The 57,671-nt window shown below is 62.9% G+C and carries 39 protein-coding genes and 2 pseudogenes; 24 read left to right on the top strand and 17 right to left on the bottom strand.

Annotated features, from left to right (window positions below):
• Positions 1-22 precede the first annotated feature (22 nt).
• The 4 genes from cls to FYB76_RS11890 form a co-directional block, all read right to left on the bottom strand.
• Positions 23-1,441 (bottom strand): cardiolipin synthase, encoded by a 1,419-nt coding sequence (gene cls, locus FYB76_RS11905; RefSeq protein ID WP_154133773.1) that lies wholly within the window; start codon positions 1,439-1,441, stop codon positions 23-25.
• A 221-nt stretch (positions 1,442-1,662) separates the two neighbouring features.
• On the bottom strand, positions 1,663-4,212 hold the full coding sequence (locus FYB76_RS11900) for a sulfite reductase flavoprotein subunit alpha (protein ID WP_154133772.1): 2,550 nt from the start codon (positions 4,210-4,212) through the stop codon (positions 1,663-1,665).
• 435 nt (positions 4,213-4,647) lie between these two features.
• Positions 4,648-5,481 (bottom strand): alpha/beta hydrolase, encoded by an 834-nt coding sequence (locus FYB76_RS11895; RefSeq protein WP_154133771.1) that lies wholly within the window; start codon positions 5,479-5,481, stop codon positions 4,648-4,650.
• 48 nt (positions 5,482-5,529) lie between these two features.
• Complete coding sequence (locus FYB76_RS11890) at positions 5,530-6,444, bottom strand: LysR substrate-binding domain-containing protein (RefSeq protein WP_088755278.1); 915 nt, start codon at positions 6,442-6,444, stop codon at positions 5,530-5,532.
• Between the two features lie 252 nt (positions 6,445-6,696).
• Between FYB76_RS11890 and FYB76_RS11885 the strand changes: the two genes are divergently transcribed.
• The 4 genes from FYB76_RS11885 to maiA are packed head-to-tail and all read left to right on the top strand — an operon-like array spanning position 6,697 to position 11,390.
• The gene (locus FYB76_RS11885) at positions 6,697-8,040 is read left to right on the top strand and encodes an MFS transporter (RefSeq protein ID WP_088755277.1); all 1,344 of its coding nucleotides are present in this window, start codon (positions 6,697-6,699) and stop codon (positions 8,038-8,040) included.
• Positions 8,037-9,374 carry a homogentisate 1,2-dioxygenase gene (gene hmgA, locus FYB76_RS11880; RefSeq protein ID WP_154133770.1) on the top strand — a complete coding sequence of 446 codons (1,338 nt, stop codon included), beginning with the start codon at positions 8,037-8,039 and terminating at the stop codon, positions 9,372-9,374. The genes FYB76_RS11885 and hmgA overlap by 4 nt, the downstream gene beginning before the upstream one ends.
• Entirely contained in the window at positions 9,371-10,717 is a 1,347-nt protein-coding gene (fahA, locus tag FYB76_RS11875; RefSeq protein ID WP_154133769.1) for a fumarylacetoacetase, read from the top strand. Before hmgA ends, fahA begins: the two co-directional genes overlap by 4 nt.
• Positions 10,718-10,742: 25 nt before the next feature.
• Positions 10,743-11,390, top strand: coding sequence for a maleylacetoacetate isomerase (gene maiA, locus FYB76_RS11870; RefSeq protein ID WP_088755274.1), 648 nt, complete (start codon positions 10,743-10,745; stop codon positions 11,388-11,390).
• A gap of 4 nt (positions 11,391-11,394) precedes the next feature.
• Here the strand turns inward: maiA and FYB76_RS11865 are convergent, their stop codons facing one another.
• The 9 genes from FYB76_RS11865 to FYB76_RS11825 form a co-directional block, all read right to left on the bottom strand.
• Entirely contained in the window at positions 11,395-11,850 is a 456-nt protein-coding gene (locus tag FYB76_RS11865; RefSeq protein ID WP_220406964.1) for a MaoC family dehydratase, read from the bottom strand.
• A gap of 159 nt (positions 11,851-12,009) precedes the next feature.
• A complete protein-coding gene (gene fliD, locus FYB76_RS11860) occupies positions 12,010-14,031 on the bottom strand; it encodes a flagellar filament capping protein FliD (protein ID WP_154133767.1) in 2,022 nt (673 codons plus the stop codon).
• Positions 14,032-14,346: 315 nt separating this feature from the next.
• Positions 14,347-14,841 (bottom strand): Lrp/AsnC family transcriptional regulator, encoded by a 495-nt coding sequence (locus FYB76_RS11855; protein ID WP_081486017.1) that lies wholly within the window; start codon positions 14,839-14,841, stop codon positions 14,347-14,349.
• Positions 14,842-14,984: 143 nt separating this feature from the next.
• Positions 14,985-16,361 carry an aspartate aminotransferase family protein gene (locus FYB76_RS11850; RefSeq protein ID WP_154133766.1) on the bottom strand — a complete coding sequence of 459 codons (1,377 nt, stop codon included), beginning with the start codon at positions 16,359-16,361 and terminating at the stop codon, positions 14,985-14,987.
• Between the two features lie 179 nt (positions 16,362-16,540).
• Positions 16,541-17,443 carry a GNAT family N-acetyltransferase gene (locus FYB76_RS11845; RefSeq protein ID WP_154133765.1) on the bottom strand — a complete coding sequence of 301 codons (903 nt, stop codon included), beginning with the start codon at positions 17,441-17,443 and terminating at the stop codon, positions 16,541-16,543.
• 49 nt (positions 17,444-17,492) lie between these two features.
• Positions 17,493-18,989 (bottom strand): NAD-dependent succinate-semialdehyde dehydrogenase, encoded by a 1,497-nt coding sequence (locus FYB76_RS11840; RefSeq protein ID WP_195724622.1) that lies wholly within the window; start codon positions 18,987-18,989, stop codon positions 17,493-17,495.
• Between the two features lie 74 nt (positions 18,990-19,063).
• Positions 19,064-20,356, bottom strand: a complete 1,293-nt coding sequence (locus FYB76_RS11835; RefSeq protein WP_154133764.1) for an FAD-binding oxidoreductase — start codon at positions 20,354-20,356, stop codon at positions 19,064-19,066.
• Positions 20,357-20,551: 195 nt separating this feature from the next.
• Positions 20,552-21,478, bottom strand: a complete 927-nt coding sequence (locus FYB76_RS11830) for a glyoxylate/hydroxypyruvate reductase A (protein WP_154133763.1) — start codon at positions 21,476-21,478, stop codon at positions 20,552-20,554.
• 20 nt (positions 21,479-21,498) lie between these two features.
• Positions 21,499-22,386, bottom strand: coding sequence for a GNAT family N-acetyltransferase (locus tag FYB76_RS11825; RefSeq protein WP_154133762.1), 888 nt, complete (start codon positions 22,384-22,386; stop codon positions 21,499-21,501).
• Positions 22,387-23,015: 629 nt separating this feature from the next.
• Between FYB76_RS11825 and FYB76_RS11820 the strand changes: the two genes are divergently transcribed.
• The 7 genes from FYB76_RS11820 (at position 23,016) to FYB76_RS11790 (ending at position 31,709) form a co-directional block, all read left to right on the top strand.
• Positions 23,016-23,684 (top strand): haloacid dehalogenase type II, encoded by a 669-nt coding sequence (locus FYB76_RS11820; protein WP_154133761.1) that lies wholly within the window; start codon positions 23,016-23,018, stop codon positions 23,682-23,684.
• 198 nt (positions 23,685-23,882) lie between these two features.
• Positions 23,883-25,505, top strand: a complete 1,623-nt coding sequence (locus FYB76_RS11815) for an ABC transporter substrate-binding protein (protein ID WP_154133760.1) — start codon at positions 23,883-23,885, stop codon at positions 25,503-25,505.
• 100 nt (positions 25,506-25,605) lie between these two features.
• A complete protein-coding gene (locus tag FYB76_RS11810; RefSeq protein WP_088755265.1) occupies positions 25,606-26,562 on the top strand; it encodes an ABC transporter permease in 957 nt (318 codons plus the stop codon).
• Entirely contained in the window at positions 26,559-27,449 is an 891-nt protein-coding gene (locus tag FYB76_RS11805) for an ABC transporter permease (protein WP_154133759.1), read from the top strand. The genes FYB76_RS11810 and FYB76_RS11805 overlap by 4 nt, the downstream gene beginning before the upstream one ends.
• A 4-nt stretch (positions 27,450-27,453) precedes the next feature.
• Positions 27,454-29,391, top strand: coding sequence for an ABC transporter ATP-binding protein (locus FYB76_RS11800; RefSeq protein ID WP_370516343.1), 1,938 nt, complete (start codon positions 27,454-27,456; stop codon positions 29,389-29,391).
• Between the two features lie 256 nt (positions 29,392-29,647).
• Positions 29,648-30,382, top strand: coding sequence for a cupin domain-containing protein (locus FYB76_RS11795; protein WP_154133758.1), 735 nt, complete (start codon positions 29,648-29,650; stop codon positions 30,380-30,382).
• Between the two features lies 1 nt (position 30,383).
• Positions 30,384-31,709 carry an FAD-binding oxidoreductase gene (locus FYB76_RS11790; protein WP_154133757.1) on the top strand — a complete coding sequence of 442 codons (1,326 nt, stop codon included), beginning with the start codon at positions 30,384-30,386 and terminating at the stop codon, positions 31,707-31,709.
• Positions 31,710-31,715: 6 nt separating this feature from the next.
• On the opposite strand, the gene FYB76_RS11785 is transcribed toward FYB76_RS11790, so the two are convergent.
• The gene (locus FYB76_RS11785) at positions 31,716-32,660 is read right to left on the bottom strand and encodes a LysR family transcriptional regulator (RefSeq protein WP_154133756.1); all 945 of its coding nucleotides are present in this window, start codon (positions 32,658-32,660) and stop codon (positions 31,716-31,718) included.
• A 126-nt stretch (positions 32,661-32,786) separates the two neighbouring features.
• Here FYB76_RS11785 and FYB76_RS11780 point away from each other — a divergent pair, with 126 nt between their 5' ends.
• From FYB76_RS11780 to FYB76_RS11770, 3 genes are read left to right on the top strand one after another with little or no spacing between them, the layout of a single operon-like run.
• A complete protein-coding gene (locus FYB76_RS11780) occupies positions 32,787-33,185 on the top strand; it encodes a RidA family protein (protein ID WP_088755259.1) in 399 nt (132 codons plus the stop codon).
• 45 nt (positions 33,186-33,230) lie between these two features.
• A complete protein-coding gene (locus FYB76_RS11775) occupies positions 33,231-34,712 on the top strand; it encodes an aldehyde dehydrogenase family protein (protein WP_154133755.1) in 1,482 nt (493 codons plus the stop codon).
• A gap of 45 nt (positions 34,713-34,757) precedes the next feature.
• Positions 34,758-35,969 (top strand): M20 aminoacylase family protein, encoded by a 1,212-nt coding sequence (locus tag FYB76_RS11770; RefSeq protein WP_154133852.1) that lies wholly within the window; start codon positions 34,758-34,760, stop codon positions 35,967-35,969.
• Here the strand turns inward: FYB76_RS11770 and FYB76_RS11765 are convergent.
• Both FYB76_RS11765 and FYB76_RS11760 read right to left on the bottom strand, forming a co-directional pair.
• On the bottom strand, positions 35,956-37,086 hold the full coding sequence (locus FYB76_RS11765) for a DSD1 family PLP-dependent enzyme (RefSeq protein WP_154133754.1): 1,131 nt from the start codon (positions 37,084-37,086) through the stop codon (positions 35,956-35,958). The two genes, FYB76_RS11770 and FYB76_RS11765, sit on opposite strands and share 14 nt — an antisense overlap.
• Positions 37,087-37,215: 129 nt before the next feature.
• The gene (locus FYB76_RS11760) at positions 37,216-38,112 is read right to left on the bottom strand and encodes a LysR family transcriptional regulator (RefSeq protein ID WP_088755256.1); all 897 of its coding nucleotides are present in this window, start codon (positions 38,110-38,112) and stop codon (positions 37,216-37,218) included.
• 378 nt (positions 38,113-38,490) lie between these two features.
• Between FYB76_RS11760 and FYB76_RS11755 the strand changes: the two genes are divergently transcribed.
• The 8 genes and pseudogenes from FYB76_RS11755 (at position 38,491) to FYB76_RS11720 (ending at position 53,288) form a co-directional block, all read left to right on the top strand.
• Positions 38,491-47,670 (top strand): hemagglutinin repeat-containing protein, encoded by a 9,180-nt coding sequence (locus tag FYB76_RS11755; protein WP_154133753.1) that lies wholly within the window; start codon positions 38,491-38,493, stop codon positions 47,668-47,670.
• Positions 47,667-48,077 carry a hypothetical protein gene (locus tag FYB76_RS11750; protein ID WP_154133752.1) on the top strand — a complete coding sequence of 137 codons (411 nt, stop codon included), beginning with the start codon at positions 47,667-47,669 and terminating at the stop codon, positions 48,075-48,077. Before FYB76_RS11755 ends, FYB76_RS11750 begins: the two co-directional genes overlap by 4 nt.
• A 453-nt stretch (positions 48,078-48,530) precedes the next feature.
• The gene (locus tag FYB76_RS11745) at positions 48,531-48,962 is read left to right on the top strand and encodes a hypothetical protein (protein WP_154133751.1); all 432 of its coding nucleotides are present in this window, start codon (positions 48,531-48,533) and stop codon (positions 48,960-48,962) included.
• A gap of 43 nt (positions 48,963-49,005) precedes the next feature.
• A pseudogene (locus FYB76_RS11740) lies at positions 49,006-49,792 on the top strand (IS5 family transposase).
• A gap of 51 nt (positions 49,793-49,843) precedes the next feature.
• A pseudogene (locus FYB76_RS11735) lies at positions 49,844-50,942 on the top strand (IS3 family transposase).
• A 190-nt stretch (positions 50,943-51,132) separates the two neighbouring features.
• Positions 51,133-51,543, top strand: coding sequence for a hypothetical protein (locus FYB76_RS11730; RefSeq protein ID WP_154133750.1), 411 nt, complete (start codon positions 51,133-51,135; stop codon positions 51,541-51,543).
• 910 nt (positions 51,544-52,453) lie between these two features.
• Positions 52,454-52,666 carry a hypothetical protein gene (locus FYB76_RS11725; RefSeq protein WP_154133749.1) on the top strand — a complete coding sequence of 71 codons (213 nt, stop codon included), beginning with the start codon at positions 52,454-52,456 and terminating at the stop codon, positions 52,664-52,666.
• Positions 52,650-53,288, top strand: a complete 639-nt coding sequence (locus FYB76_RS11720; protein WP_088755252.1) for a LysE family translocator — start codon at positions 52,650-52,652, stop codon at positions 53,286-53,288. Before FYB76_RS11725 ends, FYB76_RS11720 begins: the two co-directional genes overlap by 17 nt.
• Before the next feature lie 74 nt (positions 53,289-53,362).
• Here the strand turns inward: FYB76_RS11720 and FYB76_RS11715 are convergent, their stop codons facing one another.
• Complete coding sequence (locus FYB76_RS11715) at positions 53,363-54,910, bottom strand: methyl-accepting chemotaxis protein (protein ID WP_088755251.1); 1,548 nt, start codon at positions 54,908-54,910, stop codon at positions 53,363-53,365.
• A gap of 450 nt (positions 54,911-55,360) precedes the next feature.
• On the opposite strand from FYB76_RS11715, the gene FYB76_RS11710 reads away from it, so the two are divergent.
• Positions 55,361-56,272: a LysR family transcriptional regulator gene (locus FYB76_RS11710; RefSeq protein ID WP_088755250.1), complete on the top strand. Its 912-nt coding sequence runs from the start codon at positions 55,361-55,363 to the stop codon at positions 56,270-56,272.
• 183 nt (positions 56,273-56,455) lie between these two features.
• Positions 56,456-57,649, top strand: coding sequence for an acyl-CoA dehydrogenase (locus FYB76_RS11705; RefSeq protein WP_154133748.1), 1,194 nt, complete (start codon positions 56,456-56,458; stop codon positions 57,647-57,649).
• Positions 57,650-57,671 lie beyond the last annotated feature (22 nt).

Raw genomic sequence — 57,671 nt, 5'->3', positions numbered from 1 at the left:
TCACCGGCGTCTCCCGCCGCGCTCAAAGCAGGCGGGACCAGACGCTGGCGCCGAATTCCTTCATGCGCTCGCTCATCGGCCGCTGTTCCCACTGTTCCTTTGTGATCTCTTTGGAGGCGCCAAGATCCCGGTCGAACATGGCTTTGGTCTGGGCTCCGAATTGCGGGCTCAGGATCACGGCGTTGATTTCCTGGTTGTAGACGAAGCTGCGCCAGTCGAGGTTGGTCGAACCGATGGTGGACCACACGCCATCGATGAGCGCGGTCTTGGAGTGCAGCAGCGCGTCCTGGCGCTCGTAGATGCGCACGCCCGCCTCCAGCAGTTCGCTGTAGAAGGAGCGCGAGGCATACAGCACCAGCGAGGAGTCGCTGTGGGACGGCAGGATCAGGCGCACGTCCACGGCGCGCCGGGCGGCATCCTTGAGCGAATCGCGCAGTTGCGGATCGGGCACGAAGTAGGCGTTGGTCAGGTAGATCGAGCTTTCCGCATGCTGGATGGCCGAGATGAAGGTGGCGTAGATGATGCTGTAGGGATCATCGGGCGAGCTGCCGATGGCCCGTACGATCTCGCTGCCGGCGGGAGCCACCGGGGGGAAGTAGCGATGCTCGCCGAGATCGGGACCACGCTGCTTGCCCCAGGTCTCGATGAACAGTTTCTGGAATTCCAGCGCGACCGGGCCATCGATGCGCACCTGCGTATCACGCCAGGGGATCTGCTCGCCATCCTTGTTGAGCTGCGGCTTTTTCTTGCGGGTGCTGAAGGAGCCGCTGGAATAGACGCTGCTGATGTTGATGCCGCCCACGAAGGCGGTCTTGCCATCGACCACCAGCAGCTTGCGATGGTCTCGCTGGTTGACGGCCCAGTCCTTGCGCAGCTGGGTGGGATTGATGGGATTGAATTCCAGCACATTGACGCCCGCATCGATCAGGGGCTGGAAGAATTCGCGCGGGGTATTGATGCTGCCTACGCTGTCATACATCAGGTTGACCTGGACGCCCTTCTTCTGCATGGCAATCAACAGGTCGGCGAACTGGCGGCCGACCTCGTCGTCTTCCATGATGTAGGTTTCCATGTTGATGTGATAGCGCGCGGCCTGGATGGCCTGCTGCATGGAGGCGTAGGTGGCCGGGCCGTCGATGAGCAGCGTCACCTTGTTGCCGGTCACCAGGGGCGAGCCGGTGATGGCTCCTTCGATGGCCACGTGACGGTCCAGCAGGGTGTTGTCGGCGTTCTGTGCGCGCAGCTTGTCCAGCGCGGCCTTGGCCTGCGCCTCGGAAAGCACGCCGCGTCCGCCCTTCATCTGGATGGTGCGGGCCGATTGCGTGTCCATGTCGGGCACGATGGTGGGCAGCGAGCTGCACGCGGCCAGCATCACCGAGCTCAGCAGCAACAGGAGCCCTGCGGCGGACCAGCTCCTCAATGTCATTTTCTTGTTGGTCATGGAAGGATCCCGGTTGGGCGCTGCCATGGACCGCGACGCTGTGGGGCGTCCGCAGGCAACGCTGTGCGGACGAGTATATGCCCGGCCGCAGCGCCGTAGCGCGGCCGCAAGCACGAATCGGAACTGTCCTACAGAGGAAAGCGGGAGCTGCCTACAGGTAGGCGCGGGCGCTGTTGCATCCCGCAGGAGGGGCGGATGGATCGGGGATCCATCCGGCGCGATCAGTAGACGTCGCGGCGATAGCGGTTCTGCTCGATCAGGGCATGCAGGCCGGCTTCACCCAGCAGGTCGGTGAGGACGGCGTCGACACCGGCAGCCATGCCTTCCAGGCTGCCGCAGACGTAGAGGACGGCGCCCTGGTCCAGCCACTGGCGCAGCTCGGGCCCTGCTTCGCGCAGCCGGTCCTGCACGTACAGGCGTTCGTTCTGGTCCCGCGAGAAGGCCAGGTCAAGGCGCGCCAGGCGGCCGTGTTCCAGCCAGTCCAGCCATTCATCGGCATACAGGAAATCGTAACGCTCGTTACGTTCTCCGAAGAGCAGCCAGTTGCGCGACTGCGTTTCTCCATGCAGCACGCGTGCGCGCAGGTGCCCGCGCAAGCCGGCCAGGCCCGAGCCATTGCCGATGAAGATGGCGGGGGTGCCGGCCGCGACCGGGGCGAAACCGGCGTTCTCCACCAGGCGCAGTTCGATGGCGGCATCGATGGGTGCAAATTCGGTCAGCCAGCCCGAGGCCAGTCCCAGTCCGTCTTCATGCTGGACCTGGCGCACCAGCAGGTGCACCGCGCCATCCTGTGGCACCGAAGCCACCGAATACGAGCGCGCCGCCAAGGGCTGCAGCTGGTCGGCCAGGGCTTGCGCTTCTCGCGCCGGATGTGGCGGCAGCACGCTGCAGGCCAACGCATCGGCTGGTGTTTTTTGCCGGCCTTGATGGCTCACCATGGCGCTGCCATCCAATTGCAGCCGCTGCAGCAGCAGGGCGACACGATCCGGCGCGTGGCGCGGCAGGATCTCCACCAGTGCACCGGCTTGCCAGTCGGGCAGGCTGCCGTCCTGTGGCTGTATTTCGACGTGATACAGCGGTGCACCCTGGCTGCCCGGATTCATGAGCACGCGTCGTGTCAGCTTCCACTGCTGCCATGCCGGTGCGGTAGTAGGCAGGAGTTCGCTCACGCTGGCCTGCAGTCCGTGGGCGGCCAGTTCGGTTTCCCATTTGCGCAGCGCCACGCCGGCCATGCGATCGACTTCCACCAGCGGGAACAGCGGCTTGGCGCCGCACTGGCGCAGGCCGTGGTCGAGGGTGTGGCCGAAGCCGCAGAACTGCGCGTAGTGACGATCCCCCAGCGCCAGGATGGCGTATTGCGCGTGGGCCAGCGACTGGCCTGCAGCCTGGCGCAGGCGCTTTTCGAAGCCGCGCGCGCTGTCGGGCGCATCGCCCTCGCCAAAGGTACTGGCGATGAAGAGGATGCGGCGATGATGGCGCAAGCTCTCCGGCGTGCTCTGCGCCAGCGATTGCAGTTGTACGGCGATGCCGCTGCGGCGCAGGCCGGCGGCGGTATGCAGGGCGATGCGCTCGGCCTGCCCGGTCTGCGAGGCATAGGCCACCAGCACCGGCTCACCTTCGGGGGCGGGTGACGTGCCGTCGAGGCTGGCACGTTCGGCGCGCAGCGCGGCTTTCTTGCGGCGGCGGTCGAGGTAGAGCATCCATCCGGTGATGCCGAAGAGCGGCATCATCAGGCTGGCGATGGCCATGATGATGCGCCCTGGCAGTCCGAAGTACGTGCCCATGTGCAGCGGATAGATGGCGGCGATCAGCTTGCCGCCATCGGATTTGTCTTCGTAGCGTTCCAGCTGGCGGATCTCGCCGCTCTGTGGCAAGACCACCATGCGGCTGCGGGCGCGCTCGTGGGGCGCAGCGTGATCGAGGAAGAAGATCTGCACCGGCTGGGAACCCTGTTCCGGCAGGCGCAGCTGGGCGCTCCGGTAATCGGGAGCCTTGGCGAGGAAGCTGTTCCAGGCCTGGGTCAGTTCCAGCGCAGTGGCGTCTTCCGCCGGGGGTTTCTTCTTGCCTTCACCGCGCTGCATGGCGGGGCGGCGGCTCTCGCCGGCCAGCGTGTTCATGCCGTCCTTGAACCAGTCCAGTGCCCAGTAGGCACCGGTGATGGAGAAGAGCACGTACATCACCAGCGACCAGGTGCCGATGACCGAATGCAGGTTCCACAGGAAGGAGCGCCCCTGCAGCTGGAAGTCCAGCCGCAGCCAGGCGCGCAGCGACAGCGGGCGGCGCGGCCAGCGCAGGTAGAGGCCCGAGAGTGCCAGCACCAGCAACGCCAGCGCCAGCGTGCCCAGGACGATCTTGCCGATCTCGGTGGGCAGCAGCAGCCAGCGGTGGAAGCGTTCGATGAATTCGAAGAATTCCGCGCCCGTCACCGGTGGCAGCAGCGCGCCGGTATAGGGATCGGCATAGCGCGCCTCGCCGCGCCGCACCCCGGGCGGCGGCGCGAAGACCACGCGGGCGGAGGCGCCGGGTTCAGCAGTGAGGGTGAGGGTGGTGACGCGCCGCGCAGGCTCCACCGCGCGCAGTTTGTCCAGCAGCTGCTGGGGCGTGAGCGTGGCTTGCTGGCGCACCTGGACGTGCATGACGCCGGGGCTCAGCGCGTCCATGATTTCCTCGCGGAAAGCCAGGATGGCGCCGGTCACGCCGATGGTCATCAACAGGGTGCCGGCAGTGATGCCGATGAACCAGTGCAACTGGAACCAGATCTTCTTGAACATGTATCAGTGGGCGGCGAGGGCGCGAGGCGCCTTGTTGGTCTTGCCTGCCGTGCCGCAGCGGGGGCGGTTGGCGGGGTGAGCCCGGTATTATAGTTCAGATGAAAATGATTCTTATTGATATCTGGCGTTCGATGGGTGGGATTCTGTAGCGAATTTCTTCAATGCTTGAGGGGTAGTTGCAATTTGGAAATTACCCGGAACTTCAATTCGTTATCCTTGCGCAGTTGGAAACAACATTCCCGTCCCCCAACGTTTTCCGAAATCGACCCGAGGCTCGTGATGGCTAAATCATTTAAACAATTAAGTGCGGCCCTGAGCCCTGAGGCGCGTCGTCTTGTTCAGTTGCGCGTGCAAATAATACAAAAGAGAATTGATTCAAAAGAGGCGCGAAGGGCTAAATCCGCGCCTGTACAGACTGCTGAAATCAGAAAATAATTACGCCAGGATCAGTCTCAACATCGACTGAGTCAAGCCGCTCCTGGCATCCGCGGCCACATCCACCACGCTCAGGTGATGCTGCTGCGGCAGCGCCACCACTTCCACGGCATGTCCCGACTGGCGCAGGGCGGCGGCGTAGAAGTCGCGCTGGCGCAGGAATTCGGCGGACTCCTCTTCTCCTGCGCACAGCAGCGCCTTCACGCCCTCGGGCATGGCCAGCAGCTGCGGACTGGCCTGCTGGGCGTCCGAGGCGGAGAGGTGCAGCACTTCGTTGAGGTAAGACAGGCGCACCGGCTCCAGGTCATAGATTCCGCTGATGCCGCACACCCCGCGCACCGGCGCCGCCCCCAGCGAAGCGATCAGCGCCGCCAGGTGCGCACCGGCCGAGTGACCCATGAGCCAGATCGCCTCCGGATTGAAGCGCAGCGCCGCGGCCTTGGCATGCAGCAGGCGCAGCGCGCGCCCGCAGTCAGCGGCGATGTCGCCCATGCGCACCTGCGGGGCCAGCCGGTAATTGATGAGGGCCACGTTGATGTTTTGCGCCAGGTAGGGCAGGGCCAGCTGGCTGAACTGATGCTTGTCCAGCGAGCGCCAGTAGCCACCGTGGATAAAGACAAGCAGGGGCCGGCCATTGCTGCGCCCCGGAAAGAAATCCAGCGTCTGCAGGGCATCCTCGCCATAGGGCAGGTCGGCCAGATGCGGATGCGCTTGCCGCGCTGCTTCCCCCTCGCGCGCAAAGCGGTCGAAATACGCCTGGAAATCCGCAATGCGCAGGCGCACGTTGTACTGCTCGTCCAGCGCCTCGCGGTCATAGCTGCGGTAGATGTGCATGTCTCTCCTCCCTTGCCTCGCGGGCAGTGTCGTCGTTCTCGTTCGGACTCATTCGGCGAAGTGTGCCGAGATCAGGTTGCGCAGCCAGACATTGCCCTCGTCCTGATTGTAGCGGCGATGCCAGAACATGTTGGTCTGCAGTGCCGGCAGGCGCAGCGGTGGTTTGATGTAGCGTAAGCCAAAGGGTGCGGCAGCGCTCTCGGCCAGCTTGCGCGGCACCGTCACCACCAGCGACGTGGTGCTGACGATGTAAGGGACCGCCGTGAAATGCGGCACCCGGAAGCGTACGCTGGGCAGGATGCCGGCCTTCTCCAGGTTCTGGTTGATGCGATCATAAGGACTCTCCAGCGAAGACACCATCAGGTGCTCGGCCGCCAGGAATTCCTTGAGGCCGACCTCGCCGCGCTTGTCCAGCGCATGGCCGATGCGGAACATGCTCACGTATTCCTGGCGGAACAGTCGCCGCTGGTACAGCGCCTCCGACAGATTGTCGAACGCACCGATGGCCAGGTCCACCCGGCCGGCCTCCATTTCACTCTTCAGGTCGATGGCCCCGGCACGTACCGTCGACAGGCTCACCCCCGGCGCGACCTCGGCACAGGCTTCGATCAGGCGCGGCATGAAATACACCTCGCCCACATCGGTCATGGCAATCGTGAAGCGGCGCTCGCTGCTCTGCGGCGCAAAGCCTTCCTGCAGGTTGAGAGCGCGGGCTACCTGCTGCAGTGCCGCAGCCACCGGCTCGGCCAGCTGTTCGGCAAAGGGCGTGGGCTGCATGCCTTGCGCCGTGCGCACGAACAGCTCATCGCCGAAGCTGCGCCGCAGCCGCGCCAGTGCATTGGACACCGCCGGCTGCGACAGCCCCAGACGACGGGCTACCGAGGAGATCTGGCGTTCCTGGAAGACCTCCTGGAACACCACCAGCAGGTTGAGATCGATGTCGCGTGGTTCGATGAGGGCCATGGTCAGCTCGGCAGTAGCGAAGACGCGTGCACTGCAATATTCATGAAATGAATGGATCGTATTTTCGTATTTATATCGTAAAAGAAGGGCGATTGCACTACAGTGACGTCGCGATAACACCATCAAGAGCCGCGCAGCAGCGCCTGCGCACACGGCCATGCAATCTGCCCATCTGCCATGTTCAGCCTCATCGGCCCGCAGATGGCAGGCAACACAACTAAAAAAACGTAAAGACAGACGAGGAGCAAGACAATGAGCATCCACCAAGGTGGCGCTCTCCCCACGGTCCATGTGGACCAGGTGGTGGAGCAGGGCCGGTTCGGCACTTTTCAATTCGGCCTGCTGCTGCTGTGCGGCCTGTGCCTCATCATCGATGGCTTCGACGTGCAGGCCATGGGCTATGTCGCCCCGGCCATCATTGCCGACTGGGGCGTGAGCAAGGCCAGTCTCGGTCCGGTGTTCGGGGCGGGCCTGTTCGGCATGCTGCTGGGCTCGCTGGTGCTCACCCCCGTGGGCGACCGCTACGGCCGCCGTCCGGTGCTGATCGCTTCGACCCTGTTCTTTGCGGTCTGCATGCTGGTGACGCCGCTGGTCACCACCATCGATCAGTTGCTGGTAGTGCGCTTCATCACCGGCTTTGGCCTGGGCAGCATCATGCCCAATGCGATGGCGCTGGTCGGCGAATACAGCCCTTCGTCCTCGCGGGTGACCCGCATGATGCTGGTTTCCTGCGGCTTTACCGTGGGCGCTGCGGCGGGCGGATTCGTGAGCGCAGCGCTGATCCCGGCGCATGGCTGGCATGCGGTGTTCTGGGTCGGCGGTGCGGTGCCCCTGGTACTGGGCCTGGCGATGCTGGTGTGGCTGCCGGAATCGATACAGTTCCTGGTGCTGCAGCGTCGTGCGCGCAGCCAGGTGGCGCGCTGGCTGCGCAAGCTGGATCCTGCCATCCGCATCGATGACAAGACCGAGGTCGTGGTCAAGGAAAGCAAGGCCGAAGGCATGCCGGTGGCGGCCCTGTTCCGCGATGGCCGCGCCGGTGTCACGGTGCTGCTGTGGTTGATCAGCTTCATGAACCTGATCAACCTGTACTTCCTCTCCAACTGGCTGCCCACGCTGATTCGTGACGCCGGCTATTCCACCAGCATGGCAGTGCTGATCGGGACCTCGCTGCAAGTGGGCGGTGTGGTCGGTACGCTGACACTGGGCCGCTTCATCAACCGCTTCGGGTTCACCCGCGTGCTGGGGACCTGTTTCCTGCTGGCTTGCGTGTCCATTGCGTTGATCGGCAAGGTGGCGGCCATGCCGGTGCTGCTGTTCCTGGCGGTGATCGTGGCAGGGTTCTGCATCGTCGGCGGGCAACCAGCGGTCAACGCGCTGGCTGGTACCTTCTATCCGACCACGCTGCGTTCCACCGGCATCGGCTGGGCGCTGGGCATCGGCCGCATCGGCTCGGTGGTCGGGCCGGTCATCGGCGGCCAACTGATCGCGCTGCAGTGGAGCAATGGTTCGCTGTTCATCGCAGCGGCGGTGCCGGCGCTGATTTCGGCGCTGACCATCGCGCGCTTGCATCGTACTTCCCGAGGAGTGTCCGCATGAATACCATCACCGATTCTTCTGTCAGTCATCACGTGCACACGCGCGGCTACCAGACCGGCTTCGGCAACGAGTTCGCCACCGAGGCCCTGCCGGGCGCCTTGCCCGCGCACCAGAATTCGCCGCAGCGTGCGCCCTATGGCCTGTATGCCGAGCAGATTTCCGGCACCGCCTTCACCGCGCCGCGTGGTCACAACCGCCGCGCGTGGCTCTATCGCATCCGTCCGGCTGCGGTGCATCACCCGTTTGAACCGATGGAACGCGGCCTGCTGGTGAGCCACTTCGACGACGTCGCACCGCCGCCCAACCAGTTGCGCTGGGACCCGCTGCCCATGCCGACCGTGCCCACCGATTTCATCGAAGGGATGGTCACGATGGCCGGCAACGGCTCGCCGCAAGCCCAGAGCGGTTGCGCCATCCACCTGTATGCCGCCAATTGCTCGATGACCGATCGTTTCTTCTATTCGGCCGATGGCGAACTGCTGATCGTGCCGCAGCTGGGGCGCCTGCAATTGCGTACCGAGCTGGGCGTGATCGATATCGAGCCGCAGGAGATCGCCGTCATTCCGCGTGGCATGCGCTTCCAGGTGCGCCTGCCGGATGGCGAGGCACGCGGCTACATCTGCGAGAATTTCGGCGCGCTGCTGCGCCTGCCTGATCTCGGTCCGCTGGGTTCCAACGGCCTGGCCAATCCGCGCGATTTCGCCACGCCGCACGCCTGGTACGAAGACCGGGAGGGCGACTTCCAGCTCATCGCCAAGTTCGGCGGCAACCTGTGGCAGGCGAAGATCGGCCATTCGCCGCTGGATGTGGTGGCCTGGCATGGCAACTATGTTCCCTACAAGTACGACCTGCGCCACTTCAATACCATCGGTTCGATCAGCTACGACCATCCCGATCCCTCGATCTTCCTGGTGCTGCAGTCGCAGAGCGATACGCCCGGCGTGGATACGATCGACTTCGTGATCTTCCCGCCGCGCTGGCTGGCTGCTGAAAATACCTTCCGTCCGCCCTGGTTCCACCGCAACGTGGCCAGCGAATACATGGGCCTCATCACCGGCCAGTATGACGCCAAGGAAGGCGGCGGCTTTGTGCCCGGCGGCGGCAGCCTGCATAATTGCATGAGCGGTCACGGACCGGACGCGGCCACCTTCGAGAAAGCCAGCCGCATCGATACCAGCACCCCGAACAAGGTCGACCACACCATGGCCTTCATGTTCGAGACCCGCAACATCCTTTGCCCGACCCGTCACGCCCTGTCCGCGCCGACCTTGCAGCGCGATTACCAGGACTGCTGGCTGGGCATCCAGAAGAACTTCAACCCGGAGCGCGCATGAGCCTGCCTAGCCTGAAAATGAACGAAACCCATGACACCTCGCTGCGTAGCTGGGTCGAGAGCGCCAATGCAGAAAGCAGCAGTTTCCCGATCCAGAACCTGCCTTACGGCGTATTTCGCCGCAGTGGCAGTGAAGAAGCCTTCCGTGCGGGCGTGGCCATCGGCGACCAGGTCCTGGACCTGCCGGCCGCCCAGGGTGCCGGCGCCTTCTCGGGCTTCGATGAAGCCACCCGCACGGCCGCTCATGCAGCCTGCGGCGGCAGCAGTTTGAATGCCCTGATGGCACTCACGCCGGCCGCCTGGTCGGCCCTGCGCCTGGCGTTGTCGCGCCTGCTGCGCAGCGGTTCGGCGCACCAGACCGAGCTGGCCGCCTGCCTGGTGCCTCAGGCCCAGGCCGAATACGATGTGCCGGCCGTGATCGGCGACTACACCGACTTCTACACATCGATCCACCACGCCACCACGATAGGCAAGCTGTTCCGTCCGGACAATCCGCTGCTGCCCAACTACAAGTGGGTGCCGATCGGCTATCACGGCCGTGCGTCTTCCATCGCGATCTCGGACCAGCAGTTCCGTCGTCCGGTGGGCCAGACCAAGGCCCCCGACGCGGACTTGCCCACCTTCGGTCCCTGCAAGCGACTGGATTACGAACTGGAGCTGGGCATCTTCATCGGCGGCGGCAATGCCCTGGGCGAGCCGGTGCCGATGGCGCAGGCTGAGGACAAGGTGTTTGGCCTCTGCCTGCTCAACGACTGGTCCGCACGCGATGTGCAGGCCTGGGAATACCAGCCGCTGGGCCCCTTCCTCTCCAAGAGCTTTGCCTCCACCATCTCGCCCTGGATCGTCACGCTGGAAGCACTGGCGCCGTACCGTTGCGCATGGACGCGCCCGGCGGACGACCCGCAACCGCTGCCTTACCTGGATGCACCGACCCTGCGCGAGAGCGGTGCTTTTGACATCGAACTGGAAGTGCTGATCCAGACCGCTGCCATGCGTGAAGCGGGCAGCGCGCCGCAGCGCCTCTCGCTGGGCAACTACCGGGATGCCTACTGGACCGTGGCGCAGCTGGTCACGCATCACACCGTCAATGGTTGCAACCTGCGGCCGGGTGACTTCTTCGGTTCGGGGACCTTGTCCGGTCCGGCACCGGACCAGGCCGGTTCACTGCTGGAACTGAGCGGTGGCGGCAAGGCCCCCCTGAACCTGGCCAATGGCGAGAAGCGCGTCTTCCTGGAAGATGGCGATACCATCATCCTGCGTGCCGTGGCTCGTCGCGATGGCTTGCCCAATATCGGTTTCGGTGAAGCGGCCGGCACCGTGTTGCCTGCGCGCAGCCTGGCTTGATCTGATTTTTTTAGGAAGCAAGCGCATGACTACCCTCTACAGCTATTTCCGCAGCTCGGCCTCCTATCGCGTGCGTATCGCCCTGAACATCAAAGGCGTGGCTTATGAAACGGCGGCCGTGCATTTGTTGAACCAGGGCGGCGAGCAATTGCTGCCCGCCTTCACGCAGTTGAATCCGCATGCGCTGGTCCCGGTGCTGGCCGACCAGGGCAAGCTGCTCACGCAATCGATGGCGATGCTGGAGTATCTGGACGAGCGCTATCCGACGCCATCGCTGCTGCCGGGTGATGCATTCGCGCGGGCGCATATCCGCGAACTGTCGCTGGCCATCGCCTGTGAAATCCATCCGCTGAACAACCTGCGCGTGCTGCGTTATCTCAAGCACACGCTTGCCGTGGATGAGGCGCAGAAGACGGCGTGGATCCAGCACTGGATCAAGCTCGGTTTCACGGCGCTGGAACAGCAACTGGCGGCCGACACCACGCGCGGACACTTCTGCGTGGGCGACGCCCCGACCATGGCTGACTGCTTCCTGATTCCGCAGATCTTCAACGCGCGCCGTTTCGACGTGGACATGGCACCGTACCCGACGCTGTGTGCCATCGAGGCTGCCTGCAATGCGCTGCCCGCTTTCGAGCAGGCGCATCCGGCGCAGCAGCCTGACGCCGCCTGAGCGTTCAGACCGGGCTGCGGCGCGGCACCAGCAGGTTGCCGGTCATGATGAGCACGGCTTCGTCGTGCTGGTTGTAGGTGGTCACGCGGTGGTTGAGGAAACCCTGCTGCGGCTTGGATTGCGAGGTCTTGATGCCCAGCACTTCGGCTTCCAGGCGCAGCACGTCGCCCGGGCGAGTCGGACGGGGCCAGCGGAATTCATCAAAGCCGGCACCGATGATGCCGCCCTGGATGTGCAGGGTATCGACCAGCAGGCGCATGGTCAGCGCGGCGGTATGCCAGCCGCTGGCGGCCAGGCCGCGGAAGAAAGTCTGCTGCGCCGCCGCTTCGTCGAGATGGAAGGGTTGGGGATCGTATTGTTGGGCGAACTGCTTGATCTCTTCGGCGCTCACGGCGAGCGTGCCCGGCGAGCGCAATACCTGGCCGGGTTGGAAGTCATCGAGGTAGTTGAGGGTGGTCACTGAGTCTCCCTGTTCATTGTTATCGGATTCAGGCCTGCTCTTCGGCAAGCCAGATATGGTCACAGTATAACGACAGTCCGTAAAACAAAAGGCCGCAGCGGGAAATCGCTGCGGCCTTTTGCATGGATGTCCGCGCATGCGGACCTGTGCTCAACGTGATCAGGACGACTTGGACAACTTCGCCAGCTGCTGCGTCAGATAGCTCTGCCGCGACTGCATCGTCGCCAGCGTGATGTTGAGCCGGTTGAACTGGTTGGTGTAGTTGTCCTTCAGGTTTTGCAGCCGAGCATTGGCCGCCGTCTGCTGGTCGGTCACGATCTTGAGGCTGTCCTGCAGGCCCTTGGTCTTGCTGGCCAGCGTGCCGCTGTCACTGAGGATGCCATCGAGCACCTTCTGCAGCTTGGGCACCACGCCCGAGGTACCGGTGAAGAGCTTGCTGACCGCGTCGAAATCCTTGTTGCCGGCCGTGGTCAGCTTGGCGGCGTCCAGCGCCAGCGTGCCATCCTTCTGGAAGGCAATGCCGACCTGCGAGAGATTCATGCCGCCATCATCCCCCAGCGCCCCCAGCATGGTGCTGCGGATCTGCGTCATCATGTTCAGCACCGAGGACTCGGCGGCCAGCGGGGAGCCGGTACTGGCCTGGCCCTTGGTGGTGGACGGGGTCTGCTTGGTCAGGTTGGTGATGGCCTTGGCCAGGTTGTTGTAGGCGGTGACGAACGTGTTGGCCGCCGTCGAGAGCCCGCTGGTGTCATTGGCAATGGAGAGCGTGAAATTGTCGGCCGAGGTGGTGACCTTGGCCAGGTTCAGGGTCACGCCCGAGATCGCGTTGCTGACCTTGTTGCTGGTGCTGGTCACGGCCACGCCATCGATGGTCAGCTTGGCATCCTGTGCCTTGGCCAGTTGCCCCATGCTGCTGCCGGAGAGGTCCGCATAGTCATTGCTGCCGACCAGTTTGATGGCGTCCGTGCCGGTGGGGGTGAGCACCAGGTGGTCCTTGCTGCCGTCATTGCTGATGCTGGCGGTCACGCCCGTATTGGCGTCGTTGATGGCCTTCATCACGTCGTTCAAGCCAATGGCGCCACTGCCGTCCAGGTCGGTCGGGGTGATCGTGAAGGACTTGTTGCCCACCTGCAGCGCCAGGCTGCCGCTGGCGTAGGTCTGGTTGGTCGCCACGCCGGTGGTGGTGACGGTGCCGCTGGGGTCGAAGTTGAACACGGAGAAATTGCCCGTGCCACTCACCCGCAGGTTGTTGGCCGCACCGCTGTCCTTGGCGGTCAGGACCAGGTGGTCATTGGTGCCGTCGCTGACGATGGCCGCATTGACGCCCGCGTCGCTGGCATTGATGGCGTCACGCACGCCGGCCAGGGTGTTGGTCTTGGGCTGGATCAGCGTGGTCGAACCGTTGCCGGTCTTGATGGCCAGCACGCCATTGTCGAACGTGGTGCCCGGTGCGATGCCGGCCGAGCTGACCTTGACCGCCTGCGCCAGCTGGCTCACGCCGATGCTGTACTTGCCGGCCGCCGCCTTGGTGGCATCGCGCGGGGCCTGGATCTGGGTCACCGAGCCGGCCACGGTGGGGTCATAGCTCAGCCCCGAGAGCGAATTGTTGGCCGTGACCTTGATGGTGTTGGCGGTGCCGCCGGTATTGGATTCCATCACCAGGTGGTCGCCGCTGCCATCGGTGACGATGGAAGCCGTCACGCCCGCCTTGGAAGCATTGATGGCGTCGCGCACGCCAGCCAGGGTGGCGTTGGCCTGCAGCGTGATGAAGGTGGGCGGATTGGTGCCGACCTTGATGGCAATCGAGTCGCCGGCATTGAAAGTGGTGCCGCTGGCGTAGCCGCCGGATTTGAGCTTCTGTGCCAGGACCTTGGTCGAATCGTCACTGTTGGCATCGGCCGTGAACGGATCGGTGGTCAGGTTGGTGCCGGTACCGGCATTGGCCACCGTGGTCTTCTGGGCGCTGAAGCTGGCCGCCGTCATGGTCTTGAGCGCGCTCTGGTAGCTCGACAGCGCATTTTTCAGCGAACCATAGGCGGAAATGAGCGTATTGAACCCGCTCTCCTTGGTCTTCAGCGGTGTGAGCTTGGACTTGCTTTCGACTGCAATGAGCTGGTTGACCAACGTCGATACGTCTAACGGACCGGCCGATGTCGAGATCGTCCCCGTGGAAGTTGCCATCTTGACCCCTGGATGATGATGATTTTCTTATCTTTCGGGAAACTGACGCAATGTCAGTGACCCGTGAAGGTTAACGGCAGGTCTTTACAAAAGTAAAGGGCAGTTTGCTGACAAGAAATGGCGTTTTCAGGGGATTTTTGTGGAGATTCGATGGAGAAGCCGCAATCCGGGCTTGCCACGATGCTGAAATGTAAAGATTCGGCCGGACCCGTGCAGCCCGGAAAGCCCAGTTGGCACTGCCTGCGGGGCGATATGAAGGATATTTCAGGAAAGCAGGACGGCAGCCCTGCCCGGCGGGCAGGGGCGCGGGCCGTCTCAGGTCTGGATGAACTTTTCCAGCGGATAGTGATGCTTGATGAAGGGCGACTTGATGACGATGTAGCTGAAATACTTCTCGATGCGCAGGTTCTGTTCCAGCAGCGACTCGATCACGCTCTGGTAATGCACCACGCTGCGGGTCATGAACTTGAGCAGGTAGTCATAGCCACCGCTGACCAGGTGGCATTCGATGATCTCATCGACATTGCGGATGGTGGCCTCGAACTTGGCGAAGTCTTCGCGGCGATGGTCCGAGAGCGTCACTTCGGTAAACACGATCTGGACATCGGCCAGCTTCTCCAGCCGGATATAGGCGCCATAGCCGCTGATGTAGCCGGCCTTTTCCAGGCGCTTGACGCGGATCAGGCAGGGGCTGGGGGAGAGGCCGACGGCGTCGGCCAGGATCACATTGGTAATGCGGCTATTCTGCTGCAGGTGACACAAAATCCTCAGATCGATCCGGTCCAGTTTCAACGCGCCGTTAGTCATCATGTTGCCTCGGGTTATTCGACTCAGCCCGCCGACGCTCCTGGCATGGCGTGCACAGGGAGAGCCGGCGGGATGTAGCAGGGCATTTTAACCCCTCCTGCCGTGATTTCCCCATCGGGCAGGGGGCATTGCTCGCGATGGTGTGCTCAGCGCAAGGCCGCGCGCACCTCGGGTTGGGCCAGCACCTCGTCCAGGATGGCCCGCAGGCGCGCAAACATCAGCGCGAAATCCTCTTGCGTGTAGCACAGCGCAGGCGCAAAGCCGAGGATGTTGTCGCCGAACGCGCGGAACACCAGGCCGTGGCGATAGGCCACCTGGAAGATGCGGTCATGCAGTTTCAGCTCGGGCGCAAAGCGGGCCTTGGTCTGCTTGTCGGCCACCAGTTCCAGCGCACCCAGCAGGCCACGGCTGCGGGCATCGCCCACCAGCGGATGGTCGAGCAGGGCGCGCAGGCCGCCGGCGAAGACCGGTTCCAAGCGCCGGCCGTTTTCCAGCAGGCCACCTTCTTCATACAGCCGCAGGACCTCCAGCGCCACCGCCGCGCTGACCGGATGGGCCGAGTAGGTCTGGCCATGGCCGACCACGGTGCTCATCGGCGCGCCATCGGCAATGCCGTTGTAGACGCGGTCCGACATCATCACCGCGCCCATAGGCGCATAGCCGGCGGTCAAGCCCTTGGCCATGGTCATCAGGTCGGGCTGCACGTCTTCGTCCAGGCAGGCGAACATCGGGCCGGTGCGGCCGAAACCAGTGATGACCTCATCCACCACGAACAGGATGTCAAGCTGGTTGCAGGCCAGCTGCATGCCTTTCAACCAGCCCTTGGGCGGCACCACCACGCCCCCGGAACCCTGGATCGGTTCGCAGAAGAAGGCGGCGACATTGTCCGCGCCCAGTTCGTCGACCTTGTCGCGCAGCGATTGCACCGAGGCCGCAATGATGGCTTCATCGCCCTGCAGCTCGCTGCGGTAGGGATAAGGCGAGGGCAGGTAATGCTGGGTCGGCAGCGGCAGGTTGAAGTGGTAATGGAAATTGGGCAGTGCGGTCAGGCCCGCGCCCACCGAGGACGAACCGTGATAACCACGTTGCAGCGAGATGAAATGCTTCTTGGCCGGCTTGCCGATGGAGTTGTGATAGTGCGTGATGTAGCGAATGGCGGCATCCACCGCATCGGAGCCGCCCAGCGTGAAATACACGTGTTTCAGCGACGCCGGGCTGATGTCCACCAGCTTCTTGGCCAGCAGGATGGCCGGTTCCGAAGCGAAGTGGAAATAGCCGGTGGCGTACGGCAGGCGCTGCATCTGCTCGGTGGCCGCACGGATCACGCTCTCCTGGCCATAGCCGGTATTGACGCACCACAGTCCCGAGAAAGCATCCAGCAACTGCTTGTCCTGGTGATCGGTCAGGTAGGCGCCCTGGCCGGACTTGAGGATGATGGGGCCCAGCTCTTCATGCTCGCGGAAGCTGGCAACAGGGTGGATCAGGTGGCTGCGGTCAAGCGCGGCCAGGGCGGAAGTTTGCATAGAGAGGGACTCGCTGAAGATGCGTTGAACAAGGCCGTGCAGGCAAACGGCACAACCGGCATGTGTTCTATCCTATGCCCCTGGCCTCGCAGCCGATGCGCAAGATGCGGGCCTGAAAAAGCATCTTCATGGGTTTTGCGCGCTGCTGCGGCATTTTCTGCGGCAGCAGCGCGAGCACCTCAGCCCAGCGCCTGGTTGACGATGGAGAACAGCTGCATGCCCGCATCGCGCGCCGGTGCTTCACCCTTGCACATGCGCGTGACGTGGTCCACGCAGGTCAGGCCCAGCTTGTCGAACCAGGCCGGCAAGCCGCTCGATTCGAATACGTCGATGCGGATGAACGAATCCGAATAGGTATTGATCCAGTGCGCGATCAATCCCTTGGCACGTTCCGCGTCCGGCGCCACCACCGGCCCGATCACGCGCCCATGGCCGAAGCGGCGCACCAGCGCAAAGCCCAGCATCTCGCCATCGCGGTCCAGTGCCACGCCTTCGGATATCTCCAGCAATGCCAGCAGCAGCTTGCTGCGATCCATGCCGGTGGCTTGGGCATCCAGTTCCAGCAGGCGATGCACGTCATTCTTGCCCATCGGCCGCACGCGCTCGCCCGGTGGCAGCGAGACCAGCACCGGTTGCGCCGAGGACCCCTGGAACTGGTGCAGCACATCCTGCTGCACGAAACCCAGTTGCTTGTAGAGCGGCATGCCGGCAGCCGTGGCATTGACGATGAGGCTGCGGCCATTGACCTGGCTGGCGGCGTGCTGCATGAGCCGCCGTCCCAGGCCGCGCCGCTGCAATTCGGCTTGCACCAGCAACATGCCAATGACCGCGTGGTGCTCGCCATAGGTGGTGCAGACCACGCTGCCCACCGTGCGCAGCGGGGCATCCGATGCCGTGTTTTCCAGCAGGTAGCCTTGCCCCATCTGCAGCAGGAAATTCCAGTCTTCCAGCCGGTGCGGCCACTTGAAGCGCAGCGACAGCCGGTGGCAGTGGCCCAGGTCATCCGTTGCAATCGGCCGCAAGAGCAAGTCGGGCAAGGGCTCGCGGGCGGTCTCGGGCTGGTGGTTGGACAGCGCGGGCATGGGGGCTCCTGTTGGTTTCAGTGAGAGGGACAGCAAGGCCGGGGATGGCTCAGAGCTGGCCCTGGCAAACGTATTTGGTGTGCAGGTAGTCATCCAGGCCATGCACCGAGCCTTCGCGGCCATAACCGGATTCCTTGACGCCGCCGAAGGGCGCGGCTTCAGCGGCCAGCGCACCCTCATTGACGCCCACGATACCGCTCTCCAGCGCGTCGGTGACGCGATGGATGCGGCGCACATCGGTCGAATAGAAATACGCAGCCAGGCCAAAGGGCGTGGCATTGGCAGCGGCAATCACTTCCTCTTCCGTCGCGAAGCGGGTAATGGGTGCCACCGGTCCGAAGGTCTCTTCGCAGCTGCACTGCATCTCGCCGGTGACGTTGGCCAGTACCGTCGGGGCATAGTAATTGTCGCTCTCGAAGCCCGGACCCTGCAGGCGCTTGCCGCCGGTGATCACGCGCGCACCACGCCCGATGGCATCGCGCACGTGCTGGTCGATCTTGGCGATGGCGCGGGCGTTGATCATGGGGCCGATCTGCGAAGCCGGATCAGTAGCCGGGCCGACCTTCAGTGCCGCCACGCGCGCACCGAGCTTGGCCACGAAGTTCTCATAGACCTTCTCCTGCACGTAGATGCGGTTGGGGCTCACGCAGGTCTGGCCGCCATTGCGGAACTTGGCGGCCATCACGCCATCGATGGCGGCGTCCACATCGGCATCGTCAAAGACGATGAAGGGCGCATTGCCACCCAGTTCCAGCGAAAGCTTCTTCAAGGTATCGGCCGAATGGCGCGCCAGGTGCTTGCCCACGGCGGTCGATCCGGTGAAGCTGATCTTGCGCACGCGTCCGTCGGCCAGCCACACGTCGACCACTTCCGGGGTGCGTTCGCGCGAGGCGGTCACGATGTTGATGACGCCAGCCGGCACGCCTGCTTCCAGCGCCAGGCGGATCAGCGCCAGCGAAGTCAGCGGCGTATCCTCGGCCGGCTTGCACACCACGGTGCAGCCGGCGGCCAGGGCCGGCGCGATCTTGCGGGCAATCATCGCGGCCGGGAAATTCCACGGCGTGATGGCCGCCACTACCCCCACCGGTTCCTTCAAGGCCATCATGCGGCGGCCGGTGACCGGTGCCGGGATGATGTCGCCGTTGGCGCGCGTGGCTTCTTCGCCGAACCATTCCACGTAGCTGGCGGCATAGGCCACTTCACCCTTGGCCTCGGCCAGGGGCTTGCCCTGTTCGCGCGAGATCAGGCGGCCCAGGTCTTCCTGGTGCGCCAGCAGCAGGTCGTTCCAGCGCTTGATGATGGCGGCGCGCTGCTTGGCCGGCGTGGCACGCCAGGCCGGGAAGGCGGCCACCGCCGCATCGACGGCGGCGCGGGCATCGGCAGCACTGCCGTCAGGGACGGTGGCGAACACCTGGCCGGTGGCCGGGTCGGTCACCTCCAGCACACGGCCGTCGGCCGCAGCGCGCCACTCGGCGCCGATCAGTTGGGTGCCGGGCATCAGGTCCTGGCGTTGCAGAGTCAGAGTCAGAGAGGTCATGGTGAGCATTCAGCAAAAGTTAATGCAACTATCAACGAGCATTCAGTAAAAGTTAATGCAGCCAGCGGCGCGCCATCACGCCATCAAGCCAGTTTGTCCTTGAGCTGGTAATACAGGCCGATCACCGGCAGGAACCATGGCGGCCCGAAGTGACCGGGGATGGCCGGCCATTCGCGTTCGCGCCAGGGGTTGGCCAACTCGTCACCGGCCATGACCTGTGCCATGCACTGTCCCATGTGCACCGACATCTGAGTGCCGTGGCCGCTATAGCCCATGGAGTAATACAGCCCGTCGCGTTGGCCGGCCTGCGGCAGACGGTCGCGGGTCATGTCGACCAGGCCGCCCCAGCAGTAATCCAGGCGTACCTGGCCCAGCTGCGGGAAGGTCTCGTGCAGGCTCTGGCGCAGGATCTCGCCGCTGGCCGCATCGGACTGCGGGCTGGAAATCGCGAAGCGCGCCCGTCCGCCAAAGACCAGGCGGGTATCGGGCGTCATGCGGAAATAGTGGTGGATGTTGGCCACCGTCGTGTAAGTGCGCTGCTTGGCCAGCATGGTAGCGGCGCGCTCGGCCCCCAGCGGTTCGGTCACCACGATGAAGCTGCCGATGGGCACGATGCGCCGGCGCAGCCAGCCGAAGCTGCCATAGGCACCGTGGCGGCTGGCGCCGGTGGCCAGCAGCACCTGCTTGGCCGTGATGGTGCCGCGCGCGGTGTGGACGCGATGCGCGTGGGTGTTGCCGATGCGTTCCAGGCGTCGCACTTCGGTGCCGGTATGGATGGCCGCGCCGTGGCGTTCGGCCGCCGTGGCCAGGCCCCAGGCGAAGCGGCCCATGTGCATCTGGCCGCTGCGCTTGTAGAGCAGGCCGCCGTGGAAGCGCTCGCTTTGCACCTCGGCGCGCACGCGTGCGGCATCCAGGATCTCCACGTCGCTGTCCACGCCATCGGCGATGAGGCGGTCGGCGCTGCGTTGCAGGGCATCCATCTGATAGGGTTTGGTAGCCATCTTGAGCTTGCCGTGGCGCAGGAAATCGCAGGCGATCTGTTCCTGCTCCACCAGTCGCGCCACCGTGTCGACCGCGTCGTCATAGGCGTGATACCAGGCGCGGGCACGCTCCACGCCGACCTTGGCGGCGACCTCGGCATAGTCCACGGCCAGGCCGTTGTTGACGTGGCCGCCATTGCGGCCCGAGGCTTCAGCGGCCACATGCGGGCCGGCTTCCAGCACCACCACCGAGGCCCCGCGCTTGGCCAACGCCAGTGCCGCCGACAAGCCGGTAAAGCCGCCGCCGACGATGGCCACGTCGACCTGCGTGGGCAGCTCGCGCGTGGGGGAGATGAACAGCGGGGCAGAATCGGTCCAGTAGGATTCCAGCTTCATGGTCGGGGCTTCAGGCAGGTGAATGGGGAAAGGTGGGCTTGCAGACGCACTGCGCCATGTCATCAAGGATAGAACGCACAGGCCAGCGCCGTGACGCGAACTGCCCTGCGCCAGCGGCATGGCATGCCGTTGTGGCGTCGGTGTTCGGCATTTTGTTTGCCATGCGGCATCTCCGGATGAAGTGGCGGGGCGGCATCAATAACCGCGCTGGCGATCGATCAGGCCCAGCAGCGGCAGCCCCTCGCGATGGCGGCGCAGGTTCTCCAGCACCGCCTCGACCGCGCCATCGGGCTGGGTCATGCTGGCGATATGGGGCGTGAGCACGATGTCGGGATGGGTCCAGAAGGGATGGCCCTGCGGCAAGGGTTCGGTCTCGCACACGTCCAGTACGGCGGCGCTCAACTGGCCGTCATTCAAGGCGGCCAGCAGGTCGTCTTCGACCAGGTGGCCCCCGCGCCCGACGTTGACCAGTGCCGCACCGCGCGGCAATTGCGCAAACAGCTCGCCATTGAGCAGGCCGCGTGTATCGTCGGTCAGCGGCACCAGGCACACCAGCACATCGGTGCGCGCCAGGAAGTCGCGCAGGCCATCGCTGCCGCTGTAGCAATCGATACCTTCCATCTGGTGGGCCGAACGGCTCCATCCGGCGCAGGGGAAACCCAGTCCGTGCAACTGCTGCAGCACGGCGCGCCCCAGCATGCCCAGGCCCAGCACGCCTACGCGGCAGGCCGAGGCCGGGCGCACGCGATGGGCGCGCCATACCTGGTCACGCTGCTGGCGCGCGTAAATGCGGCTGTCGCGATGCAGGCCCAGCACGGCGTGCGTCACGTACTGCACCATGCCGGCGGCAATGCCGGGCTCGGTCATGCGCACCACCGGCAGGTCCGGGGGCAGGGTGGACATGTCGAACTGGTCGATGCCGGCGCCGACCGAGAACAGGATTTCCAGGTTGGGGAAGCGTTGCGCGATATCGTCCGGCGGCGTCCAGGCGGCCAGGTAGCGCACGCTGGCGCCATCGCCTTCATGCGGCCAGATGTGGAAGGGCAGCTCGGGGGCCTTCTCGGCAAACAGTTGCGCCCATTCGGCGCCACGGACCGGATCGGCCTTGTAGAGAAAAGTCATGGTGGTGTTACGCCGGTCGTTCAGCCCAGCGCCTGGTTGATCATGGAATAGGTGCGCCACGCCGTGGCGGGTGCGGGCGGGGTGCCACGGCACATGCTGACCACGTTGTCCACGCAGGTCAGGCCGATCTCCTCCAGCCAGGGTTTGAGGCCGGTGCGGCCCGGCACGTCGATGCGCAGGTAAGCGCCCGGATAGGCGTTGATCCAGTAAGCGATGAGCTTCTTGGCATCCTCCACATGGCTGGCGATGACCGGGCCGATCACGCGTCCGCGCCCGAATTCGCGCAGGTAGGCCACGCCCTTGACCTGGCCGCCCTGTTCCAGCACGGCCACTTGGGAGCTGTCCAGCAGCGGCACCAGCAGGGCACTGCGGTCCATGCCGCTGGCCTGGCGGTCCAGCGCCAGCAGGAAGGGCAATTCGTCCTTGTGCAGCGCACGGATGCGCTCGCCTGCGGCCAGCACCGGGGTGGCATGCGCGGTGGTGCTCTGGTGCTGGCTCAGCGTGTCGGTGACCACGAAGCCCAGCTTTTCATAGAGCGGACGTCCGGCCTCGGTGGCATTGAGGATGACGTTGCGCGTGCCTGCATCCTGCAGCAGGCGCTGCATCATGGCGCGCCCCAGGCCACGGCCCTGCAGGGCATCGGCGATGATGACCAGGCCCAGCGAGGCATAGTCCTCGCCCAGCGGGCAGAGCATGCCGCTGCCGGCCACGCTGCGCGTGCCATCGGGCTGTTCCAGTTCCACCGCCCAGCTGCTGCTGACCTGATGGTGGAACTGCCAGTCGGCCAGCCGGTGCGGCCAGTAGAGATGCAGGCTCATGGCGTGGCAACTGGCCAGGTCCTCGGGGCGCATGGGGCGCAGGGTGGTCTGTACGGCCTGCCCGGCCGGCAGCGTGCTTTGGGTAGTCATGCAGCGTGTCCTTGTCGATACGGTGGCGGTGCGGATCAATCGAGGGCGGGAGTCGCCCCTGTTCCGCCAAATCATATAAATGGTTTGCTTGATTCAGTCATCTCGCGCCGCGGGCCCCGCCCGTTGGCCGGGCCTGCAACGCTACCCCAGCGATGATGCACCCGGCGCGGCATAGTGCGGCAGTTTTCGGGCCTGCCAATTCGCAATCTTATGGCGATCTGCCCCCTCTTCTCGGCACAAAATTGGGCGCCACCGGCAGTAGCATGGTGCAGCCCCGCAGGCTCTGCCCAGGCAGTGCAGCGAGGTGTGCAGGCCGATGCGACGGTCAATGGCCTGTGCGACGGCAGCCTCGGACATGCGCCAGCTTGCGGACACAATCCGCACCAGCTTGGTGAAAATGCCCCAAAGCAGCGCACCCGGCTCGCATTGCTGCACTGCTCGGCAAGCTATGCTGATTGGACCGCTGAAAACACATATTTCTGTTTCGCGGCCCGGTCAAAAAGGAATAAATCGCAAGTTTCGCTATGTTGTAATCCTTCTCATGCAGTCAACCGTAATCCCGCAAGCAAGCAGCCTCCAGCGCAGGCCTACCAGGTGATGCGCCCCCTTTTTTGACAGGACGATTTTCCATGAGCATTTTCAAGCCCAAGTTCATTACCTTCGATTGCTACGGCACCCTGACCCGTTTCCAGATGTCGGAAACCGCACAGAAGATCTACGCCGATCGCGTCTCCGCCGAAGACATGCCGTTCTTCCTGCGCCAGTTCGCAGCCTATCGCCTCGATGAAGTGCTGGACCAATGGAAGCCCTACGAACAGGTCTGCAAGAACGCCATCACCCGCACCTGCGCGCGCTGGGGCATCAAGACCACCGACGAGGAAACCGGTGCCTTCTACAAGGCCGTGCCGACCTGGGGTCCGCACGCCGACGTGCCGGCCGGCCTCTCCAAGGTGGCCAAGGAGTTCCCGCTGGTGATCTTCTCCAATGCCGACGACAGCCAGATCATGCACAACGTCGAGCAACTGGGCGCACCCTTCCACAAGGTCTTCACCGCCCAGCAGGCGCAAGCCTACAAGCCGCGCCTGAGCGCCTTCGAATACATGCTCGACAACCTGAACTGCAATCCGGAAGACGTGCTGCACGTCTCTTCCAGCCTGCGTTACGACCTCATGCCGGCCTCCGACATGGGCATCAAGAACAAGGTCTTCGTGGCACGCGGCCATGAACCCTCGACCCCGTATTACGGCTACACCGAGATCCAGGACATCTCCGGCCTGCCGGGCGTGCTGGGTCTGTAAGGCGCTTGTCAGTAGTGAGGGAGCCGTGTGGCTCCCGTGCAGTTTCCGTCATTCCCGGTGTGCTCCCGAGCTGGTATCAATGTTGCGAGGAGTCTGCCGGACCCAATAAGCGGCATGCCCTCCCGAGGGATCTGCAACATGCAGACGGCAGGGCAGGCCGGTGGTCTTCGTGGTTGAACATTTATCGTGAGGCATTTCATGAGCAAGCAGGAAAACGGACATCACCCCAAAGAGGGTTCCATCATCACCGGCGATTCGCTGGACCAGGCCCCTGGCGGTTTCACCCGCCGCGACATGATGCGCACCCTGCTGGCCGGCAGCCTCATGACGGTCGGCGGCACCGGCCTGTTGACCGCCAGCGGCAGCGTCATGGCGCAGACCGGCAAGCGCGGCGGCAAGATGCGCATCGCCACCCAGACCAGCTCCACGGCCGATACCCTGGACCCGGCCAAGACCGCGCACTCCACCGACTACACCCGGGTGCACATGTTCTACAACGGCCTGACCAAGCTCGATGGCAAGCTCGCACCGCAGATGGTGCTGGCCGAAGAAATGCTGACCACCGACGCCATCACCTGGACCGTCAAGCTGCGCAAGGGCGTGGTCTTCCATGACGGCAAACCGCTGACCCCGGCCGACGTGGTCTATTCGATCATGCGCCACAAGGATCCGGCCACCGCCTCCAAGGTCAAGGTCGTGGCCGACCAGTTCGAATCGGTCAAGGCCACCGGCCCCAACGAAGTCCAGATCAAGCTCACCAGCGCCAACGCAGACTTGCCGGTGATCCTGGCGACCGCGCAGTTCCTCATCATCCGCGACGGCACCACCAACTTCAGCACCCCCAACGGGACCGGTGCCTTCAAGCTCAAGGAATTTACCCCGGGCGTGCGCACCATCGGCGTGCGCAACGAGAATTACTGGAAGCCGGGCCTGCCCTACCTGGACGAAGTCGAACTCTTCGGCATCCCCGACGAAGCCGCGCGCGTCAATGCGCTGCTCTCCGGCGACGTGCACTGGATCAATGACGTCAATGCCCGTTCCACCGGCCGCGTCAAGGGCACGCCGGGCTATACCGTCATGGAAACCAAGTCGGGCCAGTACACCGACCTGGTCATCCGCCAGGACCAGGCCCCGGGCAACAGCATGGACTTCACGCTGGGCATGAAGTACCTGCTGGACCGCGAACAGATCAAGATGGCCGCCTTCCGTGGCTATGCCGTGACCGCCAACGACCAGCCGATCGACCCGACCAACCGCTTCTACTTCGCCGGCCTGCCGCAGCGTCCCTTCGATCCGGAGAAGGCGAAGTTCCACCTGGAGAAGGCAGGCGTGCTGGGCAGCACCATCCCCATCGTGGCCTCGGTGGCCGCCACCGGTTCGGTCGACATGGCCGTGCTGATGCAGCAGAGCGCCGCCAAGATCGGCCTGAAGCTGGATGTGAAGCGCGTACCCGCAGACGGCTACTGGTCCAACCAATGGATGAAGGTGCCGGTCGGCTTCGGCAACATCAATCCGCGCCCCAGCGCCGACATCCTGCTGACCCAGTTCTTCAAGTCGGATGCACAGTGGAACGAGTCGGGCTGGAAGAATCCGCAGTTCGACCAGCTGGTGGTGGCCGCGCGCGGCGAGACCGACTTCACCAAGCGCAAGGCGATGTATGCCGACCTGCAGACCATGATCCACGAGAAGTGTGGCCTGGGCATCCCGGTCTTCATCATCAACCTGGAAGGCATGAGCACCAAGGTCAAGGGGATCGATCCGGTGCCGCTGGGTGCGTTCATGAACTACACCTGTGCGGAGTACGTCTGGCTGGACGCGTGAGTCCGGGAAAGTCTCACGCCTGACCTACGCTGTCAGTGGAAGTCGCGCGGGACCGGTCCATCTCGATGGCCGGCCCCGCCACTCGTTACCGAGGAAAGCTATGAATGCAATGATCCTGCGTCTGATCGTGCGCCGCCTGCTGCAGGCTGCGCTGACGCTGCTGCTGGTCTCGGCCGGCGTGTTCTTCATCACCAACCTGTTGCCGGGCGACGCCGCCCAGACCGCACTGGGCCAGGCCGCCACGCCCGAGACGGTGGCCGCGCTGCGCCTGCAATACGGCCTGGACCTGCCGGCCCCGCTGCGCTACGCGCACTGGCTGGGCAACCTGCTCTCGGGCAACCCCGGCATGTCGCTGGTCAACAATGTGCCGGTGGCGCAGATGATCGGCGGCCGTCTGCCGGCCTCGCTGATGCTGGCGGCCGTAACGGCCCTGGTGTCGGTGCCGCTGGCGCTGTTCCTGGGCATCTTCTCGGCCATGTATCGCGGTTCCTTCTTTGATCGCGCCGTCAACGTCAGCGCGGTATCGATGGTGTCCGTGCCGGAATTCCTGGTGGCCACGGTGGCCGTGATGATCTTCGCGGTCAAGCTGCGCTGGTTGTCGGCCCTGTCGCATGCCAGCGATGCCGCCACCCTGGGTGCTTTCATCAAGGCCTATGCCATGCCGGTGCTGACCCTGTGCTGCGTGATCGTGGCCCAGATGACGCGCATGACACGCGCGGCCGTGATCGACCAGCTGCGTTCGTCCTATGCCGAAATGGCGCTGCTCAAAGGCGTCAAGCGCACCCGCATCGTGCTGCGCCATGCGCTGCCCAACGCCATCGGCCCGATTGCCAATGCCGTGGCGCTGAGCCTGTCCTACCTGCTGGGCGGCGTCCTCATCGTCGAGAGCATCTTCAATTATCCCGGCATCGCCACCCTCATGATCGATGCCGTGACCACCCGCGACATGCCGCTGGTGCAAGCTTGTTCCATGATCTTCTGCACCGGCTACCTGCTGCTGGTGCTGACCGCCGATGTGCTGGCCATTGTTTCCAATCCAAGGTTGAAGACCCGATGAAAGCTCTCCACGACTCCCCCGGCACCGAAGCGGGCGCGCCTGTCGCACCGGCTGCCGCAGCCACCGCACCGGCCAAGCGCGTGCGCCGCCATTCGAACATGGCCTGGATCGGCATGGTGATCGTCGGCTTCTGGATCCTGATGGCCATCCTCGGCCCCAGCATCTCGCCCTACGACGCCACTGCCATCGTCGATACCGACGTGTTCTCCGGCATGAGCCACAAGTTCCTGCTGGGCAGCGACTACCTGGGCCGCGACATGTTGAGCCGCATCCTCTTCGGCACCCGCGCCACCATCGGCCTGGCCTTGCTGTCGACCGTGGTGGCCAGCCTCTCCGGTACCGCCATCGCCTTGTTCGCGGCCTTCTCGGGCGGCTGGCGCGATGCCGTCATCAGCCGTGCGCTCGATGCCCTGATCTCCATTCCCAGCAAGATGTTCGCGCTGATGATGGTGGCCACCTTCGGTTCTTCCATGTTCCTGCTGGTGCTTACCGCTGCCATCACCTACATGCCCGGTGCCTACCGCATCGCCCGTTCGCTGGCGGTCAACGTGCAGGCCATGGAATACGTGCAGGCTGCGCGCGCTCGCGGCGAGGGCGTGTGGTACATCATGACCGTGGAAATGCTGCCCAACATGATCCGCCCGGTGCTGGCCGATTTCGGCCTGCGCTTCGTCTACGTGGTGCTGCTGCTGTCGGGCCTGAGCTTCCTCTCGCTGGGCGTGCAGCCGCCGGATGCGGACTGGGGTTCGCTGGTGCGCGAAAACATTTCCGGCCTGGGCGAAGGGGCCCTGGCGGTGATCATGCCGGCCCTGGCGATTGCCTCGCTGACCATCGGCGTGAACCTGTTGATCGATAACCTGCGCGGCAAGCGTGCTGCCAAGGAGTAAGCCTGTGAAGCAATTCGATATCTTCCTCGGCAAGGAAAGCGGCGCCGGTGCTGGCGCTGCGGCGGGCGCGGCGGCAGTGCGGCCGCTGGTGGAAGTGCAGGGCCTGCGCGTGAATGCCCGCAAGGACGACGGCAGCCAGGTCGAGATCGTCAAGAACGTCAATTTCACCGTCGCCCCCGGCGAAGTGCTGGCCCTGATCGGTGAATCCGGTTCCGGCAAGACCACCATCGCACTCTCGCTGCTGGGCTATGCGCGTTCCGGTTGCCAGATCGTTGGTGGCCAGGTGCGCATCGGCCAGCGCCAGATCGACCAGATGGATGAGAAGGCACTGCTGGCCATGCGCGGCCACCACGTGGCCTACATCGCCCAGAGTGCGGCCGCCGCCTTCAATCCGGCCCGCACCCTGATGGACCAGGTGATCGAAAGCGCCCTGCAGCACGGCGTGATGGACAAGGCGTCCGCCATGCGCAAGGCGGTCGAGCTGTTCCGTGCGCTGGCCCTGCCGAACCCCGACAAGATCGGTGAACGTTATCCGCACCAGGTGTCCGGTGGCCAGTTGCAGCGCGTGATGGCGGCCATGGCCCTGATCACCGATCCGGAACTGGTGATCCTGGACGAACCCACCACCGCGCTGGACGTGACCACCCAGATCGAAGTGCTGCGCGCCTTCAAGAAAGTGGTCAAGGAAATCGGCACCACCGCCGTCTACGTGTCGCACGACCTGGCCGTGGTGGCGCAGATGGCCGACCGCATCATCGTGCTGCGCGATGGTGCCGTGCGCGAAGTCGGTAGCACCGAGCAGGTGCTGCATGCCCCGGCCGATACGTATACCCAAAGCCTCATCGCCGCCGCCTGCCCGGCGGCGCGCGTGGTGCAACTGCGCGAGATCCTGCCCGAGACCGTGCCGGCCGAAGCCCGTGCCCCTCTGCTGCGCATCAGCGGCCTGGTGGCCGGTTACGGCGCACCGGACCGGCTGGGCCTGCCGGGCGTGCGCATCCTGGATGACATCAACCTCACCATCCAGCGCGGCAGCACCGTGGGCATCATCGGCGAATCCGGTTCCGGCAAGACCACCCTGGCGCGTGCCGTGGCCGGCATGATCGCACCGGCGCGCGGCAGCATCCAGCTCGATGGACAGAACCTGTCACCCACGCTCGAAGGCCGCACCCGCGAACAGTTCCGCCGCGTGCAGATCGTGTTCCAGAACGCCGATACCGCCCTCAATCCGGCGCACTCCATCGGCCGCATCCTGAATCGTCCGCTGTCCTTCTACCATGGCTTGAAGGGCGATGCCATGCGCCGCCGCACGGCCGAACTGCTGGACCTGGTCAAGCTGCCTTCCAGCGTCATCGACCGCCTGCCCGCCGAACTCTCCGGCGGCCAGAAGCAGCGCGTGAACCTGGCCCGGGCATTGGCCGCCAAGCCCGACCTGATCCTGTGCGACGAAGTGACCTCGGCGCTGGACACCGTGGTCGCCGCCGCCATCCTGGAACTGCTGGCCGAGCTGCGGCGCGAGCTGCAGGTGTCCTACATGTTCATCAGCCACGACATCAGCACCGTGCGCGCCATCTGCGACGACATCGTGGTCCTCTATGCCGGCCGCATGGTGGCCAACCGTCCGCGCGAAGCCATGATGGCGCCGCCCTATCACCCGTATTCGCACCTGCTGCTGTCGTCGGTGCCGGCCATGCAGCAAGGCTGGCTGGAACAGGTGGCCGGCGCCGGCCAGCACAAGCTGCCGCCGATTGGCGCGGTCGATCCGTCGCCGGAGATCTGCGCCTTCCTGCCGCGCTGTGCGCAGCGCATCGATGGCGTCTGCAACGTGGTGCCGCCGCGTCGCCGCAACATGGAGCATGGTGGCGAAATCCTCTGCCACCGTTCGGATTCGGATCTGCAGCAGTCGCAGCTGCCGCTGGTGCCGGTGGAGGGCATCACCGTCTGACCCGGTTACCCACCCAGCCGCCCACGTGGCCATGTGCCATGGCGGGCAGGCAAGGCAGGCCACGAGCATTAAGCCGCATTTAATGCTGGATTCGTTGAGCATTAATCACAGGATCAGGCGCGGCTCGTAGCATCGTCATGGATAGCATGCTGTCGGCCCCGGCGCCGGCCATGAAGCAAAGATTCGGGCAGGACCGCAAGAGCACCGTGGAGTCGGTCTCGCAATCCTGCCCATCCCCAAGGAAACAGGAGAAGAAATGACTGCAGCGTTGGTGTTGTACCGTGCCTCCGGCACCCCCGTATCCACCCCATTCCATCCGGGCGCGCTGGGCGCCTCCGACCCCTTCGCCGCCGTGCGCGAAATTGCCTGGCAAGGCGTCGGCGGCATGAGCGCAGGCCGCCTGCGTTTTGAAGGCAGCCTCGATATCGCCCGCTTCCCGCACCAGGAAACCCTGGTGGTGGTGCAAGGCGAACTGCGCATCGAAGCCGAAGGTGCCGCGCCGCTGGTGATCAAGCCCGACAACGGCGTGGTCATCGCCACCGGTGCCGCCCTGCGCATCACGGCCACGCAGCCGACCCTGGCCATGTTCTGCGCGGCCGACTGCCCGCACCCGGTGCAGCCGGGCGTGTTCCCGCTGGTGGCCGAGGCCAACTTCAAGCCCTCGGCCAATTCGCTGCCCAAGGAAATCCTGCTGGGCGAGGTGCCCACCTGCCGCAGCGACAACGTGATCGATGAAAGCTCCATCGGCTGCAAGATCGGCACCTGGGATTCCACCCCTTACCACCGCATCGTGCGCGCCCATCCGGTCAATGAATTCATGCACATCCTCGATGGCGGCGTGCGCTTTGCCGAACCCGATGGCAGCGTGGTTTCGGTGGAGCGGGGCGACGCCGTCTTCGTGCCGCTGGGTGCGGCCATCGGCTGGGAGAGCAGCGCACGCGTGGCGAAGTACTACGTCGTGCAGACCGTCGCCGCCGAGGGAGGAAAGTAAGATGTCGCCCCCACTCGTGCAGGTCCAGAGCCCTACCATTCCCCCGGCCTCCGCCGATGTGGTCGTCATCGGTGGCGGCATCGTCGGCATCTTCACCGCCTACTATCTGGCCAAGCGTGGCATCTCGGTGGCGGTGGTCGAGAAGGGCCGCATCGGTGCCGAACAGTCCAGCCGCAACTGGGGCTGGTGCCGCCAGCAGAACCGCGACGCGCGCGAACTGCCGATGGCGACCAAGAGCATCGACCTGTGGGAACAGTTCTCCGCCGAGACCGGTGAGGACACCGGTTTCACGCGCTGCGGCCTGCTCTATCTTTCCAACGATGATGAAGAAATCGCCCGCTGGGCAGCCTGGGGCGACTTCGCCAAGACGGCCGGCGTGACCACCTACATGCTCGATGCCAAGCAGGCTGCTGAACGCGGCCATGCCACCGCACGCGCCTGGAAAGGCGGCGTCTTCTCGCCCACCGACGGCACCGCCGACCCGGGCAAGGCAGCACCGGCCGTGGCGCGCGCCATCATGAAGCTGGGCGGCCACGTGATCCAGCAATGCGCCGCACGCGGTATCGAAACCGAAGGCGGCCGCGTCTCGGGCGTGATCACCGAAGCTGGTGTCATCAAGACCAAGGTAGCCGTCATGGCCGGTGGCGCATGGGCTTCGTCGTTCTGCCATCAGCTGGGCATCCGCTTCCCGCAGGCATCGGTGCGGCAATCCATCATGAGCGTGGCGCCCATGGAGCAGCCTTTGCCGGGCGCGCTCTACACCTCGGGCGTCGCTGTCACCCGCCGCAGCAATGGCTCGTATGCGCTGGCCATCAGCGGCCGGGCGCGGGTCGATCCGACCATGCAATTCCTGCGCTTCTCGCCGCAGTTCCTTCCGATGTTCGCCAAGCGCTGGCGCAGCCTGTCGCCGGGCGGGCTGGAAGCCTGGCGCAGCGGCCACGAGACCCTGACGCGCTGGCGCATGGATGCGCCTACGCCCATGGAACGCATGCGCATCCTGGATGCGTCGGCCGATCCGGTCTCGATCCGCGCCACCCATCGCCGCGCGGTCGAATTGCTCCCGCAGCTGGCGCAGGCCAAGGTCACGCATACCTGGGCCGGTTATGTGGACAGCACGCCCGATGGCGTGCCGGGCATCGGCGAGCTGCCGCAGACACCGGGCCTGATCCTGGCGGCCGGTTTCTCCGGCCACGGTTTCGGCATCGGGCCGGGGGCGGGCCACCTGATCGCGGACCTGGCCAGCGGTGTGGAGCCCATCGTCGATCCGCGTCCCTATCACCCCAATCGTTTTTCGGATTCGTCCTGGGGCAAGGTGGCGGATTTCTGAAGCGGCTCAGCGCCGCCAGGGCACGGGCTGGAAGGCCCGCTTGGCGGCGTCGAGGAAGACGCGCTGGCGCAGCGTAAGGCCCTGGCGGCCCGGCAGCAGCGCCATGATGGGTGCGGGATCGAGCTGCCAGCCGGGCAGCACGCGCTTGAGGCTGCCATCGGCCACCAGATGCGCGCAGTCCCATTCGGAACGCGCGACGAAGCCGTCGCCATCGAGCGCCCAGTCGCGCGTGATGGTGCCGTCATTGGACGAGAGCGCACCATTGAGCTTGACCGTGAGCGCCTTGCCGGTGCGGCGGCCAGCACTGTCGACGGGCGTAAAGCGCAGGCGGCTGAGGTCGTCGTCGTTCTCGCGCAGGCTGAGGTAGGGATACTCGGCCAGGTCCGAAGGATGCTTGATGCGCTGCATGCGTTTGGCCAGCACCGGCGCGGCACACAGGAAGCGCGCATTGGGCGCGAGGAAGTGCCCGACCCAGGAAGAGCCCTTGACGCGTCCGATGGAAATGATCGCATCAGCGCCGGTGGAGGCCGCCAGCGGACTTTCGGCCAGCAGCAGCGAGATGTTCAGATTGGGATGGCTGCGGTGCAGGTCGCGGATCAGCGGCGCCACGTAGCGACGCCCGAAGCCGAAGGGCGCGACCACGCGCAGCGAACCGCTGACGTTGGCCAGGTTGCCGCCGGCCCCGCGGTCCGATTCGCGCGAGACGCTGGCGGTGATGGATTCGATGCGCTCCAGGATGTCCATGGCTTCCTGCACCAGGCGCTGGCCTTCGTCGGTGAGCGCGAAGCCGCGCGCGGCGCGATTGGCCAGGCGCACACCGACGCGGTCCTCGATGCGCTGCAGGCGCACCGTCACTGCCGGTGGCGTCAGGTCGAGCAGGCGGGCAGCACCGGCCAGCGAGCTGGCCGAGCCCAGGGCACGCAGCAGTTGCATGTCATCGAGTTGCAGCATTAAAAACCTCTTAATGGTGAATTGAACGAACATTAAACATCGCTGAAGGTCTTTTGGCTACAGTCCATCACAGGAAATGCGTCGGTTATCCTGACCGGCCTTCCTTCCACTTCAGCCTGGCCCATCATGAACAACACAGCACACACTACCCCCGTCACCCTCAACCCGACCGGCCTGGCCACACCGGGTGGCCACTACAGCCACGTCGCCATCGGCAATGGCATGGTCTTCATCTCGGGCCAGTTGCCCATCGATGCGAGCGGGCACAAGCTCACCGAGGCCAGCTTCGAGATGCAGGCCCTGCAGGTGCTGGCCAATGTGGAAGCCGCACTAGCCGGGGCCGGCAGCGACATCGGCAAGCTGCTGCAGGTCCGCATCTATCTCACCGATGTGGCGCACTGGCCTGCCTTCAACGAAATCTACGCACGCTGGGCCGGCAGCGCCCGCCCGGCGCGCGCCGTGGTGCCGGTCCCGGCGCTGCACTTCGGCCTGCAGGTCGAAGTGGAGGCCACGGCACTGCTGTGACACTGCGCCGCACGCGCAACCAACCCGAAACAAGGACAACCCGACATGACCCGCACCGCTTCCACCGACACCGTTTCCCCGCTGGCGCACCTCAAGCGCAACGGCCGCCTGGATCACTTCTACATCGATGGCCAATGGCAGCGCCCGCAAGGCGAGGGAGTGGCTGCCGTGGTCTCGCCGGCTACGGAGGAACGCGTCTGCGAGATCGCACTGGGCAGCGCCGCCGATGTGGACCAGGCGGTGCAGGCCGCGCGCCGGGCGTTTGCCGCGTGGGCGGCGACCTCGCCGCTGGAGCGCGCCGCGCTGCTGGGCCGGGTGCATGCGCTGCTGGTGGAGCGTACCGAGCTGTTCGCGCAGGCACTGACGCTGGAGATGGGCGCCCCCATCGCCTATGCCCGCACCGCCCACGTGCCGCTGGCCGCCGAACACCTGCGCGTGGCGCGCGACAACCTGGCGGACTATCCCTTCATTCGTCCGCGCGGCACCACGGCCATCGTGCGCGAGCCGATTGGTGTCTGTGCCCTCATCACGCCCTGGAACTGGCCGATCTACCAGATCACCGCCAAGGTTGGCCCGGCACTGGCCGCCGGTTGCACGGTGGTGTTGAAGCCCAGCGAACTCTCCCCGCTGTCGGCGCTGCTGTTTGCCGAGATCGTGCATGAGGCCGGCATTCCGGCTGGCGTCTTCAACCTGGTCAACGGCAGCGGTCCCGAGGTCGGTGCGGCCATGTCCTCGCATCCGCAGGTGGACATGATCTCGATCACCGGTTCCACCCGCGCCGGCGTGCTGGTGGCGCAAGCGGCCGCTGTCACCGTCAAGCGCGTGGCCCAGGAACTGGGCGGCAAGTCGCCCAATGTGGTGTTGCCGGATGCGGACCTGGACCGTGCCATCCCGCCGGGTGTGGCGGCCGCTTTCCGCAACATGGGCCAGTCCTGCAGCGCGCCCACGCGCCTGATCGTGCCGCGTGCGGCCCTGGATCGCGTGCATGAACTGGCGCTGGCAACGCTGGCCCAGATGAAGGTGGGCGACCCCACCGATGCCGCGACGACCCACGGTCCGCTGGCCAACCGCGCGCAGTTCCTGCGGGTGCAGCAGATGATCGAGGCCGGCATGCAGGATGGCGCGCGCCTGCTGGCCGGTGGTGCCGGACGTCCTGACGGTCTGGAGCAGGGCTACTATGCCCGGCCCACGATTTTCTCCGACGTGCATACCGACATGGTGATCGCCCAGGAAGAAATCTTCGGACCCGTGCTGGCCATCCTGCCCTACGACACCGTGGAAGAAGCCATCGCCATCGCCAACGACACCGTCTATGGCCTGGGCGCGCACGTGCAGGGCACCGACAAGGACCAGGTGCGCGCCGTGGCCGCCCGCATACAGTCCGGCCAGGTGCACCTGAACTATCCGGCATGGGACCCGCAGGCCCCCTTCGGCGGCTACAAGCAGTCCGGCAACGGGCGCGAGTATGGGGTGGAGGGCATGGAGGAATACATGGAAGTGAAATCGATCCTGGGCTACTACGCCTGATCGCCTTCATCACCGCCGTCACGACGGCATGAACACATGAGCATCATGGAACACACCGAACATCCGCAAGACACCCTGCACCAGCACCGCGCCCACTGGGCCGGCCTGCGCCGCGACCTGCACGCGCATCCCGAGCTGCGTTTCGAGGAACATCGCACCGCCGACGTGGTGGTGCAGGAGCTGCAGGCGCTGGGCTATGAGGTCACGCGCGGCCTGGGCGGCACCGGCGTGGTGGCCAGCCTGCCGGGCAGCGATCCGCAGCGCGGCATCGTGCTGCGCGCTGACCTCGATGCCTTGCCCATCGTCGAGGCCAATGACTTTGCGCACGCCTCCTGCAGCCACGGCATCATGCATGCCTGCGGCCATGACGGCCACACCGTCATGCTGCTGGGGGCGGCGCGCGTGCTCAAGCAGCTGCCGACGTTGCCGGGCAGCGTGCACTTCGTCTTTCAGCCGGGAGAAGAGGGTGGGGCGGGGGCGCGCAAGATGATCGATGACGGCCTGTTCGAGCAGTTCCCGACCGAAGCCGTGTTCGGCATGCATAACTGGCCAGGCTTGCCGGCCGGGCAGTTCGGCTTGCGCACCGGTCCCATCATGGCCGCCGGTTCGCGCCTGAAGATCACCATCACCGGCAAGGGCGCCCATGCGGCCCAGCCGCACCTGGGGCTGGACCCGATCCCGCTGGCCTGCTCCATGGTCCTGCAGTGCCAGACCATCGCGGCACGCCACAAGGATCCGGTCGACCCTGCCGTCATTTCGGTCTGCATGTTCCATGCGGGCGATACCGACAACGTCATCCCGGACCGCGCCGAATTGCGCGGCACCATCCGCACGCTGTCGTCCACCTTGCAGCAGAAGCTGCAGGAAGACATCCGCCGCATGTGCCATGCGCTGGCCGATGCCTATGGGGCCAAGGTCGAGGTGGAATTCTTCCAGTACTATCCGGCCACCATCAACACCCCGGCCGAGACCGACTTCTGTGAACGCGTGATCCGCCAGACCTTCGGTGATGAACGCATCCGCACCGGCATCCCGGCCAACATGACCTCCGAGGATTTCGGTTTCATGCTGGAGGAGCGGCCCGGCACCTACGTCCTGATCGGCAATGCGCCGCAGGACCGCGCCTCGCACTCGCTGCACCACCCGCACTACGACTTCAACGACGACATCATCGAAGAAGGCGTGCGCTACTGGGTGGCGCTGGCGCAGTCCTGGTTTGGCAGCGGCCTGAAGGGCGGGGCGCTTACCAGCCGTTGAAACGCGGCCAGATTGCCACGCTGCCATCGGCGGCGATGGCCTGATACTCCTGGTACTGCGCCCCGGTGGCACAAGCGTGGTTGGGCAGGATGCGCAGGCGCGTGCCGATGGGGAAGTGCTCGGCGATCTGCGCATCCGGACTGCCCTGGCGCGACAGGATGCCGTGTTCCTGGTTGGCCCCGCTCATGAGGTAGCCCTCCAGCACCTTGCCGTCTTCCGTACAGACCTGGCCATAGCCGAAGTCGTGCTTGCGTCCTTGCGTGCCGCGGTCGCGGCTCATGGCCATCCATCCTGCATCGACGATGGCCCAGCCTTTCTCGGGCTGGTGGCCGATCACGGTGGTCAGCACGCTCAGGGCGATCTCGTCCATGGTATTGACGCCCACGTTGTGCATCACCAGGTCGAACATGGCATAGACACCGGCACGCACTTCGGTCACGCCCTGCAGGTGTTCGGCGCGCAGCGCGGTCGGGGTCGAGCCGATGCTGACCACCTCGCAGGGCAGGCCGGCTTCGCGCAGGCGTTCGGCGGCACGTACGGATCCGGCGCGTTCCTGTTCGGCCACGGCGATGAGGGCGGCGTCGTTGTCGTAGTCATAGCTGGAGCCGGCATGGGCGATCACGCCGCCGATACGCATCCCGCCGGCGTGGAGCACCTTGCCCACGGCCAGCAGGGTGGCGTCTTCCGGGGCGATGCCGGAGCGATGGCCATCCACGTCGATTTCAATCCAGACTTCGAAGCATTCCTCTTGCGCCTGCCCGAAAGCCACGATGGCTTCGGCGCAGGCCACGCTGTCGGCCACGATCTTGAGGTCGCAGCCCTGGCGGCGCAGCGCCAGCGCCTGGCCCAGCTTGGTGGGGGCCATGCCGACGGCGTAGACGATGTCGGTGATGCCGGCGGCAAAGAACTGTTCGGCTTCCTTGAGGGTGGAAACGGTGATGCCGCGCGCACCGGCCTGGAGTTGCGCCTGCACCACCTGCTGGCACTTGGTGGTCTTGACGTGTGGACGGAAGCGCACGCCCAGCGCATCCATGCGCTGCTGCATGCGGGCGATGTTGTGCTCCATGCGGGAGATGTCGATCAAGGCGGCGGGCGTGGGCAGGGTAGCCAGGCTCATGGGGAACTCCTGAAGAGGGTAGGTCGATGAGCATCGACTATAGGAGATCGGGATTGCGCTGTGCTTAATGCTCGGTGAATCGAGCATTAAGCTGTGTTTAATGCGCCGTCCTGCGGTCTACGCGCCGCGTCAGGCTTGCTGGAACTGCCGTATCGTCTCCAGCACGTTCACGGTGGCCTTGTCCAGGTTGGGGAGGGCGCGATGGGCCACGCCGATGTGGCGCTTGAGCACCGGCGACAGCGGCACGATGCGCACGTCCTTGTGGCGGTCCAGCTCGGCGGCCAGGGGCTGTTCCAGCGGCAGGATGGCCGCGCCGTAACCGGCGGAGACCAGGCTCTTCATGGCTTCGTTGTAGTTCAGTTCGATGCGTGCGCGCGGGTTTTCACCGGCCTCGGCAAACCAGGCCATGGTGAGCCGGTACATCTGCGTGGTGGCGTCGTTGAAGATCATGGGCTTGTCCATCAGCCAGCCCGGCTTGATGGCGGCGGGCGATTTCCAGGTGGCCGGCAGGAAGGCCATCATGCGGTCGCTGCGCCAGTGCGTGATCTGTATCTCCTTGGAGGCCGTGATGGGGATGGCGACCAGGCCGATGTCGAGCGTGCCTTCCTGCAGGCGCGCCATGGTCTCGTTGGAGCCCATGATGTTGACCTCCACGTCGATGCCCGGGAAGCTGTTTTCCAGCTGGCGCAGTACGCGGGGCAGCAGGTTCACCACCACGCCCGTCGACGTCCCGAGGCGCACCCGGCCGACCTTGCCTTCCACGTGTTTCCTGGCCACATCGAGCAGGTCGTCGGCATCGCGCAACAGGCGCCGCGCCCGGTCGATCACCAGCGCGCCCAGCGCCGTGGCCTGTACGCGACGGCTGCCGCGCATGAGCAGGGCGCTGCCCAGGCGCTCTTCGAGGTCGCTGACATGCAGGCTGATCGTGGGCTGCGCCAGGTGCAGCGCATTGGCGGCAGCGGAGAAGGTGCCGAGGTCGACGATGGTGACCAGGGTGCGCAACTGGTCGAGGCTGAGTTCTCTCATCAGGGTTCCTGATAGTGGCGGTTATTGGAGTGAATTTTACCAATGGCTTCGAGCGCTGGTGGCGGGACTTCCATCTCCGTGCGGACAGCAGGAACTGGCATTGACGGCGTTGACAACGGAGTGCTTGCGGCGCCGGTTCGTCATGTCATACCGGTCAGTGCCGTTTGGATAATGAAATAGACATGAAACCTATCAAAGGTATTTCTCATCAGATCAAAAAACTGATCTTCGAAAGTACTCAAATCTGCCAGAACCCCTGCCATTAAGTTTTTTGGAAATGAGACATTTCTGATATTTCAGAAAGAGACAAGAAAATAGACTGCGCCTCGAATCGATAAGGCATCCGGCCCGGGTCGATCTCGCAAAAAGGGGCGATCCATGAACCGTCAGCGCTATCAGTTGGTCTTCAACCGTCATCGCGGCATGCTGATGGCGGTCGCAGAAACCGCCTCGACCATCAGTGGCCAGAAGTTGCCGATGGCACGTGGGGGAGCCAGTGTGGTGGCACCGGCATCGTGGAAGTTCTGCACGCTGGTCTCGGCCCTGGCACTGACGTGGCAAAGCCTGGCACATGCGCAGATCCTGGTCGACCGCAACGCACCCCGCGAAGAGCAGCCGATGGTGCTCAAGGCCGCCAATGGCGTACCGGTAGTGAACATCCGGCAGCCCAACGCCAAGGGCCTGTCGGTCAACAGCTACCGGCGTTTTGATGTGGATGGGCAGGGAGTCATCCTCAACAACGCGGGTGGCGCCAGCAAGTCCGAACTGGGCGGCTACATCGCCGGCAATCCGTGGATGCCCGGCGGTGGCGCGCAGGTCATCGTCAACCAGGTCAACGCAACGGACCCCAGCTACCTGCGTGGCTTCATCGATGTGGCAGGCAACCCGGCGCAGGTGATCATCGCCAACCCGGCCGGCATCACCTGCGCGGGCTGCGGTTTCATCAACGCCCAGCGCGCCACCATGACCACCGGCACGCCCGTGATCCGCCAGGGCAACCTGGAAAGCTATCGCGTCAACAGCGGCGTGATCAGCTTCGAAGGACTTGGCCTGCAAGCCAATGACACCGCGTATGCCGACGTCATCGCCCGTGCGGTGCGCGTGCATGCGGCGCTGCGCGCCAGACAGATCCGGCTCACCACCGGGCTCAATACGGTCAGTGCCGATCACGCGCAGGTCACGCCGGGCCAGAGCGCCACCGATGGTGCGCCGGTGCGCGCCATCGATGTGGCAGCGCTCGGCGGCATGTATGCCGGCCACATCTACCTGAGCGCTACCGAACACGGCGTGGGCGTGCACAACGGTGGCACGCTCACGGCGACCGAAGGACAGCTGGTCGTGACGGCAGCTGGCCGTCTGGAAAATACCGGCACCCTTGCTGCGCATGGCGATACGCGCATTGCCGCCGCAGGCGCGGTGACCAATAGCGGCGTGATCGGATCGGGTAGCACGTTGCAGATCAACGCCGACGCGCTGGAGAACACCGCCAGCGGTCGCATCGGCAGTGTCAGCGGTGCCAGCGTACAAATTGGCGGCACGCTGCGCAATGCAGGAAGCATGGTTGGTGATGCAGGCATCACGCTGGCTGCGGCAGCGATGGAGAATGCTGGCAGTGTAGTGACACCGGACGCGCTCGCACTGCGTATCCGCAACATGCTCGACAACAGCGGCAAGATCGGCAGCAACGCCCGGCTTGAGCTACGCGCCGCGACGCTGACCAATCGGGGAGATATTTATTCCGCACAGGAATCTGTGCAGTTGCAGGTAGCAGGACGGCTCTTCAACAGCGGCAGCATCGAAGCGAAACTGGCCCTCGATGCCAACGCGGTAGCGATTGAAAACCAGGGGCGCGTCATCGGGGAAGCGGCACTCAACGCCAGCGCAAGTGCCGCCCTCACCAATACCGGCATCATGGGCAGCAGGGCCGGCGCCGACATCAAGGCCGCCAGCCTCAACAATCGCGGCACGCTCAGTGCAGTCCAATCGCTTGCCCTGAAAGTGACCGGCAAATTCATCAACGAAAAGAACGTCGGTGCCGGCAGCACTCTCCAGGTCGATGCCGATGCACTGGACAACAGCGGCAAGCTGTTCTCACAGGGCAGCTTGCTCATGAGCATCGCCGCTGCCGCGCTCAACAGCGGCAAGATCGGTGCAGATGGCACGGTGGATTTCCGGGCGGCCTCCCTGGCCAATGGCGGTGCGCTCTATTCTCTTAACAAAAGTGTCGATGTACAGACTCGAGAGAGCATCACCAACAGCGGCATTGTTGAGGCCAGGCAATCCGTTTCATTGAAGGCGACGGCGCTGAACAACAGCGGAACATTTACCGCCGAGGGCGCCATGAAGCTCTCGCTGCAACAGGGCTTGAGCAACACCGGAGAGATCGGCGCCAACGACACCCTCACCGTCAATGCGGCCACGCTGGAGAACCGGGGCAGGATCCGTTCGGCCGAGAGTTCTCTCGAACTGACGACAGACGGAAAATCCAGCAACCAAGGCAAGATCCTCGCCGCCACGCGAATGGAGATCACGGCGACCGGCATCGATAACAGCGACGGCACGCTGGCGGGCAACGAGGTGGTGATCGACACGCGCAAGCAGCGTCTCAACAATCAGCGCGGCGTGCTCTTTGCGCGGCAAGACCTGAAGCTGGAGAGCGCAGAACTCGACAATCGTGCCGGCAGCATCGCCGCCCGGGGCAAGCTGACGCTCTCCAGCGGTGAAGTCAACAATGAGGGCGGATTGTTGCAGGCCCTCAAGAGCCTCGACCTCGATACCCACGGCCAGGCACTGTACAACCTGCATTCGGGCAAGGACCAGGGCGTGCGTGCCGGCACGGATCTGCACATCAAGGCCGGTGCGCTGGGCAATGGCGCGGGCGTGGTGGTGGCAGGCGGCCAAGCCCGTCTGCAAGTGAGCAGCCTTGACAATCAGGGTGGCGATATCGCCACTGGTGGTGGGCTGCGCATCGAGGCGGGCAGCGTGGACAATCGCGGCGGGCAGTTGCAGTCGAAGGGCGCGATGCAAGTGGAGGTGTCGGCTGGCGAGATGGATAACCGCCGTGGCCTGATTCGTTCCGATGAAGACGTAACCCTACAGAGCCGGAGCCTGCGCAACGACGATACCCAGGGCAAGGACCAGGGCATCGAGGGCCTTAGCGTAAGCCTCACCACAGGTGCCCTCCACAACAACAAGGGCGCTATCCGCACCGGCCAGTCATTGCAGATCGCCGCCCGTGAGCGTGTGGACAATCGCGGCGGGCTCCTGTCTTCGCAAGGCACGCTGGCGGTCAGTGACCCGGCCAGCACCCGCAGGCTGGTCATCGACAACGAAGGCGGACGCATCCTCGCAGGCGGTGACCTGAGCCTTACGTCCGACTCCCTGATTGGCAAGGGCCTGCTGTTGAGCCACAAGGATCTGCGTATCGATGTGGCCGCCGACCTGGAGCAGCGCGGAGAAACTGCAGCCGCTGGCAATCTCGATCTGCGCATTGGCGGGCGCTTCAGCAACTACGGCACGCTGGCCGCTGGGGCAGCGTTGCGCGTGACTGCCAGGGGACTCCAGAATCATGCAGGAGCTTCCATCCTGGGCGGCGATGTCTCGCTGTCTGCCGGTGCGGGACAGGACTTCATCAACCGGGGCCTGATCGATGGCGTCACCACGCGCATCCAGGCCGGCACGCTCTACAACCTCGGTACCGGGCGCATCTACGGTGACCGCATCGCGCTTGCTGCCGATGTGCTGCACAACGCCCCGGAGAGCGTCGACGGCATGCTGCGGGCCCCGGTCATCGCGGCGCGTGAGCGCCTGGATATCGGGAGCGGCTTGCTCTACAACAGCGAGCAGGCGCTGCTGTATTCGGTCGGCGACATGTCCATTGGCGGCGCCATCGGCAGCGACCATCGTGCGACCGGACGTGCGCGCGAAGTCAACAACACCAGCGCCACTGTCAATGCGGATGGCGCACTCACCATTGCCGCCGATGCGATCAACAACCGCAATGCGCATGTCGAGATCGCTGAAGAGAGCAAGCCGGGACGCAGGATCATCAACTACCGGCTGGTGGGATCGCCGGAATTCGTCTCTGGCGACAATGCGCGGTTGATCCATCAGGATAGCGGCCAGATCATCGCGCCGGAGAACTGGCGCGCGATGGGCGATGAGGACAATTTCCGCTTGCTGTTGCCGTCGGAGGAATATCCCTTTGAGCGTTACGGACCGCCGTTTGACTATAGCCGGCATGTCGGCAGGGGTGGCCGCTTGTACCGGAGCTTCGGCGTTGGCCCTGCCTATCTTGCAGCGATTCCCGAAGTCAGTACCGAGCACAGCACCTTTCCGGCAGAACCGGAACGCTTCGTCTACCAGCCCGGTGACCGTATATGGGATGTCTTTCGCGTAGCAAGGCCGACGACGGAAGTACCGCCCGAGCCCGAACTTCCCAGAATCTGCAGTGATCCCGAGTCCTGCCCGGATGCGGATTATCGGCAAAGGCATAGCCAGTGGAAAGCGATCCGCGATACGACGGTTGAGTCCTACCACAATCTGGACAAGGCTATCGATAGATTCAACCGTTCACTCTACGCTCGCATGGCAGGCGAGTGGATCATCTACGACGGCACCGAACAGATCCGGCGCACCATCGTCACGCGCAGCGCTCCCGGCATGATCACCTCAGGTGGCGGGATGACCCTGGCCGCTGGCGTGGTCAACAACTACGCCAGCCAGTTCATCGCCGGTGGCGTGCTGGCGGGGGATGGTGTCAACGGCACGGCCATCAACAATACCGGCCCGTTGGGCCAGCAGACGGTCACCTCCACCGGCACGGCAGAGAAAACCTTCATCAAGTCACATACACTCAAAGCCGATGACCGCCGTTATGAGAGCGCACCCTATGCTTCTCAAACGATAGAGACGCGATTCCCACTTGATGTGAGCGCCACGCACGAGGCGGGCAGCACGCGCGACCGGACTGCTCGTACAGCCGCAACCATTCCCGCACAAGCACCGCAGGGAACGGGCAAGACTACCGACCTGCGTACTCCCGCCGTTGACGTCAGCCTGCCGGCCAATGCCTTGTACCAGGTCAATCAGGGCAGCGTGGCGCTGCCCTTGGTGCAGACTGATCCGCGTTTCATCGGCCAGCGCAACTGGCTGTCATCCGACTTCCTGGTGCGTGCATATCAGGACCGCTTCGGGCCCGCGCCGGGTTACCAGCGTTTCGGCGATGGCTTCTACGAACAACAGCTGATCCAGCGGCAGATCCAGGACGCCACCGGCCAGCGCTACCTGAACGGTTTCGCCACCAACGAGGCGCAATACCTGGCGCTGATGCAAGCCGGGCTGCAACAGGCGCAGGTCCAGCGCTACGCACTGGGCATCGCGCTGTCAGCCGAGCAGATCGCCCAGCTCAAGACCGACATTGTCTGGCTGGTGAAGCGCACGGTGAGGCTGGCCGATGGCAGCGCGCAAGAGGTGCTGGTACCGCAGGTCTACCTGCAGCCGTCGAGCCTGCGTGTGAGCGGTCGCCAGACCCTGATTGCCGGCAATGAGGTCGCCTTCCAGACCGTGCAGGACATCTTCAATCGTGGCGGCACCATCGCTGCGCGAACCGGTGTGACACTGCGCGCGGACAACATCCGCAATCTCGGCGGGCGCATCGAGGGCGGCTCGGTTCGCCTGCTGGCACAGTCCGATATCGACAATGCCGGAGGCGTCATCGATGCCAACGACAAGCTGGTATTGAGCGCGGGCCGGGACATCGTGATTCGCAGTACCAGCGTCACGACCGCCAATGCCACCACCACGGGCAGCAACATCGATCAGGTCGCCAGCGTCAGCGGCAAGGAAATGGTGCTGCTTGCTGGCCGCGATCTGCAGGCCGATGCTGCCGTGATTGCCGCCAGCGGCGAGGCCACGCTCTCGGCCGGAAGGGATGTGCGTCTGGGTGTGATCCAGGAGTATTTCCGGCAGGAGATCCGCTGGGCCAGTGACAAGGGGGGCAGCAACCGGGTCAGCTTGCTCACCGGTCCGAACTTCGTGGACCGCGCCAACGGTACACACGGCACCGATGAGGTCGGCATCAATCGTGCCGTGGTGACCGGCAGCAAGGAGGTCGCCACGCAAGTCAGCGGCAACAGCGTCCGCATCCAGGCGGGGCAGGATGTGACGAGCAAGGGGGCGCAGGTAGTCGCCGAAGGCGCACTGCAAGTCGAGGCCGGACGTGACGTGCGCATCGGCACCGCCAACGTCTCGGCCAGCGCACGTGACCAGGGGCAGCGCAGCAGCAGCGGAATCCTGACGTCCACGACGGTGCGCATCGATGACGCCAGCAGTACCAGCCGCGAGGCGGGCAGTACCTTCTCCGGCGATACCGTCCTGCTTCGGGCGGGACGTGATGTGAACGTGTCGGGCAGCAGTGTAGTGTCCCCGCAGGGGACGGCGGTGGTGGCGGGCCATGACGTGAACATTGTTGCCTCGACCGACAGCAGCGCGCAGCGCAACTTCCGTCAGGAGACCAAGAGCGGCGTGATGGGAGCGGGCATCGGCGTGACGGTAGGCAGCCGCATGCAGAGCCGTGATGTGGATCGCAATAGCGAGACTGCGTCGGCATCGACCATTGGCAGCGTGCAGGGCGATGTGCGCATCGTGGCGGGCAATCGGTACATGCAGGTGGGTAGTGATGTGCTGGCACCGGGTGGCGACATCGACATCGCGGCCCGAACCGTCAGCATTCTTGCTGCACAGCAGGGCAGCCGCACCGTGACCGAGGACAAGTTCCGCCAGCAGGGGGTGACGGTGGCGGTGACCAGTCCGGTGTTGTCGGCGGTGCAGACGGTGCAGCAGATGGCGGAGGCGGCAGGCAAGACAAGGAATGGTCGCATGCAGGCGCTGGCTGCTGCCAACATGGGCTTTGCTGGCAAGCAGGCGTATGACGCCATCAGTGCCGGACAAGGCAGCACGATCAACGACAAGCCCAACCAGATCGCTACCGGCCCTGCCAACGCACAAGGCAAGGTTCCAAGCCGCGATGCCAATAAGGCTGACAAGGTGGGCGGTATCAACCTCGCTTTCAGCATAGGCGGCAGCAGCAGCAACAGCCGTAGCGAACAGAGCAGCAAGACGGTACGTGGCTCCGCTGTTGCCGCAGGAGGCAACGTCGGTATCAAAGCACAAGGTGGCGGCAAGGACAGCAGCATCCTCATCCAAGGCAGTGACATCAAGGCCGGCGTCAATGCCTCGCTACAGGCCGAGAACGGAATCCGCCTGCTGGCCGATCAGAATACCTCAGCACAGAACAGCAGCAACCAGAGCAAATCTGGATCGGTGGGATTCTCCATCGGAACCGATGGATTCATGGTCAACGCCAATGTGTCCGGCAGCCTGGGTCGCGGCGATGGCAGTGATGTGGAACAAGTCAACACGCATGTCGATGCGGGCAACAAGGTCGCGCTCAGATCCGGCACGGACACTACGCTGCGAGGTGCAGTCGTGGCGGGTAGACGGGGGGAGATCGACGCAGGAACCAGCGGACATGGCAATTTGAATATCGAGAGTCTGCAAGACAGCAGCAACACCAAGAGCAAGCAGCAGGGTTTTGGCGCCAGTGTCTCGGTAGGGGCGGGCAAGATGAACGGGAGCGTCAACCTCAGCCACAGCAGGGTCGAGGGTGAGTTCGCGAGCGTCAATGAGCAATCCGGTATCCGGGCTGGAGATGAGGGATTCCAGGTCCGGGTGGCAGGTAACACCGACCTGAAAGGCGGCAAGATTGCCAGTACGGACAAGGCCGCCATTGAGGGCAGGAACAGCCTGAGCACGGAGACGCTGACGCAATCTGACATCCAGAATCGCAGCAGCTACAAGGCGGAGAGCATCAGCGCTGGCGCGGGGATGGATGGCGCGAAGGGATCATTGGTCGGCACGGGGATAGGCATCGGCAGTAGCAATGGCAATGAGAGTAGCGCCACGCGCAGCGGCATCAGTGCAGCGGATGTGAGGATCAAGGATGACCTCGCACAGCAGGCGAAGACAGGCAAGTCAGCTGCGGAAACGATAGCGTCCATCAACACCGATGCGAGCAGCGAGCGAGATACGAGTGGCAAGCTGAACAAGCAGTGGGATGCGCAGGCGCTGCAGGAGGATGTGCAGGCGCAGGCCAGGATCATGGAGGCGTTTGGAAGGAATGCCAGTCGGGAAATCGGTCGCTATGCGACCACGAAGGTCAATGAGCTGGATCGAAAAATAGAATCTGCCAGCGAAGTAGAAAGGCCTGCGCTGATTGCCGAGCGGGACAAGTGGAGCGAGGGCGGGCTTTATCGCACGGCCTTGCATACTGCTGCGGGTGCGTTGAGCGGGGGTGCTGCAGGTGGTGCAGGCGCCTTGACTGCATCGACCGTCATGCCGGAGTTCGGCAAGTTGATCGACAAGATGGCCTTGTCTGCGCCCGTTCGCCAGGGGTTGGAACAGGTGACGGCGGCAGCCATCGGTAGTGTGGTGGGAGGAAGTGCGGGATTGGCGGCGGCTGTCAATGCGGACGCCAACAATCGGCAATTGCATCAGAGCGAAAGAGATTGGGCCAAGAGTCAGGCGAGCAAATACCGGAAATATCTGAAGGATGCGACACGGGAATCCATCATTGATGAGGAGGCATACCAGCGCTTGCTCTCTGCGGGTTATGCGGTGGTGGATGCTGCAGCTGAGAGAGGCGGGAAGAGCGACGAGCTGGCCAAGCGCTTCATCGCTGAGAACAAGACCGCTGGACTGTTCAGTGCAAGTGCTGCAGAGAGAAACGATCCCTTCTTGAATGGAAACAAGGATGGTTCGTGGACGCCGGAGCAGCAGGCTCGATTTGGAGCGAAGAACCCGACTGAATGGGCAGCGAGGTATGTTGCTATTGCTATGCTTAGTTCTGGACCTTGTACTCAAGTGGTCGGTTGCAGTTCAAAAATCGATGCTATTGCAACAGCAGTTGATGCATTGGAGCAGGAGAAAGCACTTTTTAAAGACGATGCTACGAGAAGGACACAGATAGAGAAAAAGCAAGCGACATTACTAAGCAATGTATCGGAGAAAGATGTTGAGCTTGCGAAGTTGGATGAGGCAGATAAAGCTACCCTGATGGAATCACTCGGCATATTAAATTTGCCATCTGCTACAGCACGCCTGGCAAAGGTCTTATCTAATCTATCTGGCAAATCGGATGTAGGAAAAGTTGCAGTAGTAGATGCTGTTGCCGGAGTAAAGCCAACGCCGCTGCAAAAACCAATCTTAAGATCTCCACTGAATTATGCTGACGTTCGTCAAAAAGTTAACGAAACCGCGATCCCCTTTAAAAAATCCGGAAACGCATACAATGTGTCTTCGGAAGAAAATCTAAATGCACTATATAACGATATTACGTTTGGAGCCTCTCCGACAGAAGCGAAGGGCTATAACGGTCTTATGAAAGTTCTTCCGGACGGGACTCTTATTGGTTTACGTAACAGTTCCGCCACCGGCGGGGCAACGATTGATGTTTTCCCAGCAGCAGGCAAGAACTATAAAGTGCATATCGCGCCATGAGTGAACCCAAAAACCAGTACTTCGTTGACGACATATATGCAGAGGGCGACCTAGACCTGCTTTTTTTTGGTTTTATCGCGGGTTATGTCAGCCATGATGCCAGTGATAACTCGCTCGAAAAATCTGACGAGAAAATTTTCGACGAGACGGAAAAATTAATAGAGTATCTGGTGGCCACTGGAGACTTTATTGCCGGACGCATGTGTGAAACAGAGGATGGCATAAAGTTTGTACCTTACAAAAGAGGATTCAGTGAATTTGAGTCATTTGCACGGCAGTGTATGCGTGAAAGTGGTTTGAAATGCGATGAATTGCGCTGGGAATTGGCTCTTCGCAAAGTTAGCTTGGGGAAAGCGGCGCCAATTATCCCCGAAACTATCTGCAAGCTATTTCCCCCAAAAAACTGAATTTGACGGTCGGTGTAAATTTGCTGAAGTGTACGCGTTACTATCGATTGAATCAGTGTTTAGGCCGATCACGCTTTTACCAAGAGTCATCACTTCAGGGCAGATAACGCTGTTACGAAAGTGTAGCCTGCGCCTCCCAGATGATAGAAACCCAGTTCCCGCTTGATGCATGCGTCACGCACGGGTCGAGCACTACGCGTCGATACCATTGCATCCGTCACGATACCAGCGCAAGCGCTGCGCAACACTTGTAAGACACATTGATCTGTGTGCTCCCGCCGTAGATGTGAGCCTGCCAGCCAATGCCTTGTATAAGGTCAATCAGAGCAGAGTGACCGGACTGCCGGTGCAGACCGATCCACGCGTGAAGTAATCAGTGCCAGCGTCACGACCGCCAATGCCACCACCACGGGCAGCAACATCGATCAGGTCGCCAGCGTCAGCGGCAAGGACGTGGTGCTGCTGGCTGGGCGCGATCTGCAGGCCAATGCTGTTGTGATTGCCGCCAGCGGCGAGGCCACGCTCTCGGCCGGAAGGGATGTGCGTCTGGGTGCCGGTGGCTCCAAAATTCCTCGGGCTGTTGGGGTTGGACCAACGGACCCGACAGCAGTGGCAAAGGACGCTACCAACATGCCGAATATTCCGAGCGGAAGCCAAGCGAGACTCGTGGCGAATAACCCATATATTCCAAAGTCCGCGGGAGGCACTTTATCTATGACGGATTATTTACCGGAAGCTGCTCGCGTCACTCAGCCTGGAGGAGAAATTGTTATCAATGGAAACGCGGCGAATAAATTTTTCTCTAATATACCGACTCATCAAGAGCTTGATGGACTAGGCTTAACCATCATGACCTGCTTCCCGAGATTAGAACTCATTTCATAAATAGGGTCTGTTAACTTTTTGTCGTGCGTGTTAACTTCTTCGTATGGCGCGAAGAGAAGAACTAACAGACGAACAATGGGCGATTCTGGAGCCGCTGATACCAGAAACACCTAGACGCGATGATGGGCGTGGGCGCCCGGAATTGCACAGCAACCGCGCCGTCATGAACGGAATTCTCTGGGTGCTCCGCACCGGTGCGGCCTGGTGTGATTTGCCAGATCGGTTCCCCTCTGGCACGACATGCTTCCGACGATTCTCGCGCTGGGTCAAGAATGGCGTGCTACGGCAAATACTCGAAGCACTGGCGCAACACCTCGAAGAGGTTGGCCAAATCAATCTTTCTTAATGCTTTATTGACGGCACGTTTGTGTTGGCAAAAAAGGGGCCCAAAGGTCGGAAAGACCAAGCGGGGCAAGGGTACGAAGCTCATGGTTATTGCAGACGCTACTGGTCTTCTACTCGGCGTGCACACGTCTTCTGCTAGCCCATATGAAGTCACCCTTGTCGAGGCTACCCTCGATGAGATTGTCACCGTGGGACGACCCGAACGAATTATTGGGGATCGCGCCTACGATAGTGATCCGCTCGATCAAAGACTTGCTGCCAAAGGCATTGAACTGATCGCACCACACAAGAGCAATCGAAAAAGAGCGGTCACTCAAGATGGCCGGGCGCGGCGCCGATACCGGCGCCGATGGAAGATCGAACGGCTCTTTGCCTGGCTTAATGCCTTCAAGCGTGTACTTACCCGATGGGAGCGTTGCGCCGATCATTACACCGGCTTTGTTCATCTCGCTTTCTCCGTCATCCTCATGCGGCGCTATTTATGAAATGAGTTCTAGTACGGTAATGATGTAGAGTCTTCCCCATACGGAGGCAGCATGAAAAAACGATTTACCGAAGAACAAATTATTGGCGTACTCAAGGAAGCCGAAGCCGGTATGAAAGTGGCCGAGGTATGCCCGAAGCACGGTATCAGCGACGGGACGTACTACAACTGGAAATCCAAGTTCGGCGGGATGACGGTATCCGAGGCCCAGCGGCTAAAGGCGCTGGAGGCCGAGAATGCCAAGCTCAAGAAACTGCTGGCAGAAAGCCTGTTGGACAACGCTGCACTGAAGGATGTGCTCGGCCGAAAGTGGTAAGCCCGCAGGATAGGCGAAGCGCCGTGACGCACATCATGCATGTCCACGGTCTAGGCGTAACCCGTGCCTGCGGGCTGATAGGAATTTCCCGCTCCTTGTATCACTACGAATCCCGTCGTCCTGACGACGAGGAACTGCGTCAGCGTCTTTGCGAACTGGCAGCCATAAAACGCCGATATGGCTATCGGCGTCTGCATGTGTTGATGCAGCGGGATGGATGGCGGGTCAATCGGAAGAAGCTGCTCCGCGTGTATCGACAGGCCGGCCTGAGCGTCAGGCGCCGTAAGAGGAAGCGCATCGCGGGCGTGGAGCGACAATTGAAGGTTCAGGCGACGATGCCCAACCAGAGCTGGTCAATGGACTTTGTATCGGATGGATTGGCTGATGGCCGCCGCTTGCGCTAGCTGAATATCGTAGACGACTTCACCAAGGAATGCCTAGCTATCGAGGTGGATACATCGCTGCCAGGCACACGGGTTGTATCGGTGCTGTCACGGCTCTCAGAGCTTCGAGGATTTCGATTACCATCGACAACGGCCCCGAGTTCGCCGGTAAGGTGCTCGATGCCTGGGCCTATGCAAACGGATTGAAGCTGAACTTCATCGAGCCAGGTAAGCCGCAGCAGAATGCCTACATCGAGAGTTTCAACGGCAAGTTTCGGGATGAATGCCTGAATGAACATTGGTTTGTTTCGATGCGGCATGCTCGTGAAATCATTGCCGCCTGGCGGCGAGAATACAATTCTGAGAGGCCGCATAGTTCGCTTGGCTACCTAACGCCGCAACAGTTTGCAGAGACTTTTTTAACCGCAGACTCCAAGTCGTTCTCGTACTAAATTGGGGAGCAGGTCACAGGGGCTAAAGATGCTACACCGAGCGGTTATGACGGTGTTTCAAAGATTCTTGAAGACGGAACACGAATCGGCCTCAGAAATGGCTCAAAGACCGGAGGAATGACGATTGATGTTAATCCGGCCGCAGGAAGCGATAAGCCATACAACGTACATATAGAAATAGGAAGTTAATATGTCCGAACGAGAATATTGGATAAGAGTCATAAGTGATTTTTACCTGATCGGAGAAAAAGATATATTTTTTTTAAACGATTTAATAGGATTGGTTTCGTATGGCGAGAACGATAATTTCCTCGATAAATCCGCTGAAAAGCGAATTGATCATGCTATTTTTTTGGCTGATTACCTATTAGGTACAGGCGATTTTGAGGCAGGTGTAGCCGTCTCTTCTAGCGGAAATGAAGTTGGCTACGTTAAATTCGATGGAGATGTAAATTTATATTTCGATCTCATTCGAAACGATGTTCGAGAGAATGGTTTAGATGATTATGAAACTGGTGTTCGATATTGGATTTCGAAGATAAAGGGGAGAAGAATGGTTTCTTTGCCTCCGGTTTCATTACGTCGCTTATTTGAAAATTAGAACTTCATCGCATCACGATTTTCCCCCGAATGGGTCGGCTACCAAGGATTAGTGTTCGACTCCGCTGATGATGCGGGAGATAGAACAATGCATACGTTCATATTAAATTTCGGTCCCCAAGTTCCGAACAGTAGTACGCCGGAACATACTGAGATTGAATTTCTTCTGACAAACGGTAGCGATGTGCGGACATTGCTGAAAACTTGCTGGGATGTCTCGGAATTTAGAAATTGGATCTCCGAAAATCTGGACCAGATCTTGCGAGATCCCTTCCCATCTCTATTTGGTGAGGACAGCTCCATTGCAAAATGCATAGCTTCATTTTATGACTCTGTAAATCCTGAAGACGACGATTTAATTGATAGAGCATTTGAATATCGTAGAGTGCACGGCATCCGATTTGGTCTACGTGGAGCTCGAATCCCAGATATTTATGTCGGACAACGATGTGGAAGCTTCGAAATATCTTGTTACTCGGAGCAAGATGAGTGGTCTTATTTTATCTGCGCAGATTCATTTGAAAATGAAATGAGAACGTTATTAGGCAGTCACTCAGCTAGTGACTGATTTTTTAAGACTGCTAGTTCATTGCGCGTGGCACGGTGGCCGGTGACGCTGCGAGAATTTTTATCTAACTTATTTGGGAAGACACAAAAGCAGCGATGGGACGAGGCGACCCCGTTGGGGAAAAAAATATATATCGCTGTAACGGCTGTAATATTTTTTCTGATCGTTAGCGTTTGGACTTATGGTGGCTGGTGGAGATGAAGTGCGACCGCAGCTCGATTAAAAATTCAGCGTTGAAGCCGAGTTATCTCATCAGCTTTCCTGATAGTAGCTGTCATCAATCTCAATTTTACCAATGACTTCGATTGGCGGATGATCTGCCCATTCATCCAGGGAGAAGTCCATGTGGCACATCGTCAGGGAGGTCCTTGCCCGCGTCCTCGGGGACCATCACGCTTCCCACGGGGGCGCCGCGCAGGAAATGCGGGAGATGGGCGCGCGCGAGCTCAATGACCTGGGCATCGGTGCCAGCGAGGTGCCGTTCTTCCTGGAGAAACAAGCCAATGAGGAGCGTCCTCACCGCCAAAAGGAGGTTATCCATGCAACATCTTGCTGAAATGATCGGACTGGCCGCCACGCTGAGCCTGGCCACCATGAGCCCCGGCCCCAGCTTCGTGATGGTGGCGCGCACCTCGGTGGGCGGCGGACGGCCCAATGGTCTGCTGGCGGCACTGGGTATGGGTATCGGCGGCGTGCTCTTTGCCGCAGCGGCTTTGCTGGGGCTGCAGGCAGTGCTGCTGGCAGTGCCTTCGCTCTATCTGGTGTTGAAGTTCGGGGGCGGTGTTTATCTGGCCTACATGGGCTGGCGCATCTGGCGCGGGGCGCGTACGCCCCTGATGGCCGACGACATCGCACCGCGCGACCAATCACCCTCCTTGTCCCGCCGGTCCCTGTGGCTGGGCCTGGTCACCCAGATCAGCAATCCGAAAACCGCCATCGCCTACACCAGCGTGTTCGCCGCCTTTTTGCCGGCCCAGACTTCCCTGTCCTTCAAGGCGCTGACGCTGCTGCTGGTCTTCGTGATCGAAGCGGGTTGGTATGGCCTGGTGGCCGTCGCACTCTCTTCATCGCGTCCACGCCGCTGGTATGTGCAGGGCAAGCACTGGTTCGACCGCATCGCGGGCGGCGTCATGATAACCCTCGGGTTCAGGCTGCTGCTCTCGCGTACCGGACCGTGACCGCCTGAGCTTGGCTGCACGCGAGGCCAGCGCACGCGGCCGACACCAGGCAATCTGGCGTCGGCCATATCGCTTCAATCCAGCTTGAACTTGCCCACTACGGCTGCGAGATTGCCTGCCTGTCCCTTCAGTGAATCCGCCGCTGCCGCCGCCTGCTCCACCAGTGCGGCATTCTGCTGCGTCGTCTCATCCATCTGCGTGATGGCGAGATTGACTTCATTGATGCCGCCGCTCTGTTCCTGCGTGGCCGCGCTGATCTCGGCCACCACGTCAGTAACGCGGCGCACGCTGGCCACCACTTCGGTCATGGTGCTGCCGGCGCGTTCCACCAAAGCGCTGCCCGCGCTGACCTTCTGCACCGAGTCGTCAATGAGCTCCTTGATCTCCTTGGCCGCACCGGCCGAACGCTGCGCCAGTGAGCGCACCTCCGAGGCCACCACCGCAAAGCCGCGTCCCTGCTCGCCGGCACGGGCCGCTTCCACCGCTGCATTGAGCGCCAGGATGTTGGTCTGGAAGGCGATGCCATCAATCACGCTGATGATGTCGGCAATGCGGCGCGAACTCTCGGTGATGCCTTCCATGGTCTGCACTACCTGGCCCACCACTTCGCCACCCTGGCTGGCGATGTCGGATGCGGTGGCCGCCAGCTGGTTGGCCTGGCGCGCATTGTCGGCATTCTGGGTCACGGTGGAGGTGAGCTGCTCCATGGCCGATGCGGTTTCTTCCAGGGAGCCCGCCTGCTGTTCGGTACGGTTGGACAGGTCCAGGTTGCCGCGCGCGATTTCGTTGGAGGCAGTGGCGATGGTGTCGGTCCCCTGGCGCACCTCATTGACGATGTCGCGCAGGCTGTCATTCATCACGCGCAGGGCTTCCATGAGGCGTCCGGTTTCATCGCGGCCGGCCGGGCGGATGCGCAGGGTCAGGTCGCCACGCGCCACGCGCTGGGCGATTTCCACCGCTTCCTTCAATGGACGCGAGACATTGGCCGCCACCACGAAGGCCAGCAGCGAACCGATGGCCACCGTTGCCACCAGCAAGCCCACGATCCAGCGCTGCGCCGCACGGAATACGCCCGAGGCTTCTTCGTCGGCACGCGCGCTGCCGCTGGCATTGACCTTGACGATGGCATTGAGGTTGCCGACCATCGCGGCGTAGAGCTTGGCGGACTCGCCGTTGAAGAGGGCGCGTGTCTCGTCATACTGCTGGTTGGCCGCCATCTCGGCCAGTTGTTCATCCACCTTCAGGTAGGCCGCGAGATTCTTGCCGAACTGGGCGTATTGCTCCTTCTCCTCGGGTTCGGACATGCGCTGCTCGAATACCGCGCGCTGCTTGGCCAGCGCATCCAGCCGCTTCTTGATGGACTGGTTGGCGGCGGTGCGCTCCTGGGGCGTGACGGCGGTGACCAGCTCCAGTTCATTGAGCCGCAGCGGCGGCAGCGAACCCTGCAGTTCGCGTGCGGCATCCATGGTCGGCATCCACTTGTTGACGATCTCGCCGGAAGCACTGTTGACCTGCTTGAGTTCCTTCATGGCGAACAGGCCCTGCAACAGGGCCAGCGCAATCACCACCGCAAAGGACAGGGCCAGCTTTTTGGCGATGTTGAGGTTGTAGAACCAGATCATGTCTTCCTCGCATTCGATTTATATCGTTTTCAGTGTCGGATCCGAACGCTGCTGTCGAACGATTCTGCGAGGCCGCCCGTTTGGCGTGCGGGCGTCAAGAGCGGCAACCGGCCGGGGCGTGGTTGCGGGAGCAATGAAGTGCTGGTGATGTCATGCCGTCACGAAGCGTCGGCTTCCTGCCCATCCTGTCTCTCTTGTTGCCAACGGCCTCCCTTGGCCGCCGGCGCTTGCTGTTCGATGGTCGCATGGCTGGATCGGACTTGATCTTAACGACCGACAAGATTTCCATCCAATGAAATTAATCATGCTGGCCATGCGTTAATTGATATCGATTGTTTGATAGCGATTGTTGTCAGGATGTCGTACAAGATTATTCAATGACGGACGATGGAAGACGCCGCAGCTGCGATAAGATGTGCATAAAATTCACTTCAATGCCTTTTTCGCACGATGCGCCGAAAGATTCCTTCCACCCAGGCCATGGCCGTCTTCGAGTCGGCCGCGCGGCACCAGAGCTTTACCAAGGCCGCCCAGGAAATGGCCGTGACGCAAAGCGCCGTCTGCCGCCAGGTGGCCGCGCTGGAGGAATTCCTGGGCCTGAAGCTGTTTCGCCGCACCAAGCGCGGCGTGCGCCTGACCGAGGCGGGCGTGAGCTACAGCCACCAGGTCGGCCAGCGCCTCGATGAAATCGAACGCGACGCCCTGCACCTGATGTCGCGCGACGGCCATGGCGATACCCTGGAGCTGGGCGTGATGCCGACCTTCGCCACCCGGTGGCTGCTGCCGCGCCTGCGTTCCTTCCTGGAGGCGCATCCGGGCGTGACGGTCAACCTGCGGCCGCGCACCCGGCCCTTCCTCTTCGAAGAGACCAATCTCGATGCCACGCTCTACGCCGGGCAAGCCAGCTGGCCCGGGACCGAGGGCGTGTTCCTGATGCGCGAGAGCATGGTGGCCGTGGCCAGCCCCGAACTCATCGGTCACGACCGCAAGCTCACGCCCACCGAGCTGCTGGCCTATCCGCTGCTGCAGCAGAGCACGCGGCCCTATGTGTGGCGGCAGTGGTTCGCTTCCTTCGGCATGCAGGTGCAGAACGACCTGGTGGGCACGCAGCTGGAACTGTTCTCCATGCTGACCCAGGCGGCCATCGTAGGCATGGGCGTGGCGCTGATCCCGCGCTTCCTGATCGAGGATGAGTTGCGGCGCGGCCTGTTGGTGGTGGCGGTCGATCACGATTACCTGAGCACGCACTCCTACTACCTGATCTATCCCGAGCGCACCTCCGAGCGGCCGCTCCTGCGCCTGTTCCAGGACTGGCTGGAAGAGCAGGCCAAGGCCTATCGCCTGCCCAGCGGATTGGGTTGAGTGCGGGTTGGAAGGATGTCTCGACAGGCGGAACTGGAGTGCGTAATACGCACATGGTGATGCAAACATTTCGTTTGCGCCACGGCGGGGCAGTCCGTATATTTTTGTCCACCGCCGCTGCGCGAGGACGGTCTGCGAAGACAGTACTGCTGCAGCGATTCCTGATGCACAAAAGAGGCTTCCATGAGCAAAACGCAGCAACGACATGCATTCGATTACGCCGACCCCCTGATGCTGGAGCAGCAACTGAGCGACGATGAGCGCCAGGTGCGCGATGCCGCCCAGGCCTATTGCCAGGACCGCCTGGCCCCGCGCGTGCTGGAAGCCTTCCGCCACGAGAAGATGGATGTGAGCATCTTCCGCGAGATGGGCGAACTGGGCCTGCTGGGCGCGACCATCGATGAGCAGTACGGTGGTGCCGGTCTGAATTACGTTTGTTATGGTTTGATCGCCCGTGAAGTCGAGCGCGTCGATTCCGGCTATCGCTCCATGATGAGCGTGCAGTCCTCGCTGGTGATGACCCCCATCAATGCCTTCGGCACTGAAGCGCAGAAACAGAAATACCTGCCCAAGCTGGCCAGCGGCGAATGGATCGGCTGCTTCGGCCTGACCGAACCCAACCACGGTTCCGACCCCGGCAGCATGATCACCCGCGCGCGCAAGGTGGACGGCGGCTACAGCCTGTCCGGCAGCAAGATGTGGATCACCAACAGCCCGGTGGCCGACGTCTTCGTGGTGTGGGCCAAGGATGACGAAGGCGAGATTCGCGGCTTCATCCTCGACAAGGGCACCAAGGGCTTGTCGGCCCCGGCTATCCACGGCAAGGTCGGCCTGCGTTCTTCCATCACCGGGGAAATCGTGATGGACAACGTCTTCTGCCCGGAAGAAAACGCCTTCCCCGACGTGCGCGGATTGAAGGGCCCCTTCACCTGTCTGAACAGCGCCCGTTACGGCATCGCCTGGGGCGCACTGGGCGCGGCCGAAGACTGCTACGAGCGCGCGCGCCGCTACACCATGGAACGCCAGCAGTTCGGTCGTCCGCTGGCGGCCAACCAGCTGGTGCAGAAGAAGCTGGCCGACATGCTCACTGAAATCTCGCTGGGCCTGCAAGGCTGCCTGCGCCTGGGACGCCTGAAGGATGAGGGGTATTCCGGTATCGAGCAGACCTCGATCATGAAGCGCAACAGCTGCGGCAAGGCACTGGACATCGCCCGCATGGCGCGCGACATGATGGGCGGCAACGGCATCTCCGATGAGTTCGGCGTGGCGCGTCACCTGGTGAACCTGGAAGTGGTCAACACCTACGAGGGCACGCATGATGTGCATGCGCTGATCCTCGGCCGCGCCATCACCGGACTGGCGGCTTTCTCCAACTGAAGCGACATCGCCTGCAAGCCGC

Origin of the sequence: Herbaspirillum sp. CAH-3 (assembly GCF_009668275.1) — a bacterium.
GTDB lineage: Bacteria > Pseudomonadota > Gammaproteobacteria > Burkholderiales > Burkholderiaceae_D > Herbaspirillum > Herbaspirillum aquaticum.
The sequence above is the reverse complement of the archived record's forward strand: the minus strand, read 5'-3'. Positions and strand labels throughout refer to the sequence as shown.

Excerpts from the sequence above, each read along its gene's own strand:
- cls (WP_154133773.1), bottom strand. The coding sequence starts at position 1,441 with ATGACCAACAAGAAAATGACATTGAGGAGCTGGTCCGCCGCAGGGCTC.
- FYB76_RS11900 (WP_154133772.1), bottom strand. The coding sequence starts at position 4,212 with ATGTTCAAGAAGATCTGGTTCCAGTTGCACTGGTTCATCGGCATCACT.
- FYB76_RS11895 (WP_154133771.1), bottom strand. The coding sequence starts at position 5,481 with ATGCACATCTACCGCAGCTATGACCGCGAGGCGCTGGACGAGCAGTAC.
- FYB76_RS11890 (WP_088755278.1), bottom strand. The coding sequence starts at position 6,444 with ATGGCCCTCATCGAACCACGCGACATCGATCTCAACCTGCTGGTGGTG.
- FYB76_RS11885 (WP_088755277.1), top strand. The coding sequence starts at position 6,697 with ATGAGCATCCACCAAGGTGGCGCTCTCCCCACGGTCCATGTGGACCAG.
- hmgA (WP_154133770.1), top strand. The coding sequence starts at position 8,037 with ATGAATACCATCACCGATTCTTCTGTCAGTCATCACGTGCACACGCGC.
- fahA (WP_154133769.1), top strand. The coding sequence starts at position 9,371 with ATGAGCCTGCCTAGCCTGAAAATGAACGAAACCCATGACACCTCGCTG.
- maiA (WP_088755274.1), top strand. The coding sequence starts at position 10,743 with ATGACTACCCTCTACAGCTATTTCCGCAGCTCGGCCTCCTATCGCGTG.
- fliD (WP_154133767.1), bottom strand. The coding sequence starts at position 14,031 with ATGGCAACTTCCACGGGGACGATCTCGACATCGGCCGGTCCGTTAGAC.
- FYB76_RS11855 (WP_081486017.1), bottom strand. The coding sequence starts at position 14,841 with ATGATGACTAACGGCGCGTTGAAACTGGACCGGATCGATCTGAGGATT.
- FYB76_RS11850 (WP_154133766.1), bottom strand. The coding sequence starts at position 16,361 with ATGCAAACTTCCGCCCTGGCCGCGCTTGACCGCAGCCACCTGATCCAC.
- FYB76_RS11845 (WP_154133765.1), bottom strand. The coding sequence starts at position 17,443 with ATGCCCGCGCTGTCCAACCACCAGCCCGAGACCGCCCGCGAGCCCTTG.
- FYB76_RS11840 (WP_195724622.1), bottom strand. The coding sequence starts at position 18,989 with ATGCTCACCATGACCTCTCTGACTCTGACTCTGCAACGCCAGGACCTG.
- FYB76_RS11835 (WP_154133764.1), bottom strand. The coding sequence starts at position 20,356 with ATGAAGCTGGAATCCTACTGGACCGATTCTGCCCCGCTGTTCATCTCC.
- FYB76_RS11830 (WP_154133763.1), bottom strand. The coding sequence starts at position 21,478 with ATGACTTTTCTCTACAAGGCCGATCCGGTCCGTGGCGCCGAATGGGCG.
- FYB76_RS11825 (WP_154133762.1), bottom strand. The coding sequence starts at position 22,386 with ATGACTACCCAAAGCACGCTGCCGGCCGGGCAGGCCGTACAGACCACC.
- FYB76_RS11820 (WP_154133761.1), top strand. The coding sequence starts at position 23,016 with ATGAGCATTTTCAAGCCCAAGTTCATTACCTTCGATTGCTACGGCACC.
- FYB76_RS11815 (WP_154133760.1), top strand. The coding sequence starts at position 23,883 with ATGAGCAAGCAGGAAAACGGACATCACCCCAAAGAGGGTTCCATCATC.
- FYB76_RS11810 (WP_088755265.1), top strand. The coding sequence starts at position 25,606 with ATGAATGCAATGATCCTGCGTCTGATCGTGCGCCGCCTGCTGCAGGCT.
- FYB76_RS11805 (WP_154133759.1), top strand. The coding sequence starts at position 26,559 with ATGAAAGCTCTCCACGACTCCCCCGGCACCGAAGCGGGCGCGCCTGTC.
- FYB76_RS11795 (WP_154133758.1), top strand. The coding sequence starts at position 29,648 with ATGACTGCAGCGTTGGTGTTGTACCGTGCCTCCGGCACCCCCGTATCC.
- FYB76_RS11790 (WP_154133757.1), top strand. The coding sequence starts at position 30,384 with ATGTCGCCCCCACTCGTGCAGGTCCAGAGCCCTACCATTCCCCCGGCC.
- FYB76_RS11785 (WP_154133756.1), bottom strand. The coding sequence starts at position 32,660 with ATGCTGCAACTCGATGACATGCAACTGCTGCGTGCCCTGGGCTCGGCC.
- FYB76_RS11780 (WP_088755259.1), top strand. The coding sequence starts at position 32,787 with ATGAACAACACAGCACACACTACCCCCGTCACCCTCAACCCGACCGGC.
- FYB76_RS11775 (WP_154133755.1), top strand. The coding sequence starts at position 33,231 with ATGACCCGCACCGCTTCCACCGACACCGTTTCCCCGCTGGCGCACCTC.
- FYB76_RS11770 (WP_154133852.1), top strand. The coding sequence starts at position 34,758 with ATGGAACACACCGAACATCCGCAAGACACCCTGCACCAGCACCGCGCC.
- FYB76_RS11765 (WP_154133754.1), bottom strand. The coding sequence starts at position 37,086 with ATGAGCCTGGCTACCCTGCCCACGCCCGCCGCCTTGATCGACATCTCC.
- FYB76_RS11760 (WP_088755256.1), bottom strand. The coding sequence starts at position 38,112 with ATGAGAGAACTCAGCCTCGACCAGTTGCGCACCCTGGTCACCATCGTC.
- FYB76_RS11755 (WP_154133753.1), top strand. The coding sequence starts at position 38,491 with ATGAACCGTCAGCGCTATCAGTTGGTCTTCAACCGTCATCGCGGCATG.
- FYB76_RS11750 (WP_154133752.1), top strand. The coding sequence starts at position 47,667 with ATGAGTGAACCCAAAAACCAGTACTTCGTTGACGACATATATGCAGAG.
- FYB76_RS11730 (WP_154133750.1), top strand. The coding sequence starts at position 51,133 with ATGTCCGAACGAGAATATTGGATAAGAGTCATAAGTGATTTTTACCTG.
- FYB76_RS11725 (WP_154133749.1), top strand. The coding sequence starts at position 52,454 with ATGTGGCACATCGTCAGGGAGGTCCTTGCCCGCGTCCTCGGGGACCAT.
- FYB76_RS11720 (WP_088755252.1), top strand. The coding sequence starts at position 52,650 with ATGCAACATCTTGCTGAAATGATCGGACTGGCCGCCACGCTGAGCCTG.
- FYB76_RS11715 (WP_088755251.1), bottom strand. The coding sequence starts at position 54,910 with ATGATCTGGTTCTACAACCTCAACATCGCCAAAAAGCTGGCCCTGTCC.
- FYB76_RS11710 (WP_088755250.1), top strand. The coding sequence starts at position 55,361 with ATGCGCCGAAAGATTCCTTCCACCCAGGCCATGGCCGTCTTCGAGTCG.
- FYB76_RS11705 (WP_154133748.1), top strand. The coding sequence starts at position 56,456 with ATGAGCAAAACGCAGCAACGACATGCATTCGATTACGCCGACCCCCTG.